General features: G+C 43.1%; 51 protein-coding genes (1 of these 51 cut by a window edge). 20 read left to right on the forward strand and 31 right to left on the reverse strand.

The features are described from left to right. Nucleotides 1-83 precede the first annotated feature (83 nt). Both K5R16_RS05855 and K5R16_RS05860 read right to left on the reverse strand, forming a co-directional pair. Complete coding sequence (locus K5R16_RS05855; RefSeq protein ID WP_220736599.1) at nt 84-1034, reverse strand: LysR family transcriptional regulator; 951 nt, start codon at nt 1032-1034, stop codon at nt 84-86. Next, nucleotides 1018-1995, reverse strand: coding sequence for a LysR family transcriptional regulator (locus K5R16_RS05860; protein ID WP_220736600.1), 978 nt, complete (start codon nt 1993-1995; stop codon nt 1018-1020). Before K5R16_RS05860 ends, K5R16_RS05855 begins: the two co-directional genes overlap by 17 nt. A gap of 403 nt (nt 1996-2398) precedes the next feature. Here K5R16_RS05860 and K5R16_RS05865 point away from each other — a divergent pair, with 403 nt between their 5' ends. After that, the gene (locus K5R16_RS05865; RefSeq protein WP_259649774.1) at nt 2399-4585 is read left to right on the forward strand and encodes an OmcA/MtrC family decaheme c-type cytochrome; all 2187 of its coding nucleotides are present in this window, start codon (nt 2399-2401) and stop codon (nt 4583-4585) included. 130 nt (nt 4586-4715) lie between these two features. Here the strand turns inward: K5R16_RS05865 and K5R16_RS05870 are convergent, their stop codons facing one another. The 3 genes from K5R16_RS05870 to dnaB form a co-directional block, all read right to left on the reverse strand. Further along, nucleotides 4716-5990 carry an outer membrane protein assembly factor gene (locus K5R16_RS05870; protein ID WP_259649775.1) on the reverse strand — a complete coding sequence of 425 codons (1275 nt, stop codon included), beginning with the start codon at nt 5988-5990 and terminating at the stop codon, nt 4716-4718. A 68-nt stretch (nt 5991-6058) separates the two neighbouring features. Further along, nucleotides 6059-7135 (reverse strand): alanine racemase, encoded by a 1077-nt coding sequence (alr, locus tag K5R16_RS05875; protein ID WP_220736602.1) that lies wholly within the window; start codon nt 7133-7135, stop codon nt 6059-6061. Between the two features lie 93 nt (nt 7136-7228). Then, the gene (gene dnaB, locus K5R16_RS05880; protein WP_220736603.1) at nt 7229-8635 is read right to left on the reverse strand and encodes a replicative DNA helicase; all 1407 of its coding nucleotides are present in this window, start codon (nt 8633-8635) and stop codon (nt 7229-7231) included. Nucleotides 8636-8759: 124 nt separating this feature from the next. Here dnaB and K5R16_RS05885 point away from each other — a divergent pair, with 124 nt between their 5' ends. The 3 genes from K5R16_RS05885 (at nt 8760) to K5R16_RS05895 (ending at nt 18437) form a co-directional block, all read left to right on the forward strand. Continuing rightward, nucleotides 8760-10979: a S46 family peptidase gene (locus tag K5R16_RS05885; protein WP_220736604.1), complete on the forward strand. Its 2220-nt coding sequence runs from the start codon at nt 8760-8762 to the stop codon at nt 10977-10979. 364 nt (nt 10980-11343) lie between these two features. Continuing rightward, nucleotides 11344-14343, forward strand: coding sequence for a TonB-dependent receptor plug domain-containing protein (locus tag K5R16_RS05890; RefSeq protein WP_220736605.1), 3000 nt, complete (start codon nt 11344-11346; stop codon nt 14341-14343). A gap of 1115 nt (nt 14344-15458) precedes the next feature. After that, nucleotides 15459-18437, forward strand: coding sequence for a TonB-dependent receptor (locus K5R16_RS05895; RefSeq protein WP_220736606.1), 2979 nt, complete (start codon nt 15459-15461; stop codon nt 18435-18437). A 435-nt stretch (nt 18438-18872) separates the two neighbouring features. Here the strand turns inward: K5R16_RS05895 and rplI are convergent, their stop codons facing one another. From rplI to rpsF, 4 genes are read right to left on the reverse strand one after another with little or no spacing between them, the layout of a single operon-like run. Beyond that, nucleotides 18873-19325 (reverse strand): 50S ribosomal protein L9, encoded by a 453-nt coding sequence (gene rplI / locus K5R16_RS05900; protein WP_220736607.1) that lies wholly within the window; start codon nt 19323-19325, stop codon nt 18873-18875. A 27-nt stretch (nt 19326-19352) separates the two neighbouring features. Continuing rightward, entirely contained in the window at nt 19353-19580 is a 228-nt protein-coding gene (gene rpsR, locus K5R16_RS05905; RefSeq protein WP_005497284.1) for a 30S ribosomal protein S18, read from the reverse strand. Between the two features lie 11 nt (nt 19581-19591). Then, a complete protein-coding gene (gene priB, locus K5R16_RS05910) occupies nt 19592-19897 on the reverse strand; it encodes a primosomal replication protein N (RefSeq protein ID WP_220736608.1) in 306 nt (101 codons plus the stop codon). An 8-nt stretch (nt 19898-19905) separates the two neighbouring features. Then, nucleotides 19906-20319, reverse strand: coding sequence for a 30S ribosomal protein S6 (rpsF, locus tag K5R16_RS05915; protein ID WP_220736609.1), 414 nt, complete (start codon nt 20317-20319; stop codon nt 19906-19908). 510 nt (nt 20320-20829) lie between these two features. Between rpsF and K5R16_RS05920 the strand changes: the two genes are divergently transcribed. Then, complete coding sequence (locus K5R16_RS05920; RefSeq protein WP_220736610.1) at nt 20830-21573, forward strand: YdiY family protein; 744 nt, start codon at nt 20830-20832, stop codon at nt 21571-21573. 73 nt (nt 21574-21646) lie between these two features. On the opposite strand, the gene K5R16_RS05925 is transcribed toward K5R16_RS05920, so the two are convergent. The 9 genes from K5R16_RS05925 to zapE form a co-directional block, all read right to left on the reverse strand. After that, nucleotides 21647-23734, reverse strand: coding sequence for a prolyl oligopeptidase family protein (locus K5R16_RS05925; protein WP_220736611.1), 2088 nt, complete (start codon nt 23732-23734; stop codon nt 21647-21649). Between the two features lie 247 nt (nt 23735-23981). Then, nucleotides 23982-24725 carry a 23S rRNA (guanosine(2251)-2'-O)-methyltransferase RlmB gene (gene rlmB, locus K5R16_RS05930; RefSeq protein WP_220736612.1) on the reverse strand — a complete coding sequence of 248 codons (744 nt, stop codon included), beginning with the start codon at nt 24723-24725 and terminating at the stop codon, nt 23982-23984. Then, nucleotides 24726-27182: a ribonuclease R gene (gene rnr / locus K5R16_RS05935; protein WP_220736613.1), complete on the reverse strand. Its 2457-nt coding sequence runs from the start codon at nt 27180-27182 to the stop codon at nt 24726-24728. Between the two features lie 40 nt (nt 27183-27222). Beyond that, a complete protein-coding gene (locus tag K5R16_RS05940) occupies nt 27223-27846 on the reverse strand; it encodes a tetratricopeptide repeat protein (protein WP_220736614.1) in 624 nt (207 codons plus the stop codon). A gap of 204 nt (nt 27847-28050) precedes the next feature. Next, nucleotides 28051-29346, reverse strand: coding sequence for an adenylosuccinate synthase (locus tag K5R16_RS05945; protein WP_220736615.1), 1296 nt, complete (start codon nt 29344-29346; stop codon nt 28051-28053). A gap of 66 nt (nt 29347-29412) precedes the next feature. After that, entirely contained in the window at nt 29413-29601 is a 189-nt protein-coding gene (locus tag K5R16_RS05950; protein WP_020910901.1) for a DUF2065 domain-containing protein, read from the reverse strand. Nucleotides 29602-30623: 1022 nt separating this feature from the next. Next, on the reverse strand, nt 30624-31016 hold the full coding sequence (rpsI, locus tag K5R16_RS05955; protein ID WP_020910900.1) for a 30S ribosomal protein S9: 393 nt from the start codon (nt 31014-31016) through the stop codon (nt 30624-30626). A gap of 14 nt (nt 31017-31030) precedes the next feature. Beyond that, entirely contained in the window at nt 31031-31462 is a 432-nt protein-coding gene (gene rplM, locus K5R16_RS05960) for a 50S ribosomal protein L13 (protein WP_202286478.1), read from the reverse strand. A 339-nt stretch (nt 31463-31801) separates the two neighbouring features. Continuing rightward, nucleotides 31802-32911 (reverse strand): cell division protein ZapE, encoded by a 1110-nt coding sequence (gene zapE / locus K5R16_RS05965; protein WP_220736616.1) that lies wholly within the window; start codon nt 32909-32911, stop codon nt 31802-31804. Nucleotides 32912-33072: 161 nt separating this feature from the next. Between zapE and K5R16_RS05970 the strand changes: the two genes are divergently transcribed. The 3 genes from K5R16_RS05970 to degS all read left to right on the forward strand — a co-directional run bounded on the left by K5R16_RS05970 (nt 33073) and on the right by degS (nt 36174). Continuing rightward, a complete protein-coding gene (locus K5R16_RS05970; protein WP_220736617.1) occupies nt 33073-33423 on the forward strand; it encodes a ZapG family protein in 351 nt (116 codons plus the stop codon). 188 nt (nt 33424-33611) lie between these two features. After that, a complete protein-coding gene (locus K5R16_RS05975) occupies nt 33612-34967 on the forward strand; it encodes a DegQ family serine endoprotease (protein WP_220736618.1) in 1356 nt (451 codons plus the stop codon). A 124-nt stretch (nt 34968-35091) separates the two neighbouring features. Further along, nucleotides 35092-36174, forward strand: a complete 1083-nt coding sequence (gene degS, locus K5R16_RS05980) for an outer membrane-stress sensor serine endopeptidase DegS (protein ID WP_220736619.1) — start codon at nt 35092-35094, stop codon at nt 36172-36174. A 451-nt stretch (nt 36175-36625) separates the two neighbouring features. Here the strand turns inward: degS and K5R16_RS05985 are convergent, their stop codons facing one another. The 11 genes from K5R16_RS05985 to K5R16_RS06035 form a co-directional block, all read right to left on the reverse strand. Then, nucleotides 36626-36805 carry a hypothetical protein gene (locus tag K5R16_RS05985; RefSeq protein ID WP_220736620.1) on the reverse strand — a complete coding sequence of 60 codons (180 nt, stop codon included), beginning with the start codon at nt 36803-36805 and terminating at the stop codon, nt 36626-36628. A gap of 281 nt (nt 36806-37086) precedes the next feature. Continuing rightward, entirely contained in the window at nt 37087-38997 is a 1911-nt protein-coding gene (locus tag K5R16_RS05990) for an Ig-like domain-containing protein (protein ID WP_220736621.1), read from the reverse strand. A 193-nt stretch (nt 38998-39190) separates the two neighbouring features. Beyond that, nucleotides 39191-39829, reverse strand: a complete 639-nt coding sequence (locus K5R16_RS05995) for a response regulator (protein ID WP_220736622.1) — start codon at nt 39827-39829, stop codon at nt 39191-39193. Then, nucleotides 39829-41223, reverse strand: a complete 1395-nt coding sequence (locus K5R16_RS06000; RefSeq protein WP_220736623.1) for a sensor histidine kinase — start codon at nt 41221-41223, stop codon at nt 39829-39831. Before K5R16_RS06000 ends, K5R16_RS05995 begins: the two co-directional genes overlap by 1 nt. Nucleotides 41224-41373: 150 nt before the next feature. Beyond that, nucleotides 41374-42633: a UDP-N-acetylglucosamine 1-carboxyvinyltransferase gene (gene murA / locus K5R16_RS06005; RefSeq protein ID WP_220736624.1), complete on the reverse strand. Its 1260-nt coding sequence runs from the start codon at nt 42631-42633 to the stop codon at nt 41374-41376. A gap of 21 nt (nt 42634-42654) precedes the next feature. Further along, entirely contained in the window at nt 42655-42906 is a 252-nt protein-coding gene (locus K5R16_RS06010) for a BolA family protein (RefSeq protein ID WP_044555622.1), read from the reverse strand. A gap of 13 nt (nt 42907-42919) precedes the next feature. Beyond that, complete coding sequence (locus tag K5R16_RS06015; protein ID WP_220736625.1) at nt 42920-43213, reverse strand: lipid asymmetry maintenance protein MlaB; 294 nt, start codon at nt 43211-43213, stop codon at nt 42920-42922. Further along, entirely contained in the window at nt 43213-43875 is a 663-nt protein-coding gene (locus tag K5R16_RS06020; RefSeq protein WP_220736626.1) for a phospholipid-binding protein MlaC, read from the reverse strand. Before K5R16_RS06020 ends, K5R16_RS06015 begins: the two co-directional genes overlap by 1 nt. Before the next feature lie 17 nt (nt 43876-43892). Beyond that, on the reverse strand, nt 43893-44363 hold the full coding sequence (gene mlaD / locus K5R16_RS06025) for an outer membrane lipid asymmetry maintenance protein MlaD (RefSeq protein WP_220736627.1): 471 nt from the start codon (nt 44361-44363) through the stop codon (nt 43893-43895). A gap of 70 nt (nt 44364-44433) precedes the next feature. Then, nucleotides 44434-45219 (reverse strand): lipid asymmetry maintenance ABC transporter permease subunit MlaE, encoded by a 786-nt coding sequence (mlaE, locus tag K5R16_RS06030; protein ID WP_220736628.1) that lies wholly within the window; start codon nt 45217-45219, stop codon nt 44434-44436. After that, nucleotides 45206-46018 carry an ATP-binding cassette domain-containing protein gene (locus K5R16_RS06035; RefSeq protein WP_220736629.1) on the reverse strand — a complete coding sequence of 271 codons (813 nt, stop codon included), beginning with the start codon at nt 46016-46018 and terminating at the stop codon, nt 45206-45208. Before K5R16_RS06035 ends, mlaE begins: the two co-directional genes overlap by 14 nt. A gap of 175 nt (nt 46019-46193) precedes the next feature. Between K5R16_RS06035 and K5R16_RS06040 the strand changes: the two genes are divergently transcribed. The 12 genes from K5R16_RS06040 to mgtE all read left to right on the forward strand — a co-directional run bounded on the left by K5R16_RS06040 (nt 46194) and on the right by mgtE (nt 55851). Beyond that, nucleotides 46194-47153 (forward strand): calcium/sodium antiporter, encoded by a 960-nt coding sequence (locus tag K5R16_RS06040; protein ID WP_220736630.1) that lies wholly within the window; start codon nt 46194-46196, stop codon nt 47151-47153. A gap of 46 nt (nt 47154-47199) precedes the next feature. Further along, nucleotides 47200-48177 carry a KpsF/GutQ family sugar-phosphate isomerase gene (locus tag K5R16_RS06045; protein ID WP_220736631.1) on the forward strand — a complete coding sequence of 326 codons (978 nt, stop codon included), beginning with the start codon at nt 47200-47202 and terminating at the stop codon, nt 48175-48177. 1 nt (nt 48178) lies between these two features. Further along, entirely contained in the window at nt 48179-48730 is a 552-nt protein-coding gene (kdsC, locus tag K5R16_RS06050; protein WP_220736632.1) for a 3-deoxy-manno-octulosonate-8-phosphatase KdsC, read from the forward strand. Then, a complete protein-coding gene (gene lptC / locus K5R16_RS06055; protein WP_220736633.1) occupies nt 48727-49284 on the forward strand; it encodes an LPS export ABC transporter periplasmic protein LptC in 558 nt (185 codons plus the stop codon). Before kdsC ends, lptC begins: the two co-directional genes overlap by 4 nt. Nucleotides 49285-49348: 64 nt before the next feature. After that, nucleotides 49349-49897: a lipopolysaccharide transport periplasmic protein LptA gene (gene lptA, locus K5R16_RS06060; RefSeq protein ID WP_220736634.1), complete on the forward strand. Its 549-nt coding sequence runs from the start codon at nt 49349-49351 to the stop codon at nt 49895-49897. Beyond that, nucleotides 49894-50625, forward strand: a complete 732-nt coding sequence (gene lptB, locus K5R16_RS06065) for an LPS export ABC transporter ATP-binding protein (RefSeq protein WP_220736635.1) — start codon at nt 49894-49896, stop codon at nt 50623-50625. The genes lptA and lptB overlap by 4 nt, the downstream gene beginning before the upstream one ends. 134 nt (nt 50626-50759) lie before the next feature. Next, a complete protein-coding gene (locus K5R16_RS06070; protein WP_220736636.1) occupies nt 50760-52271 on the forward strand; it encodes an RNA polymerase factor sigma-54 in 1512 nt (503 codons plus the stop codon). 30 nt (nt 52272-52301) lie between these two features. Continuing rightward, nucleotides 52302-52589 carry a ribosome hibernation promoting factor gene (gene hpf, locus K5R16_RS06075; protein WP_220736637.1) on the forward strand — a complete coding sequence of 96 codons (288 nt, stop codon included), beginning with the start codon at nt 52302-52304 and terminating at the stop codon, nt 52587-52589. Nucleotides 52590-52591: 2 nt separating this feature from the next. Beyond that, on the forward strand, nt 52592-53035 hold the full coding sequence (gene ptsN, locus K5R16_RS06080; protein WP_020910874.1) for a PTS IIA-like nitrogen regulatory protein PtsN: 444 nt from the start codon (nt 52592-52594) through the stop codon (nt 53033-53035). A 202-nt stretch (nt 53036-53237) separates the two neighbouring features. Next, nucleotides 53238-54092 (forward strand): RNase adapter RapZ, encoded by an 855-nt coding sequence (gene rapZ / locus K5R16_RS06085; protein WP_220736638.1) that lies wholly within the window; start codon nt 53238-53240, stop codon nt 54090-54092. Then, nucleotides 54079-54354: an HPr family phosphocarrier protein gene (locus K5R16_RS06090; protein ID WP_220736639.1), complete on the forward strand. Its 276-nt coding sequence runs from the start codon at nt 54079-54081 to the stop codon at nt 54352-54354. Before rapZ ends, K5R16_RS06090 begins: the two co-directional genes overlap by 14 nt. A gap of 132 nt (nt 54355-54486) precedes the next feature. After that, on the forward strand, nt 54487-55851 hold the full coding sequence (gene mgtE / locus K5R16_RS06095; protein WP_220736640.1) for a magnesium transporter: 1365 nt from the start codon (nt 54487-54489) through the stop codon (nt 55849-55851). Nucleotides 55852-56326: 475 nt separating this feature from the next. Here the strand turns inward: mgtE and K5R16_RS06100 are convergent, their stop codons facing one another. Both K5R16_RS06100 and K5R16_RS06105 read right to left on the reverse strand, forming a co-directional pair. Beyond that, a complete protein-coding gene (locus K5R16_RS06100; protein ID WP_259649776.1) occupies nt 56327-57118 on the reverse strand; it encodes a molybdate ABC transporter substrate-binding protein in 792 nt (263 codons plus the stop codon). Between the two features lie 198 nt (nt 57119-57316). Beyond that, on the reverse strand, nt 57317-57671 hold the 3' portion of the coding sequence (locus K5R16_RS06105; protein WP_220736642.1) for an OmpA family protein. 314 nt of this gene lie beyond the right edge of the window; the window shows 355 of its 669 coding nt (coding positions 315-669); its start codon lies beyond the right edge, outside the window; it ends in the stop codon at nt 57317-57319.

Here is a 57671-nt window from a genome sequence, read left to right on the forward strand (position 1 = left end):
ACTATTCGTAAGTGTCGAATAACCGTCCATATAACAGCCAAGGAAACTGAGTGTGAATAACACCAATCCAATTGATTTTAATATTATTTATGAGACTTGATGATATAAGATTCTAGTGTTTGCTGTAACCACATCGGCGAAATAACTTTACCGTCAGATGCTCTCTTTAGCCACAGATAAACAGTTGGATAACTAAAACCTTTCAATAGTGCTCGATCTTGTGAATAGTCAACCTTTTTAGCCTTTATACCACTAATGCTCGCTAAAAAATCAACTGCAGCCTTCACCCCTACAATCATAACCGCCTCGGAATTAACCAAACTACTCGCTGCGCTACCAAGATCTGGAGCTGTTGCATACACCTGCATAGGCTTGCCCTGTGACGCAGCATAAACCCCTATTGGAGATTTATTTGCAGGAAATGGCATAGTGGCAAGCTTTACTATGGGGTAATTAATCATGTTGTCAATTGAAGGGGCGTCCCAAATAGGATGATAGGATTGCGCAACTAAATACCCTCCTCTATGCTGGATAATGGATTTCGACAAGATTTCTTTACGCGTTGACGGTTTGAAGCAAATTGCGGCTTCGATCTCACCATCAATCAATTGCTGCTCACTGAGTTCTGACCAAGCAGTGGTTGATATTGCAATATTGGGATTTTGTTGATGATTGATGGCATCATTAACAATTTCCTGCGCTAAGCCGATTTCTAGCTGTGGCACCGTCGCAATGACGATAGGCGGTTCAGCGGAAGGTACCTTTTCAATAGCATCTTTCTCAATAGAACGACTACAAGCTAATATTTCTGCTAACGGTGCATGTAAATCATGAGTCAGTTCTGTAGCAACCAGCCGATTGTTTTGTCTAATAAAGAGAGGATCGCCAAAAACGTCCCTTAAAGCACTCAGCGCACGGCTCACTTTGGGCTGCGATAGACAAAGGTCGTTTGCAACAACTTTGGTGCTGCCTTTGAGGTATAACTGACAAAATATCTCAATAGTACTAATACTAATATTACTCAGTTTTTTCATTTATATCTCCAGCAGGCAAAACCATATTTCCTTTTATATAATTCTGAATTTCATGTATTAACCAAGCGGGAATATCTGCGTTCTTTCTCGATTGGGTAATATAGTGATGGTATTGACCACTGCGCTGATTAATCAATTTGCAGGTTGAGTCATCTAACTGCTTCGCAGAAATATCTCCTCGTTGACAAAGAAACTCAATCGCATCTCTATAGCATAAAAGTGCAATGGCATTACTGCTTTCAAGTTGGATCATCAGATCTGCTAACAAACATACCTTTGCAACCACGTTTAAACTACGATGGCAGTCTAGCGCGTAGCATTCCAGGGGATCCGTAATATCCTCCTGTTCATTCCCTGCGAAACTGATGTATGGGTAATAAAAAATATTATCAAGCTGTAGTGGCTCATTTAGCGCCAGAACTGAATGTTGACCGCTAGCAACCATCACATAAGCATTTGACTTAACAATGAGTCTTGAAGATAACTGCTCTGTATTATACGCGCTATATGTCACAGCTATATCTAACCGTTGTTGCTTTAATAGCTCGCCTACGTTGCTATGGCAGGATTTGATGTGGAATATAAAGTCGTCGTTTTCTTCAGCCGCTCTTTTTTGTAAATGGCGTAAAAGATTCAGTGATAATGTTGGAGGACATGCAATTATTAGCTCACGTTTTCGGGGGCCTTCAAGATGAATGTCAAAGCTTTCGCATTTTTTAGCTAACTGTACGATTTTCTTCATTTTAGGGTAAATATCATCAGCAAGGCTGCTTCGCTCGAACCCCTGTTGTTTACGAATAAATAACGGTGCATTCATCGAATGCCTAATTGATTTTAAGCTCCGACTTACTTTTGAGCTTGGTACCCCAAGCGCTTTGCTTACTGCCGTTGCATTTAATAATTCGTACAGCAAAACAAATACTTGAATATCAAACAAGCTATTCGCATTTAACTTCTTCATCCAACCTCAGAAAGATTACTCGCTTCTTATGTACACTAATTTAAACCAATAGTTATCGCATAGGTATGCGTGTTATCTAAATTCTACCGCTTTACTTTAGTTAAGGCTCAATTATGTGACTTATGCATGTAAATTAATGAATTTCAGTTTTTAGATTTGCAATATATGCATTTCACATTTTCGCCCTGCGAATATTGAAGCATAAACCCAGGAAAACACAATAAAGAAAAACAAACAACCAACTAGAATACCAATATCAAGATATTCATCCAACATTAAAGGCAGGCAAAGACGTTTACACCAAAAACATTCATTCATCATCAGTGATCCACTTCATATTCACAACAAAGCCAACTCACTAACATTTCAACAACCAAAAGTGGTTATTTCTAAGGAACGTATGATGATAACAACAAAAAAAGCATCGTTAGCGCTGTTGATTAGCTCAGCATTTCTAATCTCAGGCTGTTCAGATGGTGAAGATGGCAAAAATGGTGAAGATGGACAACCTGGAGGACCAGGCGATCCAGGTACCTCTGGTCTGCATATTGATATGGCTACAGAGGCAATGGCTGAAATCAGCAACGCAACTTATGCAGACGGAATCATTACCGTTAATTTTGAGCTGGAAAACAAACAGGGTGTAGGGCTACATGGTCTTAGCGCTGAAAATGAGTATCATGATTTCCGTTTCTCATTAGCCCAGCTAAAAACCAATGAAGGTTCAGATCTTAAACAGTGGATATCTCTGTTAAATGAAGCAACAAACGATGAAGGAACCACATTCGAGCAAGGCTTTGAGCAGATAAAAAACTGTGCAGAGTGTCTTGTCGATCATAAAGATGGTACCTATACCTACAGATTCAATACTAACTTAACCACAGCGGTTGATCCTGCTGGAGTGGTCTTTGATTCATCCTTGACTCAGCGTATTGCTATCGAGATGCAGTTTGAATATGCCTCGGGCCATGAGCTAGCTGAAAATGCCCATTATGACTGGGTCCCAGCAACCAATGCGACCGAGGGGGTAGAGACCCGCGAGTTGGTAACACTTGAAACTTGTTACACGTGTCACCAACCGGACAGCCTTAAGGCTCACGGTGGTCGCAGACTTGATCTTGAAAACTGTCAGTCATGTCACAACGGCATTGTTTCCGATCCAAATGATGTTTCAGTTGAGTTAGGTCATATGGTACATGCAATTCATATGGGACCTGAGCGCGAAGGAAAGGATGCTGAAGGCAATGTCGTTCCTATGCCTTATACCATCGCAGGTTACGGTGGCGACCATGCATTTGATTATCCTGCATTCCCAACTAAACCGTTTATGGATTGCGCTGTATGTCATGTTCAAGATGAAACATTAGCAGATAAAGATCTATGGCTTACAAACGCAAATGCCAATGCTTGTACCGGTTGTCATACCGACTCACCTGCACAACATAAATCAGATAAGAACCCTGAGTTGGTTTGTACCGATTGTCATAGTGTTGAAGTTCATTCAAAAGCAGCTAAACCATACCAAGCGGCTAATGATTACAGTGTAGAAGTCAGCAATGTTGCAATTGACGCTACTAACTTGATTAGCTTTGACATGAAAATAATGGCTGCTAATGGTGAGCGAGTTACAAAAGCTGAAGTCTATAAACTAGGTTACAGCAAACCCTATATGGTTGTAAGTTGGGATGTTGAAAAGGATTACCCTGATTATAATCAAGCGCCATACAGTGAGCGTCGAATCGATATTAAAGATGACACCAAAGCAACTTGGAATGCTGATAACTCGGTAAGTGTTGCTGTGACTATCAATTTCCCTACAGATATAGCATCACGTTCACTCGAAGTTCTACCGGTATTGAAAGTCTGTTTCGAAGAGGGAACTGATAAGCGTACTAACTGTGATTCGAGCAATGCTTATCCGGCTTATGTTCAGACTCCCGCTTACCGTACGGTGCTAGCAGATTCTGAAGCGGTAGTGGCTGAACGCCGTTCAATTATTGATACAGCATCATGCCATAGTTGCCACAGCTATGAGTTCTATCATGATTCAAATGGTGTGAACTGTATTGCTTGTCATACCAACGATAAGAAACTAGGAGCTGTAGAAATTGATCATCAGCCTGTTGCTTGGGGAGAAATGAAGTCTACAAGCTTTATGTATAAAGCACATAAAGCGAGTGGCCACGACAACGGCCACGGCGGTAGCGGTACTATCTTGAAGACAGATTGTACTACTTGTCACTCAGCGACTGAAGGTTATGGCGGACTTAAGTATGGTTTCGAACTTGGTCGAAATGCAGGTCAGGCACACACTGTACCAAGCTTTATCGCTAGCGAAGGTAATACAGATACAGTAGAGACTTGGTACGCATCTCCTGACGCTGCCGCTTGTATGAGCTGTCACCAGAAGTACCTGTCAGATGCTGCAATGTCTCATATCAGAAGCAACGGTGGCTACTTTGGTGCTAACAAGGATGCTAACCATATTGTTGATGTCAATGATGCCGGCAATGCTAAAGATGCGAAAGAAGCTTGTGCCACTTGTCACAGCCCAGTGAAAGTCATGGAACACCATGGGTTTATTCTATAGAAAATATTGCTACAGCAGAGAACCTAACTTGTCCCTAGGTTTACGCTAAAGTTATACCCCTGCAAAAGTCAAAGGCACCTTCGGGTGCCTTTTTATCTACTTTTGATTATTATCTAAATCTGTTTTGGCTTTAAAAAGGTTGATTAACCATCACCCAAAACTGACTGTCTTCTTTGCTATAAGCCAGCTCAGCGCGAACAACCACATTCTCAACCTCGAAACGTGCCCCAATACCCGCTGACCAATCTAAGTCATCATGCAGTGCTGCCGCGTCAAACTCATCAGCGACCTGCCCCGCTTCAGCAAATACCACCCATTGCCACCATGGAATATCGTACAAGTTAAATACCGGCCACTGCTGTAATGGCTGCCATCTTGGTTGAATTCGGTACTCTGCCGAGTACATTACCGCTGAGCGACCCGTAAAGCGTTTACTGGCGTAACCTCTCAGGCGTTCAAAACCACCTAAGCTCACTCCAGCGAATGAAGGAGGCCGATGATAGTTATTACCACTCTGCGCATTCCAAGTCGGGGTATCGGCCAAATAAAAGTTAAATGCCATCACCTGCTGCGCAAACCAATCGTTGCTACCAATAGCAAAGAACGCACTCTGCTCAAACTCCCATGTCGTCCAACTATTGCGCTCGTTAGAGCCAAAATCTCGGCTCACTTTAAGGCTTGTCTGGCCGCCTTGAGTACTGTTTTTACCGTTATCACGGTTGTCCCAATCTAACTCAAACGCAACACCTTGGGCTTTTTCAGGTAAGTATTCATAGCCCTGTAACTCACGAGTTTGTATAAACGGACTGACTTTAATACTGGTCACGCCAGAATTAAGTGGATCCCAACTGATAGGTTCTTTACTGCGGGCAAGACTGCGTGCTGCGCCTGCGCTGCCGCGTCCCCATGGTAGTACATATTTGGCATGCAAACGGGTATAGGATTCATCACCAAAGGTAACCACTTTGCTGGTCTCTTGATGAGGTGCTGTAGAGTCCAAAAGGTAATAAACCCCCTCTTTAAACTCCGCTTGATAAGTTTCAACCGAAAAGAGCCAACTATCGACGTTAGGGATCTGATAGTTATGTGCACTTAAATAGCCGACCCAGCTATCGTTTGCACTGTATAAACCAATTCCTAGAATGGAGGCTTGCACCTGTCCGGCATGCTTTATCACCCCTGCCGCGCCTAATGCAGTGCTTAGCGACTCAGATGAGAAAGCAAATGGCACCGCGACAAACTCTGAATCAGTAGCTGTTACAGTTGAGCTTTCTTGCTCGGATAGTGATGATTCTGTCGTGGCCGCAGACGAACTTTGCGGCTCAGTGATAATCGTTGTGCTCGCAAAAGCTAAAGGTTGTAGCGTCACGGCCACGACAACAAAAATAGATGATTGTAATTTCAATTTAAAAGGTCTTCACGCCAGTGGTGGGCATCCCGCCTCACCAAAAGCGACTTAACTTTATCTCTTGCTCAATCTAGGCAAACAGCAACACGAGGAGTGAGCTTGGTGACAAGCTCATAAGCGATTGTACCAATATGCTCAGCCACCTCCTCAACAGGCAGTTCTTTACCCCACAAAACAGCGAGATCGCCCACTTTATCGTTAGCGTCAATACCGAGATCCACTGTCAGCATATCCATCGACACTCTACCTACAATCGGTACGATACGACCATTAACCAGTACCGGCGTGCCAAGTGGTGCATTGCGCGGATAGCCATCACCATAACCGATAGCGACTACACCAAGATTAGTGTCTTTTTCTGCAGTCCAATAGCTACCATAACCAGCACTTTCACCTGCTTTGTGCTCACGAATGGCGATCAGCTGAGAAACTAAGTCCATCGCAGGCAATAAGCCGTGTTTAGTGCCTAAATCGCCGAAAACAGGTGAAACGCCATAAAGTGCTATTCCTGGTCGAATCCAGTCAGCTTGGCTTTGCTGCCAAAATAATGCACCAGCAGAATTAGCCAGAGTGCGATCACCGGGAAGATCTTTGGTCAATGTATCAAACACCAGCTGTTGCTCAGCGGTAGTTGGGTTGCTTGGTTCATCGGCGCAGGCAAAGTGAGTCATCAAATGAATAGGTTTGGCGACATTGTCATTGGCCATTAACCTTTGATAAGTGGCATCGAACTGCGCCGGCGAAAAACCAAGACGATGCATGCCGCTATCGACTTTAAGCCAAACAGTGACCGGCTTGCTCAAATTTATGCTTTCCAACATTTCAAGCTGAGACTCATGATGCACCACGGTTTCGATGTCGTGCTCAACCAAAGTAGTTAGATCACCGATACGGAAAAAACCTTCGAGTAGTAGGAGTTTAGCTGCCACGCCACCAGCTCGTAGCGCCAGCGCTTCTTCAAGGCGTGCTAAGCCAAAACCATCAGCATTACCTAAACACTGGGCGACATTCAACAAGCCATGACCATAGCCATTAGCTTTTACTACCGCCATCACTTTACTGTTAGGCGCCAACTCATGCAGCCGGGCTAAATTGTGGCTTAGCGCTTTACGACTGATCTCTGCTCGTGGAAATGGTTTCAAAACTAGCCTTGTTAGATGTTATCAAAAAATAAGAGCCTCATTGAGGCTCTATTGTAGTGATTTATTGTTAGTAAAAATCGTTATGAACAACAATTAATCTTCTTCGAACTGCGGGCCTGCATAATTGTCAAAACGAGAAAACTGCCCTTGGAAGGTTAAGCGTACACGCCCAATAGGGCCGTTACGTTGCTTACCAATAATAATCTCAGCGGTGCCCTTATCTTCAGAGTCATCGTTATACACTTCATCACGATAAATAAACATGATCAAGTCGGCATCCTGCTCGATTGCGCCCGATTCACGCAAATCCGAGTTAATAGGACGTTTATCAGCACGTTGCTCCAATGAACGGTTAAGCTGTGATAGCGCAACAACAGGGATCTCTAATTCCTTAGCTAAGGCTTTAAGTGAGCGAGAGATCTCTGAAATTTCTAGAGTACGGTTGTCTTTTAACGCAGGAACCTGCATCAACTGAAGGTAATCGATCATGATCATCGATAGGCCGCCATACTCACGCGCAACACGCCTTGCACGGCTTCGCACTTCTGTAGGTGTTAGCCCTGAACCATCATCGATATACATCTTGCCCTGCTCGAGCATTATCCCCATTGTTGACGACACTCGTGCCCAATCATCATCATCGAGTTGTCCGGTACGAATTTTTGTTTGATCCACTCGTCCCAGTGATGCCAGCATACGCATCATGATCTGTTCAGAGGGCATCTCCAAACTAAAAATAAGCACAGGTTTATCTTCATGCAAAGCAGCCTGTTCACACAAGTTCATTGCAAAAGTGGTTTTACCCATAGATGGACGCGCTGCAACAATAATTAAATCGCCAGACTGGAAGCCTGCAGTCATATTATCGAGATCGCCAAAACCACTCGACACGCCGGTCACACCATTGGTTGGGTTATTATAAAGCTCTTCGATTTTATCGACGGTTTTTTCGAGAATCGTTTTAATGCCTTCAGGGCCTTCATTAGCGTTAGCGCGTTGCTCTGCGATTTTGAAAACTTTGGTCTCAGCTAAATCCAGTAGTTCACTTGAATTACGCCCTTCAGGATTAAAGCCTGCGTCAGCGATTTCGTTAGCAACCTTAATCATGTCACGAACAACAGCACGCTCACGCACAATGTCAGCATAAGAGTGAATGTTGCCAGCACTCGGTGTGTTCTTGGCTATTTCGCCAATGTAAGCAAAGCCACCGACATCTTCTAATTGGTCTTCAAGCTCTAACTGCTCAGAGACGGTAATTAAGTCGATTGGGTTACCTGCACTGACCAGCACTTCCATCGCAGTGAAAATCATCGCGTGAGCTCGCGAATAGAAATCCTCTTTTACAACCGCTTCTGCCACTCTGTCCCATGCATCAGAATCTAACATCAAACCGCCGAGAACAGATTGCTCTGCTTCAATTGAATGCGGTGGCATCTTCAGCGCATCCATCTGAATATCTCTTGGCTTTTCTTTGGCCTTAAAGGCGCGTTGCTGTGACATTAAATCTCCAAAATTCCAACGATTAAGCAAAATGTGGTATAAAACGGGCTCAAGCAGAGCAGGCAATTAACATCATACGACCTGCAAATAAATAAAACACACAAAAACAATATAAGGAAAGAACATGCGCAATGCATTGATTGCCGCAATCGCTCTCTCTACTGGGGTACTGTCATCCTCAGCAGTTATGGCTGATGAAGGACAGTGGCAGCCGTATCAGATGCCCTCTATCGCTGACAAACTCAGTGAACGCGGTATTGATATCCCAGCAGAACAACTCGCCGATCTCACTCGCTACCCTATGAATGCCGTTGTAGGTTTGGGCTATTGTACCGCCAGTTTTGTTTCGCCCCAAGGCTTAGTTGTCACAAACCATCATTGTGCCTACCGTGCTATTCAATATAACAGTAAAAAAGAACATAATTATCTTGCCGATGGTTTTTTAGCGACCAGTAAAGACCAAGAGCCTACTGCAGGCCCCAATGAACGTCTGTATATTACAGAAGCGGTCACCAACGTATCGACCCAAGTAAAACAAGATATTGGTAACGACCCGTTACTACGCTATGAAAATATCCAAGCCAATCGTAAAGCGCTCATAAAAGAGTGTGAGTCTGATGATAACTATCGCTGTTCAGTACGTAGTTTTCATAATGGTCTTGAGTACTACCTCATTAAGCAACTCATTATTCGCGATGTACGCTTAGTTTATGCGCCGCCAGAAAGTGCTGGCGCATTCGGAGGGGATATTGATAACTACGAATATCCTCGCCATTCAGCTGACTTTACTTTCCTCCGTGCTTACGTTGGTAAAGATGGCAAACCAGCGGTATTTAATAAAGACAACGTGCCTTATCAACCCAAAAGCTATCTAAAGATTAACGCCGATGGCGTTAAAGCCGGTGATGGTGTATTTGTTGCGGGTTACCCCGGCTCTACCAGTCGATACCGCTTAACTAGTGAACTCAAGTTTGCTAGTGATTGGTTATACCCAACGCTTGCCACTCGTTACCAGTTGCGTATCGACACCATTGAAGCGATGAGCGCTGCTAATAATGAAGTGAAGATCAAATACGCAGGCAAGCTTGCCGGTATGGCCAACCGCATGAAAAAGTATAACGGCCTACTCGACGGCTTTAAAGCCACAGATATCGCGGGTATTAAGCAAGTTCGTGAAGATGACTTTAAGGCATGGCTAGCAAAGGACAAAACTTACCAATCTTTCCAGACTCAGTTTGATGAACTGGAAACACTACTGGTTGAACAACGTAAGCAGCGTCAAACCCGTTATTACTTTGAGAATGCGCAAAGTAGCGCACTGCTTGCAACAGCGAATAAACTCTACCGCCTAGCTAAAGAGAAAGCTAAACCTGATGCAGAGCGAGAAGAGGGCTACCAAGAGCGTGATATGAAGATGTTTAAAGCACGTCTTAAGCGTCTTGATTCAAGCTTTGCAGTGAGCGTTGATAAAACACTTTGGTTACAAGATTTAGAAGCATATCTGAACCAAGACATCCGTGTTAGCGAACTTGATACAGCGCTGAATGAAGGCGATGTGGAAGCAAGCCTTTCTGAAAAGCTAGATGGGCTTTACGCACTTACTTCATTAACTGATAAAGACAAGCGACTTGCTTGGATGGATGCAGATGCGAGTGCATTTGAAACCAGTTCAGATCCTTTCATTCGTCTTGCCGTATCTTTATATGACAAGAATATGAGTGGTGAAAAGGCTGCTAAAACATTAGCAGGTAAGTTGTCGATGGCGCGTCCGGACTATATGAAGGCAGTCATTGCTTACTACAAGTCTAACAACTGGCCAGTATACCCAGATGCCAACGGCACATTGCGGATCACCTACGGCATGGTCGATGGCTACCAATCTAAAGATGCACTCTATAAACAGCCATTTACACGCTTAGAAGGCATTCCAGCCAAACACACAGGTGTAGAGCCGTTTAATGCACCCGCCAAGTTATTAAAAGCGATTGCAGAGCAGCGTTACGGCAGTCATAAAGTGGCAACGGTATATCAAGATCCAGCGTCTTGGTTATGCCGTCTATTCTCTTGCTTAGATAAACCAGAGCAATTTAACTCTGTACCCGTTAACTTCTTATCAAGTGTAGATACCACTGGCGGTAATTCTGGCTCTCCGGTGTTTAACGGCAAAGGTGAACTTGTTGGTCTGAACTTCGACTCAACATACGAAGCGATTACCAAAGACTGGTTCTTTAATCCAACAATTACCCGTGCAGTACATGTCGATATCCGTTACATATTGTGGATGATGAATGAAGTCGACCACGCACAGAATCTGATTGAAGAGCTAGATTTAGTCAGAAACTAAAAACTCTGCTTTACACACAAAATGGCAGTTAACTAAGCTCCCCACTTAGTTAACTGCCATTTTTTTGTTCCAGTCAATCACCTGCAAAATAATATTGCTGCTGTAACAGCATATATTTCAAAATATTTCAAAGTGTGTATAGGTATTTCAGGTGAAACATCTAGACAACCTTAATCAAGCAGTCATACCTACTACTTAAATACTTTCAATCAAACCTAACCCCTAATCAGTCTTAAGTATTAGGTTTATCCTCCCTTTAGAGCAATTTGATCTAAAGTATGCAACCGTATAGCATCAGCTTCGCTACAGAAGAACAACAAAATAACAACAAAATAACAACGATATATTTCCACAAGGATTGAACATGAAGACAGTGAATTTCAAACGTTCATTGTTGGCAGCGTCAATTACGACGCTACTAACAATAAGCACCCCCGTACTAGCTAACAGCGCTGCGGGTTCTATATACGGTAAGGCCTCTAGCGGTACTGAGATTACTTATAAAAATACAAAAACAGGTGTTTCTCGTACAATCACCGTTAATGATACTGGTCGATTCAATATGAACAGTATTGCACCTGGTACTTATGTCGTTAGTGATAACTTAGGTAATAAACAAGAAGTCACTGTTGTTATCGGTACTGGTGCATTTGTTTCACTTACTGATACACCTGAAAGGCTAAGCGTTGTTGGTTCTCGAATTACTTCAATAGATACTTCTAGCGTTGAATCTTCAACAGTATTTACAGCTGAAGAAATAGACAAATTACCGATGGCAAGAAACTCTGTTGCAGTTGCTTTATTAGCACCAGGAGCTATTCAAGGTGGTGATGCATTCGGCAGAAATCTTCCCTCTTTTGGCGGGTCGTCAATCGCTGAAAACGGGTATTACATCGACGGAATGGATGTAACAAACCTGCGTACAATGCTCAGTTTTGCATCAGTACCTCAAGATGCTATTGCACAAACTCAGGTTAAAACTGGCGGCTACAGTGCAGAGTATGGTCGTTCACTCGGTGGTGTCATCAATGTAGTAACAAAATCAGGCTCTAACGAATGGGAGTTTGGTGGTTCAGCCTACTATGCTCCTGATTCACTTAGAGCTTCAGGCCAAGATGTAAGACTGTTAGATATCGATGAAAATGGTAGCGTATATGACACTCTAAGTGTATCGAATCAGTATGATTCAAAAGATGAACTAGCCTACAACGTATTTGGTGGCGGCGCTATTATTGAAGACTCGCTCTTTTTCTTTGCTAATATCGAAGGCAAAAATAACAAAAGCGAAAACTATGGGAAAGATAGCAGTTACGAATACACTAACACTACACCCAATTACTTAGCCAAAGTCGATTGGTTTATTACCGATAATCATTCATTACGCCTCACGCATATCAACAATGTTGAAAAGTATGACCGAACAAACTATTTCAATGACCACGATGCAGACGGTAATTCAATTGTTGGTAAGCATGGTGAAGAAACAGGCAAGTTTACATACGAAGAAGGCGGAACGGTTAATATTTTGGCCTATACTGGTCACCTTACTGACAATATAACTTTTAATGCTATGTTTGGTAAGCTAGAAAATACATATCTGAAAGTACCGAATCTACCTGGTGATGACTGCCCAGCCGTATATGATACGACCCCAGGCAATAACTGGGTCCCAATTGGTTGCTGGAATAAACCTGGTCAATTCTATATTACCGATCAAGTCGAAGATAAAGATGAACGTGAGAGCATGAAATTTGATGTTGATTGGGTTCTAGGTGATCACAGTATTCGATTCGGATATGACTCACAGAAATATGACTCAACATCTCCAGGTACAAACCCCTCAGGTGGAGTTTATTACCGTTACGCGAACGCTTATGCCGGTAATGACAATACAATTAATGGTGTCGTTTTACCTGAAGGTACGGAAACTGTTCGTGTTCGCTTGCACAACACAGAAACCGCTACATTTGGTGTCGAAAATACCGCTTGGTATATTGAAGACAACTGGCAGTTAAACGATGATATGTTGGTCTACCTCGGAGTACGCAGTGAGTCATTCGAGAATATGGATGGCAATGGTAACGTATTCGTTGAATCTAGCAATCTGATAGCACCTCGCTTAGGTTTCTCATGGGATGTCAATGGCGATTCATCTGCTAAGTTATTTACAACTCTTGGCCGTAGTTATATTCCAGTAACAGCAAATACTAACATCCGTTCAACAAGAGTAGAAACATATAATCAAAGCTGGTATTTATTGCCTGATGGTCGTAAAACTGACGGAACAGAAGCTCCAGTGACAATAGGAGATATTGTTGGTGCACCAATTATCGACAATCAAATACCTCAGCCTGAACGTATTGCAGATAAAAACTTAACTCCAATGTATCAAGATGAGTTCATTATTGGCTACCAACAGTTTATCAGTGATGATTGGAGTGCTGGCGCTAAGTTTACAGCTAAAACACTGCAAAATGGCATGGATGACTTTTGTGGTCACGACGGATTTACTAAGTGGGCTGCAGATAACGGGTACGACAACTTTGACCCGAACTCTATGGCAGGTTGTATGTTGATTAATCCAGGTGAAGATATCACTATTGCTATGGATCTAGAAAATGACGGCAACCTCACATCTGTAACAACACCCAATTCCTATCACGGTCTGCCTGAGTATCAACGTGATTATTACGGCCTAGAACTTACAGCTGACAAGGCGTTGAGTAATGGTTGGAAGGCGAGCTTCTCATATGTTCTTTCACGAACATACGGTAATGCTGAAGGTTATGTGAACACTTCATTAGCTCAAGAAGATCCTGGAGCTACACAGGATTTCGATCACCAGAACTTTATGCATGGATCAGAAGGTAATTTACCTACAGACAGAACTCACCAGTTTAAGGCCTTCGGCTTATATGAAATAACTGAGGAACTACTAGTTTCTGCAAATATTTCATTAGTTTCGGGGATCCCAATGAGCTGTCAAGGTTTTGTTAAAACTGATGATATGCTTACAGGTGACGGTACAACTGGATATGATGCGCCAAACTTCAGTCGATACGGAGCATCTAGCTTCTATTGTATGAACGACGATGGACAACAAGAGCTTACAGAGCGTGGCGATGAAGGACGAACTCCTTGGTTGTTTAATGCCGATGTAGGTGTTAGCTATTCGCCAAATTGGGCTGAAGGTTTAAGCCTCAAAGCAACTGTGTTTAATGTATTCAACAATCAAGAAGCTACAACATTTGATCAGGTGAATGATTACGAACAAGGATCAACTGCGAGAAGCCCTAACTATTTGAAAGCTAGTTCTTACCAGTCTCCTCGATACGTACAAATATCAGCACATTACAAATTCTAATTAGATTTGTATTTAGAAACGGCCACTCTATAGTGGCCGTTTTTTATTATGCTTAATGCAATATGGAAGGATAATCAAGATTAACGATATATTACGAGTAACTCTTTAACTCTACACATCCATTTTTTGCCAATCGTATTAGAAATCGCTCTATGACAACAACGAAGCCGAGTGAGCTTAATACATTCTAACTAAGAGACTTAGCTACTAGCGAAATCGGGTGAACAAACGACTACTAAGAACACTATTCTGTCGCAGCGAACAGTCGAAACTTTGAAATGAAGCTGGCCCCTTAAGGCCCTATATAACGATCATAATGTAGAAATTATATTGTAATTTTTAACATTGATGATAAGCTAAATAACGGAGTCATGATCAGATCACACGTAAACCATAGCTAATTACTACGGAACGTTTATAAATACTATTCAACATATTCATTTTCATCTATCGCTGTTTTAATACTAAAGTTACGTTATCAACAATCAATAAAAAGACATGTAATCATCTCCAAAACACAGCTGCGGTTCACCGATAATAAACTGCTTTCTCCTTCCTGTTGAGCTTAGGTGTTACAACTTAAACTTCACCTGTAAAAGGCTTATCATGCCCATAGCATTGTAGTAATAAAATAATTCACTGATTTAAATTGGAGGACCACGTTAATTTTGACTAAAACCAACGACCGATTCTGGATTCGGTTGGTAGTTCTCCCAGTTGATTCATTATTAAGGACCGCACTATGTAAACAAAAGCCCGATATAACAGCCGTATTTAGCCGAAATCAACCTCTTCTCTAAAGCAAACACACTAGTTCAGGCCAACGCCTAGTAATTAACCGACTGAATAGATTAAACATTTATTACTACACAAAAGCCTGCTTACAACTGAAATCACTTCCCCCCCCCTAAAATCAGACTCATGCACTAGCCTAAATCAGAATAGACAATTAAAAAATTAACAATTAGAGCTAACCAATCATAAAAAATATAATCCTAGAAATATTTGATCTGACAGCCGCAAACCTATAGCATCATCTTCGCTACAAAGTTAAAACAGAAAAACAACAATCAAATAACAAGCAATAAAAAACACTCATACTTCAAGGAATGAACATGAAGACAGTCAATTTCAAGCGCTCGCTATTAGCAGTGTCAATTTCGACACTGTTAGCCATGAGTTCAGCCGTCAAAGCTGAAGATATATTTGGTAAAGTCGATATCAACAATGGCTCTATCGAAGGCTACACAGTTAAAGCGACAAATATCGATACTGGCACGACACGCTCTATTCAACTGGATAATGATGGTAGATACCGTATTCCAAAATTACCATCAGGAAACTATAAAGTAACCATATCTAAAGGTAATACCGTTTTTGCCGAACAACAATATAAAGTTCAGCTAGGTGCCAATACCAATGCTAACTTCAGTATTAACAGTGGTACAGACATTGAAGTTTTAGAGGTAAGTGGCGCTAGGATTTCGACAATAGACATATCTTCTTCTGATTCAGGCCTCACGATTGGTGCAGATGAACTAGACATGTTGCCAGTAGGACGAAGCCTTGCAGAAGTTGCTCGACTTGCACCTGGTGTTGTTAAAGGCGATGCGGCTTTCGGCAGTGATGCTAACTCATTCGGTGGTTCTTCAGCCGCAGAGAATGCTTGTTACATTAATGGGTTAGAAGTAACAAACACTCGTCAGGGCCTTGGCTGTGGTGAAGTTCCTTATGAGTTTTATAAAGAATTCCAAATAAAAACTGGCGGTTACTCGGCTAAGTTCGGCCGTGCAACTGGTGGAACAATTAATACCATCACTAAAAGCGGTACTAACGAATGGGAATTTGATGCGACTCTTCAATGGGAACCTGATGCTCTTCGTGAAGAAGGACGTGTTTCAAAAGGGAACAACGGAGCAGGTGATGTATTCCGTGATCATAGCAAAAACTCTTATGACAAATTGGATGTAACGCTATCTGTTGCAGGTCCTCTTATTGAAGATAAACTTTTCTTCTATGGATTAGTTGCACCTCAGAAAAAAGATCAAAGCTGGACTACCGGAGGTAGCGAATTTGCTGCAGTTAACATTTATCGAGAAAGAGAAACTGAAGCAAAAGATTCTCTATTCTGGGGTTCAAAAATTGATTGGGACATTACTGACGATCATAGATTGAGCTATTTTGGTTACTCAAACCGAGCAGATTCAACACAAAGTGACTATGAATATGATGCTAATACAGGCACCATTGGCAATCTGGTTGATACAGCCCTCGTAAAACGTGGTGGCGAAGCACACAGCTTGAGCTATACCGGCTTTATTACTGATGACTTCAACGTATCAGCTATGGCTGGACAGATTAAAACTGAATATGAAACTCAAAACTCAAATTTAGAGTGTGCAAGTGTATCTGATGAACGTGTGGTTCAAAATCCTGCGGCAGTATCTTGTGGTGCAGGCGGTTCATTTGGTGCAAACAATGATGAAAATACACAATATCGATTAGATCTCGAATACTCAATCGGGGATCACTTGATTTCGGCTGGTGTTGACTATCAAGAGCGACTTTCCGAACGTGTAAGTCGTCCAATTGGCGGCCATAGCTGGACATACAAAACACTCGCTCCGGGTGCTTACTTCGAAGCTGATAATGGTAGGGTTTATAATAACACTGATGCCGACATGGATTATGTTGAAGACCGTGTTTTTGACGGTGGTGGTGCATTTAGCTCCGAACTATTAGCTTACTACTTAGAAGACCAATGGCAAGTTACAGATAACGTACTGTTAAATATCGGTTTCAGAGTTGATCAGTTTGAATCTGTCGGAACAACGGGTAAAGTGTTAACTGACTTTACAACTGATATCGCTCCTCGCTTAGGTGCGACATGGGATATTAATGGCGATGGCGAATCTAAGCTTTATGCTACCGTAGGTCGCTATTACCTGCCAGTTGCCAATAATACCGTCTTCCGCGCAGCATCAGGTGTAAGTGATATCACCACAGCCTATTCGTTCGCAGGCATTGACTCTGCAAATGGAACACCTACGGGAATTAACCCTCTAGCAGGCAACCAAGCGGACTCACAACAAGTAAGTGGTGTTCCAACAATTCCAGAAAAGGGAATTTTCCAAGCACAAGAAGCTGAACCATTTTCCAAAGACGAGTTTATTATTGGTTATGATCAGATCTTAAATGATGAATACACTTTCGGAATAAAGGGTACTTATCGTAATGTTGGAACCGCTCTAGATGACTATTGTGGTCGCTACGCTTACCCATATTGTGTACTCATTAATCCAGGCGATGATATGAGTTGGTATGCGGATGGTTATTACTGGAATGGCACTGATTGGGGTGACTCTAGCTTTGAAAATGACGGTATCCCTGATGAAGGATCATTAGAAACTTATAGTGCTGAGACCATTGGTTTACCTGAAGCGGAAAACAAGTATCTAGCAGTCGATACTCAGTTTAATTATCGCGATGACAAATTAAGCTACTCATTTACTTATACTTGGTCTAAAAGTTACGGTAACTTTGAAGGCGCTGTTAAGTCTGATATTGGCCAAGCTGATGCGGGGATAACACAAGACTTTGACTTCCCAGCTGTTATGGATGGTTCTGATGGTTACCAGCCTAATGATCGCCGCCATGTATTCAAGTTCTTCGGTAGCTATGAAGTTGTAGAAGATCTATCGCTTGGTTGGAATGCACTGCTATCTAGCGGTCGTCCTCTAAGTCTATTTGGACAAAGCTACCCTTCAGATGATCCAAACTTAAATGGTGGTTGGGGTGATAAGTTCTGGATATACGACGCTGAGAACGATACATACCAATTTAATCGTCGTGGAACTAATGGTAGAACACCATGGACATTTAACTTAGATCTATCAGCTGCGTACAACTTCAATATTTCAGAAGTTGATATGAGAGTTTCTCTAAACGTGTTTAATATACTTAACACTCAAGAGCCTACTGCGCTAAATGAGCACTATGAAGCGACTTCTGGAACTGTTAATCCATTCCATAATGCAGCATATACTTATCAAACGCCTAGGTATGTTCGTATTGGACTTGAAGCTAGATTTTAAGCATTACACCTAAGGTTAAATATAGACTTTCTTGTTTATACTTAACTCTTTGATTAGTCGTATTAGAAGATTAATCAAATAAAAACACCACCTAGCCTTGCTAGCGTGGTGTTTTTTTTAGTTAGAAATAGTAAGGAACCAAGTGGTACACACAATAATTTTATAACTCCCTTTGCCGTAAACAACCAATGTTAATTTCGGCTATTTCTTATACATACTGACTATAGCTAACCTGTCGCAGCCAATACTAGCTATATATTCAGACTTTACTATTGCAAGGTCTGCAATCAACGCTACCAATAAATACTCTTGCACAGTTAGTTAGAACGGAGTCGGAATGCTGAATTTCAGACATAAAAAAACACCGCGCTAATAAATTAGTGCGGTGTTTTAAATTAAAGCTTTGCCAATACCCGAAGGTATTAATGCAAAATATTAGTCTTCTGCAACAACAGAAAGCTTAACAATAGCTTTAACTTCAGTGTGAAGTTGAACTTCAACTTCAAAATCACCAGTGTTGCGCAATGCACCTAATGGTAGACGTACTTCGCTTTTAGCAAGCTCAACGCCAGCAGCAGTAACTGCATCAGCTACGTCACGGTTACCAATAGATCCAAATAGCTTGCCTTCGTCACCAGCTTTAGAAGCGATAACAACAGCTTCTAGTGCAGTGATTTTTTCTGCACGAGCAGAAGCAGCAGCTAATTCTTCAGCTAACTTAGTTTCTAGTTCAGCACGACGTGCTTCAAAAACTTCAGTGTTAGCAGCGTTAGCAACAACAGCTTTACCTTGTGGTAAAAGGAAGTTACGAGCGTAACCAGCTTTTACAGAAACTTGGTCACCCAAGTTGCCTAGGTTAGCGATTTTATCAAGTAAAATAACGTTCATTTTATATTCCTCTAAATTATTGCAGTATTACTGATGTAAATCAGTGTACGGCAGTAGAGAAAGATAACGAGCACGCTTGATAGCGCGAGCTAGTTGACGTTGATATTTAGCATTTGTACCAGTGATACGACTAGGAACAATTTTACCACTTTCAGTGATGTAGTTCTTCAAAGTAACGATATCTTTGTAATCGATCTCGGTAACGCCTTCTGCAGTAAAACGGCAGAACTTGCGACGACGGAAATAACGTGCCATGTGACAGTCTCCTAAGTTTTCAATTCGACATTTTCAGCGTGTAAAACCAAACGACTTTGACCATTTCTGCTCTGTTGCAGATTAAGGAAACCTTCGACTTGGATTTCTACGCCGGCTTTCAGATTTTCTGTAACGCTGTTAAAGCGTTCACCACTTAATACAACTTGAATTTGACAATAAACGTTGCGTAGCATTTCTGCTTCATAACGTTGAGACTTGTGCTCCAACATCAGTACCGTATGGGCAATGCCTGCTGGGCTATCAAATCGTCTAGAACGCGTAATGGTTCCTGCTAATACCAAATTGTTTGTGGTCACAAAAAAACTTACTCAGCTGTGTTTTCAGCGCTTTCTTTAACTTCTTCAGTAGCTTCTGCACGAGGTGCACGCTCTTCAGATGAACGACGTGTATCGCGTTCGTCTTTAGCTTTAGCCATTGGAGATGCTTCAGTGATGGCAGCTTTAGTACGCATAACCATGCTACGCAAAACAGCGTCGTTGAAACGGAAAGCTGTTTCAAGTTCTTCAACCGATTCAGCAGTAGTCTCTACGTTCAAAAGAACATAGTGAGCTTTATGCAACTCGATGATTGGGTAAGCCAGTTGACGACGGCCCCAGTCTTCTAAACGGTGAATTTGACCGCCAGCTTGGGTAAGAATACCCGTGTAACGCTCGATCATACCTGGCACTTGCTCACTCTGATCAGGGTGAACTAAAAATACGATTTCATAATGACGCATTTTTTTGCTCCTTACGGTTATCTAGCCTCGTTGTTGGCTCAGTCAAACCTAATAGAGGCAAGGAACTAATTAAAGTGACTGATTTAAGCCGCGGAATAATACATAAATTAGCGACGAGACTCAAGCGATAACTCACCTAGAACGAAATTAACTGTTTTATACCCGTTGTTTTAAGTAAGACATCAATTTGTAGCAGTCGAATTTTTCTATGCCAGCGACATTAGACTGCTTTGATTGCGTCCACTTAAACAAAGATTGAGGGCTTGTGTGTTGAGTTCACAGTGGAAGAATTTCTATTTGCTGTAATTGCATTCGTTTAGACCGCTCTGTATAGACAAGACTATCGATGTTAATGCTATCACCTTAGAACAAATCACTCCTCACTTAGCCCCAAGATATAAAAGGGGCATATAACAAGCAGGAATCTAGTTTGCGCTGCAGCTGATTCTAGGTATGATGTCGCATTGCACAATTTTACTTTCAACCTAGAACAGCATACCAAGAATAATAATGTCTAGAATCCTTACCGCAGCTATAGCACTATCTTGCTCACCAGCAGCCTTGGCACTTGTACCGCCTGATTATCAAGAACCACCGAGTGATTTTACCGCTGAAATTGAAGCTGGTTTCCAGCTTAATACAGGTAACACTGAATCAAGTAGCTTCAATGGCCGTACAAAATTAGTTTACGACACTGATTCAACGAGGCAAGAGGCTACCATTAAAGGTTATTTTGCGGCCGATGATGAAAAGACCACGTCAGAGAAGTACGACCTGCAACTGCAATCTAGCTACAAATTCTATAGTGGTTACGTTTTCGGCCGTGGAGACTTCACCTGGGATAAATTTGGTAGTTACACTCGCGTATCTACCATTTCTGGTGGCTATGGTTTCGATGCTATTTCTAATTCAAGTACCAAGCTTAGTTTAGAAGTCGGCCCAGGTTATCGTTATAACTTACCCATTTCGACAGACAGTATCCCTAACCCTGATGCCAATAAAGATGTCATTTTGCGTACAGCGGCAAAATTTGAGCAGAAACTACAAGAGTACACCAGTCTAAATGCAGACTTGACCTCTGAGGTCGGAGAAGACAACAACACGCTGACTTTAGATATGAGCTATAAAAATACCCTTTTTCAAGACTGGGCATTCAAAATCGGCGTCAATATCAAATACACTCAAGTCGTACCTGAAGGGTCTAAGCAGACTGATACCATCACGACTTTTAATCTGCTGTATACCTTTCAATAACCATATTAGATAATCTGCCCTTGAGTTTGCTTAAGGTAAACTCAAGGGCAATTTAATTACCAGTGCCTCTCTGTTACTTTAATTGCTGCATTAAATAGGCGTAAACCATGGAGCTGAGCTCCGCGGCTTGGTTATTATCAGCAGCACCTGCATGGCCACCTTCTATGTTTTCGTAATACAGAACATCTATCCCCATGTCTTCCATTTTCGCTACCATTTTACGAGCATGACCAGGGTGAACACGATCATCGCGAGTTGAGGTAGTAAAAAACACTTTAGGGTAAGCCGTATCCTGCTTTAGATTATGATAAGGCGAGAATTTTTTTATGTAGTCCCATTGTGCTGGAATATCTGGATCGCCATATTCCCCCATCCAACTCGCCCCAGCAAGTAGCTTGTTATAGCGTTTCATATCGAGTAACGGCACTTGGCACACGACTGCGTTATACAGCTCAGGGTTACGAGTGAATGCTGCGCCCATTAGTAGACCACCGTTACTGCCACCTTGGATCCCCAAATGCTTGCTCGAAGTGATTTTTCTGCTAACCAAGTCTTTTGCTATCGCTTCAAAATCTTCATAAGCCTTATGACGATTCTCTTTCAACGCAGCTTGATGCCACGCAGGTCCATATTCACCACCGCCGCGAATGTTAGATAGCACATATACACCGCCCTGCTCTAGCCAGTTTTTACCTATTGTCGCAGAGTATGATGGACGTAATGAAACTTCAAACCCGCCATAACCATAGAGCAGAGTTGGGTTTGTGCCATCTAGCTTTATGTTCTTTGCCATAACCACGAAATATGGCACTTTGGTACCATCTTTTGATTTAGCAAAGTACTGTTTAGTTTCAAAATCTTCAGCTGCAAATTGTTGCTTCATCGCCTTTAACTTACTTGCCTTCATGCTCTTAGCGTCGAATAGGTAAAGACTAGAGGGTTCTAAAAAGCTGGTGTAGTTAACGAAGACTTCATTACTGTCATCTTCAGCACCGAATACACTTAATGTACCGTTAACATCAAATGGAGCTTGCTGCGTTTGCCACTTGCCGCCCTTCTGTACATAACGTATCAATTTACTTTTGACGTTATCGAGCCAAGTAATCAATATCGCGCCTTTAGTAAATCGAACTTGCGAAATTGACGCTGTCGCAGTTGGTTCAACCAACACACTAAATTCAGGCTTTTGCGCAATCAAATTATCAAGATCGGTATAAACAATAGCGCCCTGCTTAAAGGTTTTCCCGCCAACTTTTAACTCACTCTTAAGCTCTACATAAAGCTGGTCATTGAAATAACCTTTAATATCGGCGTCTTTTGGCAATGGCAACTCAACCAATTTATCATCGCGATATACATAGTGTTGAGCGGTATAGAAAGTGAGGCTTTCAGTCACCAGTTGAAGTGCCTTTTCATCGTCATAAATGACATAACCAGACACCGCAACCGAGGCTTTATTACCGCTAAAAATTGTTTTAGCCGCAGACAGAGGTGTTCCACGTTGCCACTGCTTAACAACTTTTGGGTAACCTGAATCAGTAAGACTATTGCCATCACCAAAATCAGTACCGACAAAAACAGTGTCTTTGTCTATCCAACTGACGCTTGATTTAGCTTCATTCAATGTAAAGGGTTTGCTCTGTTTGTCTAAAAATGCTTTTTGCTTTAAATCAAACTCGCGCACTTCAACGGCATCAGCTCCACCGCGTGACAGCGATACCATACAACGATCATAATTGGGGTAACGGCAATCCATTCCCTTGTATACCCAATTTACTCCTTCGGCTTTACCTAGAGCATCAACATCTAATACCGTCTCCCATTTAGGTTCTGCTTTGACATACTCCGCCATGGTGGTTCGACGGTATATACCTCGAACATGATCCTCATCTTTCCAGAAGTTGTACAGGTAGCCATCCATACGACTAGCGTAAGGGATCCGCTCTTTGTTATTCAAAATCGCAAGGCTATTACTGACTAACCCATCAAACCCTTTATATGCTTTTATCTCCTTTTCCGAGTGAGTATTTTGTTGTTTGACCCACTCCATTGGTTTCTTACCCTCTACATCTTCAAGCCAAAGGAACTTGTCCTCTTCAGCAAAAGAGGGGGCTGCGGCAATTGAACTTAGCACGCATAAAGATAATACTTTGTTTCGCATATAAACATCCTGTTATTAGAGTTAGTTTGGCTAAACTACTGCATGTGCTAACAAAGTTAAACAGTACAGGTTAATAAATTGTAACCACAAATAACGGTTATATATTTACAGGCAGGATACGAGCAACCGTGAGCACTATCTGTCATCATTTTTAGCCTTCAAATACAAAAACGCCGATGAAGTCAAAGCTTCATCGGCGTTTTAGAGTAGTGACCTGTGATGTGCAGGTAATTAGCTCATTATAAGCTTATTTTGCAAGACGTTGACGCACCGCTTCAAACAAGCAAATACCCGTCGCAACAGACACGTTTAAACTAGATACACTGCCCGCCATTGGAATAGAAATTAAGGTATTGCAGCTTTCACGAGTGAGGCGTCGAAGTCCTTTACCTTCAGCGCCCATAGCAATCGCTAGCGGCCCTGTTAGGCTAGCTTGGTAAACATCACTATCAGCCTCACCTGCAGCTCCCGCAATCCAGATCCCTTTATCTTGTAAGCTACGCATGGTGCGCGCAAGATTGGTCACTTGATACAGAGGAACGATTTCAGCTGCACCGCAAGCGACTTTACTTACAACCGGTGTTAAGCCAACTGAATTATCTTTCGGCACGATAACCCCTTGCACACCAGCCGCATCAGCATTACGCAAGCATGCCCCCAGATTATGCGGATCGGTAACACCGTCCAGAATCAATAGAAATGGTGTTTCAGTAGCATCTAACATTGTGTGTAGATCATTATCATTGAGGATCTTGGCCGCTTTCACCTTTGCCACAACGCCTTGATGCTGACCACCTGCTGATTTATCGTCTAACGCTTTGCGAGAGGCATACTGAACAGACACGCCCCACTGTGATGCGATCTCTAAAATCGGTGTTAATCGCTTGTCATCACGGCCTTGTAGCACCCAGATTTCGATAACGCGTTCAGGGCTATTTTGCAGTACAGCTTCAACAGCATGCAAACCGAAAGTAATATCTTGCTTCTTCATCTATTTCTTACTCGTTTTACGCTTCGCTGACTTGGCTTTTTTAGCCGAAGACTTTTTTGCAGAAGCTTTTGTCTTAGTCGTGCCAGCTTTGCTGCCACTGCTTGATTTGTTTTTACTTGCCGAGCGAGAGCCTGACTTGGCATCACTCTTACTGCTACTTGAACGCTTACCTTTGCCTGCATTTCGCTCTTTGTCAGCAAGCTTAGCGCCTTCACGATTAACACGTTCCCTGGCTGTCATAGGTTTACTCGGCTTACGGCGTTTACCGCCAGCTGAGTCCCCTTCCATCATCAGGTCGATTTGACGGTCATCAAGATTCACTGCAGCAACTTTTACCGTTACCGTATCGCCAATCTGATAAACCTGACCAGAGGCCTCACCGACCAAACGTTGACGCATGTTGTCGTATTGGTAGTAATCGCTACCCAAACTTGAAATATGCACTAATCCGTCGATAAATAGGTCGTTTAGGCGAACAAACATGCCAAAGTGCGTCACTGAAGCAACAACGGCTTCAAACGTATCGCCAACATGGTCTTGCATAAACTCACATTTGAGCCAATCATTGACGTCACGCGTCGCTTCATCTGCACGTCGCTCTGTGGTTGAACACTCAACACCTAACTGATCAAGCTCTTCAATTTTGTAACAGTAACCACCGTCAGCCGTCCACTGTTCAGATTGCTCTCCCTCTTGTTTTGACAACAAGTAACGAATAACTCGATGCAAAATCAAATCAGGGTAACGACGAATTGGCGAAGTAAAGTGCGAATACTCTTCTAATGCCAAGCCAAAGTGGCCTTCATTATCAGGTGTATAAGTTGCTTGCTTCATTGAACGCAACAACATGATTTGGATAAGTTCAGCATCGGGCCTATCTGCTACTTGCTCCATCACCGCTTGGTAATCTTTTGGAGTAGGCTCTAGTCCACCTTCCATCGTCAAACCACGCTCTTTGAGGAAATCCTTAAAGTTGGTGAGCTTTTGCTCCGATGGTGATTCATGAACACGGTACAGTACTTCACCTTTGTTCTTTCTGACAAACTTAGCCGAAGCCACGTTTGCTAAAATCATGCACTCTTCAATGATCTTATGCGCTTGGTTACGGTTGCGTGGCACAATTTTTTCAATTTTGCGCTGTTCATTAAACACAAACTGGGTTTCGGTGGTTTCAAACGCAATAGCACCACGATCGCCACGAATACTGTCTAATGTCAGGTACAAAGATTGCAACGTTTGTAGATGCGGGAATATAGGCTTGAGCTTATCACTCACCTCTCCGCCCTCTAGCATGTCAGCAACCTGGGTATAGGTTAGACGAGCATGAGAATGCATCACGGCGGGATAAAACTTATATCCCGATAATTTACCCGCTGCAGAAATCGTCATCTCAGCAACCATACATAGACGGTCAACCTCAGGCATCAACGAACACAGGCCATTTGAGATCTTCTCTGGCAGCATCGGAATGACTTGAGATGGGAAGTAAACAGAGTTACCGCGCGAACGCGCTTCTCTGTCTAATGCCGATTCTGTACGCACATAATGGCTAACATCGGCGATTGCTACCCATAAACGCCAACCACCAGACTTTTTCTTCTCTGCATATACCGCGTCATCAAAGTCGCGAGCGTCTTCACCATCAATAGTCACTAACGGCAAATGGCGTAGGTCAACTCGGCCTTCTTTATCAGCCTCTGTCACTTCATCTGGTATTTTTTTAAGCTTCTTCTCAATCAGCCCTGACCACTTATGTGGAAGGTCGTAATTGCGCAATGCAATCTCGATTTCCATCCCAGGAGCCATCTGTTGACCTAAAACTTCTATGACTTTCGCGGCAGCTTTTACATAACGCCCAGGCCTGCGAGTCAGCTCCAAAACAACGATATCTCCCTGACGAGCGCCTTTTCGGTCCTCTTCAGGGATCAGGATCTCTTGGGTTATGCGACGGTCATCAGCAATAACAAAGCCCATGCCAGCATCAAGATGAAAACGGCCGACTAATGCCGCAGTGCGTTGTTCGACTAGACGGACAATTCTGGCTTCACGGCGACCTTTACGATCGACACCCGCTTTTTGTGCTAGAACTTTGTCACCGTGGAAGTACATCATCATGTCACGGTTATTTATATAGAGGTCATCTCCGCCCTCTTCTAACTTAAGGAAACCAAAGCCATCGCGGTGACCAATAACCGTACCGGTTAGTAAGTCCATTCTTTCTGGTAGGCCATAAGCTTTGCCACGGGTAAACACCAGCTCACCGTCACGCTCCATCGCTCGTAATCTACGACGGATAGCTTCTAATTGCTCTTCGCCCTCAATCTTAAGTGCGTTTGCGATATGTTCACGGGTTAACGGGGACTTTTGAGAGCGTAAGTATTCCAAAATATACTCACGACTTGGGATAGGATTGTCGTACTTTTCTTGCTCTCGCTTAATATGTGGATCTTGTATCATTCATTTTCCAAAATATTGGCATGACTGCTTTCAGCCATGCTTATTGTTGCGTTCTCAGGTGTTCCTGTTTTGCCCTAGCCACTGAGCTGGGCGGCATTTTCGCCTCTAACACCTTTAACAAATTGCTTGCTTCGGCTTGCACCGTTTCATCGCTAAATACTTCGTTGTATAGCCAATGAAATCCAGTTTCGTAATCGCGTGGGCTACCATAGCCTTCACCAAATAACCGAACCAACATGATTCGCGCAGGCAGGTCACCTGTCGCTGCAGCGGGCAATACATATTGCACAGCACGCTCTTTATCTTCCATAACGAATTTACCGTCATGATAATACTCCGCCATTCTAACCATGGCTTCAGCACTGCCTTGTCGTGCTGAGGTTTTTAACATCGAGATCCCACGCGGCGGGTTGGCCTTAACGCAGATCCCGTAATTGAGCATTTCAGCCCAAAGATACTGATAGAGTGGCTGTTTTAACACTTCAGCTCTAGCTTCAATATCTTCTACAATTTGGCAATCATCGCCCTTAACTTGCGTTAAATAGCGTTTACTACGGATTAAATCAACCAGTTGCTCTTGAGTATAGACGTCTACTGCTTTGGGAGCAGCCATACTCGGCAAAGAAATTATCGACAATACAATAATTAATACATAACGCAGCATAAGTTATCTCAATGACAGTGAATAAATTCAAGCACAAATATATTACCAGCTATAGACATATTTGCAGCCTGCTCTGTCTTTTTCATCGGCAGTATAACGTATTTCTTGAGGACTACCTGCGCTTCAACCCTTCCTAGTTGTAGCGACTTTTTTTACCTTCAGTAAGCACCCAATAAAAAGGCCGCTAATCGCGGCCTCTTTTTATTAACTAAACGGATTCACCAGAATCATGGTCTCGTTTCTATCCGGACCCGTTGAGATAATATCAATTGGCGTTTCTAGCAACTCTTCTAAACGCTTAATGTAGTTCATTGCTGCTTGTGGCAGCTGCTCTACAGATGTTGCGCCGAATGTTGTTTCGCTCCAACCAGGCATAGTCTCTAAAACAGGGGTTACCTGCTCATAGCCTTCTGCAGCAAGCGGAGTTGTTGTTGCTACAGTTCCATCTGGATACTGGTAGCCGACACAAATCTTCACTTCTTCAAGACCATCTAGAACATCTAGCTTAGTCAAACAGAAGCCACTTACACTGTTGATTTGAACTGCACGCTTCATTGCGACAATATCTAACCAACCTGGACGACGTTTACGACCCGTAGTCGCACCAAACTCGTGACCCTTAGTACCTAAGTAGTCACCAATTTCGTTTTCCAATTCCGTAGGGAAAGGACCTGCACCAACACGCGTGGTGTATGCCTTCATAATACCCAGTACGTAATCTAGATGACGCGGACCAAATCCAGAACCTGTTGCAACACCACCTGCGGTAGTATTAGAAGAGGTTACAAATGGATAAGTACCATGGTCAATATCTAGTAACGTGCCTTGAGCACCTTCAAATAGAATTGGTTCACCTGCTTTACGTGCCTGATCAAGAAGCTCAGAAACGTCAGTGCACATGCTCTTCAAGTAATCAGCAATCCCAAGAGCATCTTTCAATGTCTCTTCATAATCAACTGCTTCGCACTTGTAGTATTCAGTCAACATAAAGTTGTGATAAGCCATCACTTCCTTCAGTTTTTCGGCAAACAATTCTGCATTAAACAGATCGCCTACACGTAAACCGCGGCGTGAAACTTTATCTTCGTATGCTGGACCAATTCCACGACCCGTTGTGCCAATAGCTTTATTGCCACGCGCTTTTTCGCGAGCCATATCTAATGCACAATGGAATGGAAGAATTAGAGGACATGCTTCAGAAATTAATAAACGTTCCTCTACAGGTACGCCACGCTCTTTAAGCATGTTAATTTCAGTCATCAGTGCGTCAGGTGCAAGCACCACGCCGTTACCAATAATGCATTTCACATTATCGCGTAAGATCCCTGATGGAATAAGATGAAGAACGGTCTTGTCGCCATCGATAACTAAAGTGTGACCAGCATTGTGGCCACCTTGGTAACGAACGACATATTTAGCCTGTTCGGTAAGAAGATCGACTATCTTACCCTTTCCTTCGTCACCCCATTGGGTGCCGAGAACTACAACGTTTTTGCCCATTATTTGCTGCACGGTAGTGGTTAAAACGGGATTTTAGCAGATCTATAGGGGCTGTAGGCAAGTAATTTATGAAAAAATAATCAATATGACTATGCCAACTGTGACCAAAGAACCACCTAATCGTTGCAGAAGCTGCTGATTTTGATTGGAAATTTCTTTTAAATAGGCGCGCCAACGGTTTGGAAACAAAAGTGGACCAATTCCTTCAATTATCAACACTAAACCTAACGCAAGCATGATTAACTCAAAAGACATAACAAAGTATTTCCTATACCGAACAGTTTATAATATGAACACACTTTCATTCACTCAAATACGGCATTTACGCCCAACACATTTCTTATACCACTTTTAGTGACTCTAGTAGTAAGAGTAATTAACAGAAAGTATAGGAAACACGTTTCAAAACAGATAAAACCTATCAACACCGACTGCACAAACTAGTTGTAGCTAGCCATAACGTCCACTGAGAGGATTAGAGTCACTTAGCCATACTCCAAGTTACTAACTTATATCTTAGCTCTAACAGCCTTATGGGTGACCCAAACATGCAAACAGCGGCAGCATACAATCTCAATAAACAAATAAGACCTTTTATGCCAATTGCATTAAAAGTTTGACCATTCAGCGGCAATTCAAAACGCTGTAGGCAAGTAATGGGATTTGAGCTAATTGTTATTCTCGGCTCTGGCATCCAGCTTCGCCCTCGATAGTTGCTTCTGCATTATTCTACCTTCGACCATGCTTGGTCTCGAACCTGCTAAACCTGACCGCCAAGGAGGGCCGGAATGTCTTATTTTGTATGGAACAAAATAGATCATTTAGTCGTATATCCAAATCCTATAACGAAGCCTACAGCGTTTTGCCAATTTTTTACCTCAGCCGCACTACGTGAGCCCCTCAGTCTTTCCACTTCTGCTTTGCATTGGCTTAAAAGGGAATAACCATTTCTTTACCAATGCGCGTTGAATTGAAAAGGCTGATGGGCTCTGAGCGGGTCAAATACTTAATGCAATTGGTATTATTCATTAATGATGCCTAGATACTGAAGGCAGCCCGAAGCTACGCCTAATAGGATTTAGAGTATTGCCAGCCGCAATTACCAAGAATGTCTGAGTTGAGAGTAACGATTAACTTCAATCGTCTGTCTTGCCTACAAAGCCTTGCTCACTGAATAAACAACGATCGGATGCTATTGGATTAAGCTGAGACGACAGAATGACAGGCAATAAAAAACCCAGCATATAGCTGGGTTTTTTGAACTCTGAAAGCGAAAATTAACGCTTTGAGAATTGTGGCTTACGACGTGCTTTACGTAGACCAACTTTCTTACGCTCAACTTTACGAGCATCACGGGTAACGAAACCAGCAGCACGTAGAGAAGGACGTAGAGACTCGTCAAGTTCCATCAACGCACGAGTAATACCGTGACGAATTGCACCAGCTTGGCCAGTGTTACCACCGCCCTTAACTGTTACATTGATGTCTAACTTTTCAGTCATTTCAACTAGCTCAAGTGGCTGACGAACAACCATGCGAGAAGTTTCACGACCAAAATATTCGTCTAGAGGTAGTTTGTTAACAGTAATGTTACCAGTACCTACTTTAGCGAATACGCGAGCTGTAGATGTTTTGCGACGGCCAGTGCCGTAGTATTGAGTTGCAGCCATTGCTATAATCCCGTTTAGATATCAAGAACTTGAGGTTGTTGTGCAGCGTGGTTATGCTCTGTACCAGCGTAAACTTTAAGCTTACGGAACATGGCACGGCCCAAAGGACCTTTAGGTAGCATACCCTTAACTGCTTTCTCAATAATCATTTCAGGCTTATGATCTTGCAGCTTCTCAAAAGTAATCTGCTTAATGCCACCGATGAAACCAGAGTGTGAATAGTAAACTTTGCCTTTAGCTTTGTTACCAGTCACTGTAACTTTCTCAGCGTTAATAACGATGATGTAGTCACCAGTATCTACATGAGGCGTATACTCTGGCTTATGCTTACCGCGTAGGCGAGTAGCAATTTCAGTAGCGATACGACCCAAAGTTTTACCTTCGGCGTCAACGACGAACCAGTCACGAGTGACTGTTTCTGGTGTAGCAGTAAAAGTAGTCTTCATTTACAAAAACCCAATGTTAAAATTCTGTCTCACATGCTAATGCCACTATTGGCAAAAACACAAAAAATGCCTTTCCCCGCCCCTTCGAGCAAAGAATTAGGCTTTACAACTTCCACCTAGAGTGGTGGATAACGAGGGCAGGTGGCGGATTATAGACAAAGATGAGTTAAAAATCACCTAATTTTTAGATAAATTGCTATCTCTTTTTAAAAAATTCATCTATCGAACTCTACCCGCTAGCATCAAACTGTTTACTGACACCAACTAAAGAGCTGTTCAAGGCAGTAGCGGCACTTTAATTAACGCGCCAACTATCTACCTATTTGATGTCACTCTGACTTATGGCAGATGTTCCAACGCCAAATAATCATGGGATTGCATTTCCGTTAATCTTGAGCGGCAGCGCCTAAATTCAAAATTTAGTAAACCCTCGGTATAAATATCTTCCAGCGATACCGCTGAGGAAATAATGAGCTTAACGTTACGCTCATAAAACTCGTCAACCATCGCCAAAAATCGCCTTGCGATATCGTCGCCAGTCAAATGCTCGCCCATCTGCTCAACATTACTCAGCAGCACTGTATGGTAAAGTCTTGCAACCTCCATATAGTCTCGCTGGCTGCGTGGGCCGTCACATAAGGCTCTAAAATCAATCAGCAATACACCTTGAGCTTGCTGGCGAATATCAATAGTGCGTCCATCTATAATGAGTCCCAAAGTTGATACTTCTGACTCTGGCGCGAGTTTAGCAAAATACTCTTGTAGGTTTTGCTCAGCCTTTTCATCAAGAGGCGAATGGTAGATCTCAGCTTGCTCAAGTGTTCTAAGTCGGTAATCTACACCAGAATCAACGTTCAAAATTTCACAATGCTTATTAATCGCGGCGATAGCAGGAAGGAAACGCGCACGTTGTAAGCCGTTACGGTATAACTCATCGGGAATGATATTAGAGGTTGCGACCAAAGCCACACCTTCAGCAAACAGAGATTCAAACAGCGTGCCTAACAGCATCGCATCTGTAATATCAGATACAAAAAACTCATCAAAGCAGATCACCTGATACTGAGTCGCCATTTTTTTAGCTATCGTCACCAATGGATCTCGTTGTCCTTGTAACTGGGCTAAATCGATATGAAGTTGGTGCATGAAGCGGTGGAAGTGTGCTCGCAGCTTCTTATCACCTGGCAGTGCATCAAAGAAGGTATCCATGAGGTAGGTCTTACCGCGTCCAACCCCGCCCCACAAATATAGCCCTTGAACACTTGGTGTAGATTTTTTGCCGAAAAGAGAAAACAGCTTATTGCTGCTGCGGCCTTGAGAATTGAGTGCAATAAGATCGTCATACACGCGTTGCAGCTGCTTAACGGCTTGCTCTTGTGCTGCATCGTGGGAAAAGTCATCTCGAGTTAGATCTTGCTGATAATGCTGCCAAGGCGTTAAATGCGACACGTAAATCATTCTCTATAAGTAGGGGACAAACACAAATCAGCCATTTTAGGCTGTTTGACGATTAATTTTAATTAAACTCTGCAGTAAATAGTACCACGCTGGAATGCTGCAATGTATATTTGGCTGCATCTCTCTTATTAAAAGTCGTTATTGGAGTCACTATGGAATGGGCATTAACTTTTGCAGCCTTTGTTATTGGTAGCGTTTTTGGCTATGTGGGGCATAGCGTTTTATCTAGGAATAGCAAAGACAAGAGTCAAAATAAGCAATTAGAGCAAACACAATTAGAGTTAAGCCAGTACAAGCAAGAGGTGTCAGATCACTGCGATGAACACGACAAACAGTTGGCAGAATTGACGAGTCTTATCACTAAAGTAAACCAAAAATGGAATACATCAGCCAGCACATTGACCTCGACAGCCGCCGATACAGCAACGTCTGAGCCAAAGCTTATCGATAACCACAGCGCATCAATAGATAGTGCCTATACTAAGAAAGCCCCATCAATCTGAATAAATAAGAATATTGTATCGCTGAATTAACCTTTGTTAATGATTGATGAACTTTTTGATACTCGCTTGAGTCCGACTCAATAACAATGATGTGATTTTATGAAATGCATGGCAGCTGCCTTCATATCGGAAACATATTTACAGAACCATGCAGACATTAGTTTTGACGAAATTGGAGCAACGTATAAATGAAGACTAAATTATCCTTACTTTCAGCAGCCCTTTTAGGCGCAACATTAACGCTCGCCCCTATTGTATCTCAAGCGGCGATTCCATTAGCCGTTGGTGGTGAAACAGTTCCAAGCTTAGCACCTATGCTACAAAAAACGACGCCTGCTGTGGTTGCGGTTGCGGTTTCAGGCACACATGTTTCTAAACAAAAGGTTCCCGATGCATTTCGCTACTTCTTTGGCCCTAATGCACCAAGGGAGCAAGTGCAGGAACGTCCGTTTAAAGGGCTAGGGTCAGGGGTAATTATCGATGCTAAAGAGGGTTATATCGTTACCAATAACCATGTCATTGAGGGGGCAGACGAAATTCTTATTGGCTTACATGACGGCCGTGAAGTCGAAGCTAAGCTGATCGGTACCGATGCTGAATCTGATATCGCTTTGTTGCAAGTTAAAGCTAAAAACCTCACCGCCCTCAAACGTGCGGATTCAGATAAATTACAGGTTGGCGATTTTGCCGTGGCTATCGGTAATCCCTTTGGACTTGGACAAACGGTGACTTCAGGCATTGTCAGCGCTATGGGTCGTAGTGGTCTTGGCATTGAGATGTTAGAGAACTTCATTCAAACCGACGCAGCCATAAACAGTGGTAACTCAGGTGGCGCTTTGGTGAACCTCAACGGCGAGCTTATCGGGATCAATACTGCGATTGTCGCACCCGGAGGTGGTAACGTCGGTATTGGCTTTGCTATACCAGCCAATATGGTTAGCAACTTAGTGGAACAGATCATTGAACATGGCGAAGTTCGCCGCGGAGTGCTCGGGGTATTGGGTCAAGACCTAACCAGCGAACTTGCTAAGGGCTTTGGCATCGAAACGCAACATGGCGGCTTTATCAATGAAGTGATGCCTGACAGCGCAGCAGATAAAGCAGGGATTAAGGTCGGCGACATTATTGTTAGCGTCAATGGTCGTAAGATTAAGAGCTTCCAAGAGCTTCGTGCAAAAGTAGCCACAATGGGAGCGGGCAGTAAAGTTGAGTTTGGCCTTATTCGTGACGGCGATGAAGAAACGGTTACAGCGGTACTTGGCGAATCAACTCAAACGGCAGAAGCTGCAGCTGGCGCTGTACACCCGATGCTTCAAGGGGCTAAGCTTGAAAATTCAAACGGTTCCGGTGTTAGCATTACTGACGTAGCTCAAGGTTCACCTGCCGCCGCAAGTGGCCTAATAAAGGGTGATGTGATTGTCGGTGTTAATCGCAGTAAAGTGAAAAATCTTAAGTCATTGAAGTCAGTGCTTGAAGATCAAAAGGGTTCTGTCGCGCTAAAAATTCAGCGAGATAATACCAGTATATATTTGATCCTTCGCTAACGGATTCCCTTAGAGAAATAGCCGAGTGAATCACTCGGCTATTTCTGTTTACCTAAGGCTTTCGTACTGCGTGTTAGCTTCAAACATGTTAATCTAACTCACCTTTTCAGTATTACTCCCAGACATGATGATTAAAGACACTCTTATATATGTCAGTAAAGCCATAGCGTTTGGCCTTATCATGGCTGCAGTTATCATTATTGTGATGCCTTTAATTACCGGGCAAAGCCTCACTAATGGTTTATTCAATCGCGCGGTAACCAGTAGCAACGAACTCTCTTTTGCGACGGCTGTGCGCAGAGCTGCTCCCGCTGTCGTTAATATTTACAGTCTCAGCATAGATCAAAAAAAACCGCTTAAACCTAGTTCACTGCAAGGGCTCGGATCAGGCGTGATAATGAGTAAAGAGGGCTACATACTCACTAACTACCATGTCATAAAACAAGCCGATGAAATTGTTGTTGCCTTGCAAGATGGCAGGAAGTTCACCTCAGAAGTTGTCGGCAGCGATCCAGAAACCGATTTAGCAGTATTGAAAATCGAAGGTGACAACTTACCTTTAGTACCGCTAGAGCTCGACGTACCCGCTAGAGTCGGTGACGTTGTACTCGCGATTGGTAACCCTTACAACTTAGGCCAAACGATTACCCAAGGTATTATTAGTGCAACGGGTCGAAATGGACTGAGTTCTGGCTATCTCGATTTTCTACAGACTGATGCCGCGATTAACGCAGGTAACTCAGGCGGTGCGCTTATTGATACTACCGGGCAACTTGTTGGGATCAATACAGCAGCTTTTCAGATAGGTAATGAAAGTGGCACCCATGGTATTAGTTTCGCAATTCCCATTAAACTTGCCCACAGCATCATGAGCAAACTTATCCAAGATGGTCGCGTTATTCGTGGTGCTTTGGGAATTGGCGGGGAAGCAGTTGGCCCTGTTATGGCGCAGATCCTCAACATTCCTGATCTTACAGGGGTACTGATCACCAGTATCGACCCAGTAGGACCAGCAGCAAGAGCAAAGCTCAAAAAGCGTGATGTTATTACTCACTATGAAGGTGAAGCAATACCCGGTGTAGCGATGTTGATGGACAGAATTGCAGAAACCCCACCAGGCAAAGAGGTCAAGCTGACCATTATTCGTGAAGGAAAATCTTACGAAGTACCTGTGACTATCGATGAAAAGCCGGTTCACTATAATTAGCAGCGAAATGCACTGCGTATAATCCAAGAGAAGCCTGCAGCTAGCAGGCTTTTTTTATGCCAGCACCAAACGCTTTACAACATGCTCTTAAGCCTATGCTCATATCTATGTGGGCAATGAGCAACACAATAACCAACTAATACCAATCAAGATAAAGGTTTGATCGTTCAACGAGAGTTTAGCGGTTTTGAGGTAAGGTCATTAATTACTCCTCGGTAACTGCTTCTGGGTTACTGTCGATAATCGCTCCTGCATTATTCTAGCTTCGAGCACTTGCTCTCGTACCTCCGATACCAGACCTCCAAAGAGGGAGTTAATGTCTGATTTTGTATGGAACATATAGTCGTACATTAATGACATTCACAGCATCTGAGCTCGAGGGATGGAGGGTATGTCTTAAGCATGTCAGGACCATGCTTGACCTACAGCGAATCATGAGTGAAGAGCATAACTATTCTGCTTTGTTTGCAGAAGGCGAGTCTATCCGCAATAAACCAAACCAGAAGGCTGATTCAAATATTACCCCTAGTACCATTAAACCTGTTGCCTCAGAGGTAAACCCTACCCCATAACAGCCTAATGCTAAGATAATCAATACTGTAAGTAGACTCACTCGTTGCCATAACTTCATCTATACAACTCCTTTTGATAAACAACTTTCGCGCAATATAGCGCAGCTGCTTTGCCTTAAATAGGCTCTCGATGAACTTTCGGTTTTACCTGTAATTAATACCATATAGGTAAGGCTTAAACTCGTTAACTAACAATAACAAAACTAACCACTAGCACACGGCCTCATACATTAAGCTTTGTTTAACTAATAGGCCATATACAAGAATTTAAGGCAATAAAAAGCCGCCCTCGTGATGAAAGGGCGGCTTGCTTGCAGGGCCTAAATGATGAGTTTAGGTTTTACTTATGCATTTTACCGTCATAGTTTTTTAATACACTTTCGGCTTTCTTTTGGTCCATGGTGTGACATTCACCACATGCAAACCCTTCTTGTAGGTAGGGGTTCATAAAGGTGTCTTTCGCTTCACTATCTTGCAACTGACCTTTGTCATTGAATAGGTCAATTCTGAAAGTATGAATTCGAATATCACCCACTTTATTGCCTTTATCATTTGTCATTGTGGTTGCATTCTTGACCACATCAGGCATATGACAGGCTTTACACTCGTAGCCAGCATGCAATGAAATCGCACCATCCTTAAATTCACGCTTTTTCATGATGCTATTTGCATCGTCTGAGATATGACAAGTACTACATGCTTTGATTGCACCATCATGTACAGCTTCGTCTTGATGAAGCGCAGACTTATGCGGCTCATGACATGAGCTACAAGTCATACCAGCTAGGTATTTCTTACCCATGATTTCACCAGAATCCGGGTCAATCGCCATAAATTCATCATGACCTTGGTGGTGACGCGGCATGCCACTTCTTACTGCAATACGCGCTCCATATTCTGGCCCTTCAGGGAAGGCTTCATTAAACTTGGTAACATAGCCGTTACGCACGTTACGGTCACCGTCACGAGTATGGCATTCAGCACAATGCATCGCCTCACCATAACCCATAGTTTCACTCTGCAAGTCGGCAGTTAAGCGCGGCGTCGCCTTTCTAACGATATCATCTTTACTCCTACTTAACGCATGAGCAGCACCTGCACCATGGCAAGATTCACACTGTACGCCAGCTGCGATAAAGGTACCGTGAACGCCTGGTAAGTCATCTTGCTTTTGTGGATGGAATTCTTCAGATGTAGGCTTCCAACCTGTTGTATGGCAGTTACCACAGTTATACGGTTTATCTACTGTGCCACCATTATAATTAGCCATGATTTGGTCATCGAGCCCAAGTTCTTCAGCATGGATATTAAACTGCGCTTCAGCGCCAGTGACAATATAGCCATCTTTATCTAACCAACGGAATTTCCAGCCAAAGCCACCTGAAGTATAACTGACATCGGCATAACTGTTAGGCTTACCAAGTGAGTTGTCTGTACCTTCTGTAGAAGCCTGTAAATAACCTAACGCTTTATCGACACTGCTATAAGGGAAGGTTGGCGCTTCATCATTGGCAATCTTACTGATCTTGAAGTTATGGCCGTGTTCTTGATGGCCAGCAGCATCTCTAGAGTGACACATCAAACATGTTGCGCTGCCCACAAATATTTTTTCATTGGCTGTAATGTTAATCGTGCCGTTGACTTCATCTGTACCGTCAGACACAACATAAGAGAGAACTGCATCACCGACATGATCTTCAGGGTCGTACTGAATGCGATTATCAGCAAGCATTGTTGCTTTACCGTTATCAGCCGAAACGCTAACTATGCTCAACACATCAGCTTCATCAACATCGGTAACATGCAACATAGGGTTGATGTTTAACACTTGGTTAGCATCTGTTGTGCGTGAGCTAATTTCAACAACCGGTGGAGTATTGCCAGAATCATCAGCAGTAACTGTTACAATAACTTTAGCTGTTGCCTCGGCTGTACCATCAGAAATGGTATAATTAAAGGTAACGACTCCAGCTTCGTTACCCGCAGTAAAGTCAACTTTTCCATTGTTAATTTTAGCACTACTGGAATCCACTGACACAATAGAAAGTGCGTCACCATCAGCGTCTGTATCATTAGCTAAGACATCGATTGTAATAGTCTTTGTTGCCATCACGTTAGCGGCATCATCAACTGCCACTGGCGGGGTATTATCTACTGGGGGAGTGGTATCATCGTTATCGCTACCACAAGCAACCAACATGGTGATCATACTGGCGAGTAATAGTTTTTTACATGGAATTTGTGCGTTCATAAGTTCATCCTCAACATTGCTCATATTCATATCGCCAACGTTGCAGGGAATGGCGATTGATATGTCTCTATGGACATGCAACAAGTATTGAAGAGTTACCACTAAAGAGATAGATGACTAGAGTTCACTAAAACTGACAACTTGTGAACTATAGTTATCAACAATCTCTTAACTCATTATTTATTAAATATTTTTAATGTTCCGATAAGTTGTAATGCTGTAAAACAAATTGACCTGTATTTGTCAAAATGTAGATCTTCTTCTCATTTTGCATAACCAAACCGGCTTTCTTTAATTGGCGCAAATGAAAATTGAACTTGGTATGGTCCTCTATTTCAACTAAACGACATAGATCCATAAACTTAAGCTCCCTATGTATCGCCAAAACTTTTAGCGACTTCCTTCTATAGGGATTAGCCAATGCGCTGTAGACCAGATCAGGATCCAGATCAGCACGATTTTTTAACAGCTGCTTTTCAGCTAAACTGCGCCGAATCGTTACAATTAGCTCCTGACTCTTAAAAGGTTTTGTTATTACACTGTCTGCGCCTTTTTTCATCGCATCGACAGCGGTATCAACTGTGGCGTAGGCAGTAATAATAATGACCGCAATAAAGGGTTGGTTCTGTCGCAGATTTGATATTGCTTCAACACCGGTCATCCCCGACATCAATAGATCCATCAGCGCGATGTCGAAGTGATGCTTCTCACTTAGCTCTATCGCACTTTCTGCACTATAGACCGCAGTAACTTCGAAGCCCTCTAATTCGAGAATTTCAACCATATTGCGGCTTAATTCAATATCATCTTCAGCCAGTAATATAGAGATCATTAATAGTACTCCCGATAAAAAGTCAGTTCGACGCATGTACCAAGATCTTTGCTACTCACGATATGCATTTTCCCATTATGTAACGACGTTATTTGCTCACATATTGCCAAGCCCAAACCCGTTCCCTTCCCAACAGGTTTCGTTGAGTAAAATAGCTCTGTAGCCTTACTAAGCTCTTCCTCACTCATGCCACAACCACTATCTTTAACTTGCACTGTTACTTTGGTTTTTTCCTGTACTGCAGTGACAATGATAGATTGATAATCGGGTGATGCATCTATGGCGTTACAGATCAGGTTGATAAATAACTCTTCCAACTTAACTTGCTCAGCATACAAAAAAATGTCATCGCTGCAGTTAATCTCAATTTGATGATGCTTAATTCGGTGAGACAACAGCTGCACAGCAGAGCCAAGTACATCACTAATGGCAACAAAGTTTTTCTTACCTGATGCAGGCCTAGCGTAACTTAATAGTTCCTTACTAATTGCCGATGCTCGTTCAATACCTAGCCGAGCCCGATAAAGATAATTACTATCAGTTTCATTGTGATCTTTATTTTTGCGCTCCCACAAATCCAGCGCCAACGTAGAAGAGGCCAGAGGATTATTTATCTCGTGTGCAACCCCCATCGCTAACTGCCCTATCGCTTTATACTTGTCAGCTTCAATAGCTCGAGTCAGCTTAGCTTCAGTGGCTTGCTCTTTTTCCAAATCAAATACTTTCAGCGCTTTAAACAACGCCACTAGAATAAGCCCTCCAGCCAAAGTTCGCAGCACTGGCACACTGTGATGGTAGTCAGTTGGAACCAAACCAGACAACACACCATAGATAAGTAATCCGACTCCACTGATCACAAAATACAGACCATAATGATGATTTTCCTGGCGTAAGCTGTTGCCATATACAGCCATACCAATCCCCGCTAAGGAGGCACTACCAAAACCAATAAGTACTCGGGTGTATTGGCTCGCTTCAAGAAAGCCGGTCTTATTTACCGCTAAATCATGTAAATCAGGAATCAGTAACCAAAGGTAACTGACTATTATCGCGACTAGTACTGCGTGCCCTATCAGAGCAACCCGTTTGTTGGTAATACTGAGTATTTGCCAAGCAAACACCATCAGTGCGATATAGGAAAAAAGTAACTTAGCAAGGCATAACCACTGAGTCAGTAACTGGTACTGCGGGGCAATATGGTCTGAGAAAATAATCACATAAAGCTCTGACCATTCATGAAAAGCATGGGTAAAACCAAATGCGGCCAAAGCCCATAATGTCGATGCTACTTTTAGTTGGCTAAACCTAAAATTTCGGAACACGACCGCACAGCCAATCGAGAAGAACACGAGGCCGTAGAACAGGTAGATATTGAAAGTTATAAAAACTGGCATGGTAATAACATAGCACTATGGTTTTAAACTGAAGATGATCTCCTTCTAAGTTTATCTATTCAGCAGTTGCGCTAGCTCATAAAACAAAAAACCATTTAAGCAATAACGCTTAAATGGTTCTTAATTAGCAAATAGTCTGTAACTGAACGATTATTTTACTCGCTTAACATCGCCACCAAGACCTTTAAACTTATCTTCGATGTGCTCGTAACCACGATCTAAATGGTAAATTCGGTCAACCGTTGTAGTGCCATCAGCAACAAGGCCTGCAATCACTAAACTCGCTGAAGCGCGTAGATCAGTTGCCATCACTTGAGCACCATTGAGCTTTTCAATACCGTGAATAATACAGGTATTACCCTCTAGCTCCATGGTTGCCCCCATTCGACTCAACTCAGGAACATGCATGAAGCGGTTCTCGAAAATAGTTTCGGTAATCGTCGCAGTACCTTCAGCTAAAGCATTTAGCACACAAAACTGCGCTTGCATGTCTGTTGGAAAGCCAGGATAAGCAACTGTCTTTATATTGACAGCTTTTGGACGTTGGCCTTGCATATTAAGCTCGATCCAATCATCACCCGTAGTGATTTTTGCACCCGCATCTTCAAGCTTAGCCAAAACCGCTTCTAATGATTTAGGATCCGCTTTAGTACAACGAATTTTTCCGCGAGTCACTGCTGCCGCCACAAGAAAGCTGCCGGTTTCGATTCTGTCTGGCATCACTCGGTAGTCACAACCTTGTAATGATTCAACACCTTGAATACGAACAGTATCAGTTCCAGCGCCGCTAATTTTAGCGCCCATTGCTATCAAGCAATTAGCTAAATCAACAACTTCAGGTTCACGAGCAGCATTCTCAATGACAGTTTCACCCTCAGCTAACGCTGCTGCCATGAGTAAATTCTCAGTCGCACCAACGCTTACCATATCCATAAAGATATGCGCGCCTTTAAGGCGGCCATCAACGCGAGCTTTAATGTAGCCCTCTTTGACTTCTATCTTAGCGCCCATTTGCTCGAGCCCCTGCAAATGCAGATTCACAGGTCGAGCACCAATGGCACAGCCACCTGGCAGTGACACATCAGCCTTACCATAACGGGCAAGTAGAGGTCCCAAAATAAGTATCGATGCACGCATGGTTTTAACTAACTCATAGGGGGCACAAAACTCATTGAGGTTAGTAGTTGAAATGCAAACTTTATCATCGCCAGAGCGAGTGACTTCAGCTCCTAAACAACGTAAAAGTTCACAGCTAGTATTAACATCTCTAAGGCTAGGTACGTTAGAGAGGTTGAAATCAGTCTCAGCTAATACACCAGCCATAAGGATTGGCAGAGCAGCGTTCTTAGCGCCTGAAATAACAACGTCGCCTGCAAGCGCACCGCTTGCTTCAATTTTTAATTTATCCACGTTAACTCTCTAAATCCGCAATTACATATTAAAAACTTTTTCACGCTTCCATTGTGTCGGCGTGAAAGCGTTAATCGTAATTGCGTGTAACTCACCACTAGTAATGTGAGCCATTAATGGACCATAAATAGTTTGTTGCTGCTTTACGCGCCCCATACCGTCGAAACACTCACCAACGGCGACGATTTTGTAATGAGTACCTTCTTGAGTCACTTTAACTTCGTCTAGTGATAATGCTTCTAACAGGATAGCTTCTATATCTTTACATTCCATGGAACTGTTCACCTTACTGTGCTTCTTCAATAAAGAAGTCGTTTAAATCATATAATACGATAAATTTTTTAAGCTGCTCTGAAGCAGAAACCAGTTTTAAGCTGGCACCTCTTGCAGCAAAAATACTGACTAATTCGAGTAAAAATGCCACTCCGGCACTGTCGCAATATTCAATGTTTGATAACTGTAAAAATGCAGTATCTACATCTAATAAGCAATGTCTGTCATTCCATAGACTGATTACGGCTTGCTGATCTAGGCAGCCATTAATCGCACAAATTATGCCTTGTTGTTGAAAGCTAGCCACTAATTCGCCTGCTCACTCGTACTTAAGTCAATATGAGTCGCGGTGCGCTCAATCAGCATCTCAATTACAGGTTCAATGCCTTTTTGACGCACCAAATTGGTGATCTCTGATTTCTTAGAAGACAATAAACTAACGCCCTCTGCCACCAAATCAAATGCCTTCCAAGTGCCATCTTTTAAACGTCGAGCCTTAAACTGTAAGCTAATATCAGGACGCCCTTTATCTATAATCCTAACATTAACATTAACCATCTTCTCACCCGTAAAGTCTTTAGCAGGGCTAAACTCCACAGTTTGATCAGTATATTCAGTAAATGCCTGTGCATAGGTTGAGATTAAGTAACCACGAAAAGCTTCTACAAAGCGTGCACGTTCGTCTTTGGTAGTGTCACGCAGATATTGGCCCAGTACTTTATAAGACGCATATTTATAGTCAATATACGGCATTAACTCCTCGGTCACGATAACTTTAAGGTGATCAGGATTATCCGCAATCAACTGCTTATCTTGATTGAAACGGGCAAAGGTTTTTTGAGAAACGGCTTCCACCAGTGCGTAAGGGTTGGTTTTATCTATTTCATTGTCGTTGCCTGCCGCGTGGGCGACAAAGCTCAATACAAGTGTTGATACCAACACTAATCCACTAAAAATTTTATTAAACATATCCATTACTCCAACTACTAATCCTTAGTGCCTGCACTATAAAGAAATTGACCAATCAACTCCTCAAGTACCAAGGCGGAATGGGTATCATCAATGCTATCGCCATCAACTAACATATCAATATCATCGTCCATAAACCCCGGAGATAACCCTAAAAACTGTTCGCCCAATAAGCCTGAGGTCAAAATAGATAAACTACTGGTTTCAGGGAAATACTTGTATTGCTTGTCCATTGACAAGCTGACAACCGGAACCAACCTTTCTGGATCTAACTCAATAGCACTGACACGACCAACAACAACACCACCAACCTTGACCGGTGAGCGCACTTTCAAACCACCAATGTTGTCGAATTTTGCATGCAAGGTGTAACTATTGTCACCAGTTTTCACTTCTACATTGGCGACATTAAAAACCAAAATCAAAAATGCTGCCAATCCTGACAATAAAAATAGACCGACTAAAATCTCAATCTTCCGTGTCAACATAACTCATTTACCACTCTATTCTATAAATCTAAACAATAATTAACTGCAATAACAACGCCAAAAATGAGTACTAGCTACCAAACATCATCGCCGTTAGTAAAAAATCTAATGCCAATACCGCAAGGCTCGACTGCACTACTGTTTGAGTCGTTGCACGGCTGATCCCTTCAGGATTAGGAATGACATGATAGCCACGATAAAGTGCAATCCAGGTGACCACAACGGCAAACAATAGGCTTTTAATCATGCAGTTAACAATATCTTGTCGCCACTCAACGGATGACTGCAAAATTGACCAGAAAGCACCGCTATCAATGCCTTTCCATTCAACACCAACAATGTGACCACCGTAAATGCCAATGGCGGTAAACATCAGTGCTAGTAATGGTAGGCTAATTACACCCGCCCAAAAACGCGGCGCGATAATCTGTCGTAACGGGTCAATAGCCATCATCTCTAAGCTTGATAGTTGCTCAGTACTCTTCATCAACGCGAGTTCAGCAGTTAGCGCTGAACCTGCCCGCCCAGCAAACAGTAATGCAGTAACTACAGGCCCTAACTCTCGTAATAAACTCAAGGCGACCATCGGCCCCAAGCTCTCTTCAGTACCAAAGCCTACTAGAATATTATAGCCCTGCAGCGCCAGAACCATGCCAATAAATAGTCCAGAGACTAAAATGATGGCCATTGATTGCACGCCAATGACATACAGTTGCTTTGTTAGTAATGGCAAGCCTTTCTTCAATCTTGGACGATGCGCTATAGCTCCCCAAAGCATTAATCCTGCTCTGCCAAGCCCAGTCACTAACTCAATAGCGCCGCGACCCAATTTAGCAATTTGTTCAGTCAAGCCCACTTAACAACTCCTTATTATAATCAGGCGCAGGGTAATGAAACGGTACAGGTCCGTCAGGTTCACCACCTATAAACTGTTTCAATTGCGGATTATCAGCTAAGCGAAGCTCATCCGGCGTACCATGGGCAATAATTCTTTTATCTGCTAATACATAAACATAATCAGCAATACCTAACACCTCATCCACATCATGAGACACCACCACAGAAGTAAGATTAAGTGCATCGGACAGTTCACGAATAAGCTTAACCAACACTCCCATGGAGATAGGGTCTTGTCCTGCAAAGGGTTCATCATAAAGGATGATTTCAGGCTCTAAGGCAATTGCACGAGCCAATGCCGCTCTACGCTGCATACCACCCGATAACTCCGTTGGCATTAACTGAGCCGCGCCACGCAGCCCAACAGCTTCTAGCTTCATCAATACAATACGACGAATGATGGCTTCAGACAGACCTGAGTGCTCTCTTAGTGCAAAAGCGACGTTATCGAATACATTAATATCGGTGAAGAGTGCGCCGCTTTGAAAAAGCATGCTCATACGCTTTCGCAATGCAAACAGCTCATTACGATTGCATTGATGCACATCGGTACCATCGAATAGCACTTTGCCTTTATCTGGCGTAAGTTGACCACCAATCAGTTTGAGTAAGGTTGTCTTACCGATGCCGCTTGGCCCCATAATCGCAGTCACCTTGCCGGTCGGGATCGACAGACTTATGTCCTCATAAATAACATGAGAACCTCGGCTAAAGGCCATATTCTGGATTTCGACCAATGAGTTATGCTTTTGAGTCATGCATGAGCCCTGCATTCGAAGTTAGAAACATCCATTTTTCCATACCGCAAAGGAAGAAATTGTACGTAATTGGCCATTGAGGTACAACCAAATCAACACTATCTCGACTCAATACTTTCATTTTTCTTCAATTACAGCGAAAATACGCGGCTATATCCCAAAATACTAAGAATCGATGTTATTTAATATATTTTTGCTAGTGGCTGGCTTAGGTGCTTTAGTCTGGAGTGCAGATAAGTTTGTCTATGGTGCAGCGGCTTTCGCACGCAACTTAGGTCTTCCACCCATGTTGATCGGCTTAACCATCGTCGCGATGGGTAGCTCTGCCCCTGAAATGTTTGTTGCAGCGACTGCCTCAATGGAAGGGATGACAGATACTGCGATTGGCAATGTACTCGGCTCAAATATTGCGAACGTCACTCTTATTTTAGGTATTACTGCACTACTTGGTGCCATTTCTGTCAGCTCGCAAACCCTTAGGCGTGAAATACCTTTGATGCTAGCCGCGACAGCGATAGTGGGTTACTTTTTACATGACGGTTTTCTAACTCGCATCGAAGGTGTGTCTTTGATGGTGCTGTTTTTTGCATTGATGGGATACCTAATTTGGCATGCGCTGACCAATAAAAATCGCGATGCGCTGGCAATAGATGCTGAAAATGAGATCCCAGCAGACGTCCCGACTAAGAAAGCGATTTTTTGGCTTGTCATTGGGATGGTACTATTACCATTGTCTGCTGACTGGATGGTTCAAGGTGCTGTGGGGATTGCTAAGGCATACCACCTTTCAGATCTCGTTATCGGGCTCACCATTATTGCAGTGGGCACCAGCTTACCTGAGCTTGCAGCCTGTATAGCAGGCGTTTTGAAAAAAGAAGATGACTTAGCCATCGGTAACATTGTTGGTTCTAATTTATTTAATATTTTAGCGGTACTTGCACTACCCGGCATCATTGCTCCTGGCGAAGTCGATGCGGCGGCAAGTACACGAGATTTCTACATGGTACTTGCAACAAGCAGTGCACTTGCAATACTGATCTTATTGACCGGACGCGCACGGCAATTGAAACCGTGGCACGGCGTCGTACTACTGATTACATTTGTTGCATACCAAGCGTTACTTTTCCTATCTTGAATATGAATGCAGCAACTACAGCAGTAAATAAAAGAGAGACCAAGAAATGGTAAATGAACAGCAGTTACGCCAATGGGGCACCAAAGTGATTGATATCGAGAAACAAGCCCTCGATAACCTTCACCAGTATGTTGATTCGAGCGAATTTGCCCAAGCCTGCCAACTTATATTGCAATGTACAGGTAAAGTCATCGTGATGGGCATGGGTAAATCAGGCCATATTGGTAACAAAATATCAGCGACATTAGCCAGTACCGGGACCCCTGCATTCTTTGTCCATCCAGGTGAAGCGAGCCATGGTGATTTAGGCGTTTTAAGCGAAAATGATATCGTACTTGCTATCTCAAACTCCGGTGAATCAAGTGAAATACTAACCTTAATGCCCGTCATTAAGCGTATGGGATTGCCGATGATATCAGTCACCGGTAAACCAGATTCAAACATGGCAAAACTCGCTCAGTTGCACCTTTGTATCGAAGTGCCTGAAGAGGCATGTCCTCTAGGTCTAGCGCCGACCTCAAGCACAACAGCTACTTTGGTCATGGGCGATGCATTAGCCGTTGCTTTATTACAAGCACGTGGCTTTACCAAAGATGATTTTGCGCTTTCTCACCCAGGTGGAAGCTTAGGGCGTAAGCTATTATTAAAAGTCAGTGATGTGATGCACAGCGGTAATGAACTGCCTTTAGTAAAGCATGATATTTGTATTACTGATGCCCTTTATGAGATCTCTAAAAAAGGCTTGGGCATGACGGCGATTGTAGATGAAGCAAGCACCTTAGTCGGGATCTTTACCGATGGCGATCTGCGCCGAGTGATTGATGCAGAGGTCAACTTACGTACCACTTCTATTGCTGATGTCATGAGTAAAGGTTGCGTCACGATTACCGACAATGTACTCGCAGCTGAAGCGCTGAAAGTAATGGAAGAAAAAAATATTAACGGCCTTATCGTCATCAATTCAAAGCAACAACCCGTCGGCGCATTGAACATGCTCGATATGGTTAAAGCAGGAGTGATTTAACATGTCTAAACAAGGATTTTACGGACCAATCAGTGATAATGTTTGGCAAGCAGCCAGCAAAATAAAACTACTGATCTGTGATGTTGATGGCGTATTTTCAGACGGTTTGGTTTACATGAGCAATTCCGGAGAAGAGCTTAAGACATTTCATACCCGCGATGGCTACGGTGTGCGCTCGGTCCTTTCCAGCGGTATCAACGTGGCTATTATTACCGGCCGTAAATCACAAATAGTAGAAGACAGAATGACCGCCCTTGGCGTCACTCATATTTATCAAGGCGTCGATAATAAGCTCGACCCTTACAATGAACTGCTAGCACTCTACAACGTACGTCCTGATGAAGTCGCCTATATCGGTGATGATATGGTCGATCTTCCTGTCATGAAGGAAGTGGGTCTATCTGTATGTGTTGCAGATGGCCACCCTTATGTTAAGCAACATGCTTTGATGACGACTCATATTAAAGGCGGTCACGGTGCGCTGCGCGAACTGACGGATTTATTGCTGCTTAGCCAAGAAAAATTTGAGTCAGCTCATGGGATGAGCATATGAATCGCGTCACACTAGCGATAATTGCATTATTTGGTACGGCACTGATCCTCTATTGGCAGGTGCAGTCTAAAAAAGGCGATCAAACGTTAGACGTCGATGCAAGCGAGCGACCCAATTACATCATCGATGACCTACGCAGCACTGAGTACAATGAAGCAGGTCTTGTAAATAGCAAGGTCACAGCCAAGCATATGGAACACTACGCAGATGCCAGCATGACTTACTTCACTGAGCCAGTGTATTTAATCTATCCTGATGATGGCCAAGCACAATGGCGCTTGAGAGCGACAAAAGGCAGCCATAACAATTTAACCGGTAAGGTCTCATTGCAAAACAATGTTATTATCGATTCAATTAGCCCTGAAGAGCCTATCCAAACATTATCTACATCCTATTTAGAGCTAGATTTAGATACTATGATTATGACCTCTGATGAAATTATCCACGTCACTGGTAATGAATTTGTTATTCAAGGCACAGGTCTTTATGCTGATCTCAATGCTCAAAGTGTAAAGTTGATCAGCGAAGTCGAAGGGATCTACGATGCTAAATAAGCTGTTCAAAAATACTAATATACTCACTCGTACAGTCACGCTAATGGCCGAGTAGAAGGACGTTATGAAATACAATCAATCCATACTTGCAGGTCTATTGTGTCTGCTCAGCATTAGCAGCTATGCCGCTGTAGATGACCTTAAGCAAGAGGTCAAAATTGCCGCAGCGAGCCAAGAAGCTGATATAAAAAACAATCAGGTTATCTTTTTTGGCCCAGTAGAGGTGACTCAAGGCTCAATCAAAATGAACGCTGATGAGTTACGGGTTTTCTCTAAAGAAGCGAACTCTGGTAAAACACTGGTTGCCACAGGCAATCCAGCAACCTATACCCAAGTAATGGAAGATGGTCGCCCCGCAACAGCAAGTGCTAAAGAGATCCGTTACGAGCTAGCAACTAGAACCTTAACCCTGTTAGGTGATGCTACACTCGAACAAGAGGGTAGCCAGGTCACAGGTAACCGCATTAAATACAATATCGGTCTACAGCAACTTATTGCTGAAAGCACTGGCCAAGGCAATGACCGAGTGATCACCATCATTCAACCAGAAGCCTACCAAGAAGAGACTCCTGAAACCCCAGCTGAACCGATAGAAAAGCAGGAGCAGCAATGATCCAAAAAACGCTAATGGCACGCAACTTAGCTAAGAGTTATAAAAACCGTGCAGTTGTTCAAGATGTGAGTTTAACGGTAAAAACGGGGCAGATCGTTGGGCTACTTGGTCCAAATGGAGCAGGTAAAACCACCACCTTTTATATGGTTGTGGGTTTAGTGCAGAGTGACAAAGGACAGATCTTTATTGATGAAGACGACTTAACCTTAGATCCTATGCATCTTCGCGCACGAAAAGGTATTGGTTATCTACCACAAGAAGCGAGTATTTTTAGAAAACTTTCAGTACGAGACAACATCATGGCTGTGCTGCAGACTCGCAGCAATATTGATAATGAGCAACGTGAAGCGCAATTAGAAAGTTTACTTGAAGAGTTTCATATCACTCACATACGTGACAGCCAAGGTATGGCGCTTTCTGGTGGCGAACGCCGCCGAGTTGAAATTGCACGAGCACTAGCGGCCAATCCAAAATTTATTCTACTCGATGAACCTTTTGCAGGCGTAGACCCAATTTCGGTCATCGACATTAAAAAAATCATTGAGCAGCTAAAAAGCCGCGGCTTAGGCGTGCTTATCACTGATCACAATGTTCGTGAAACATTAGACGTTTGTGAGCATGCATATATCGTAAGTCACGGAAATCTCATTGCTGAGGGCACGCCTGCCGAAATCTTAGACAACCAGCAGGTTAGAGCTGTGTACTTAGGTGAACAATTCAGGCTATAGTTAATCAACAACATGAGCGTTTAAAGCATGGCACTTGTTCAGTATACCAATACAATCATAGTGTTGACCTTTATGTACTCTTCGCCGAATCAGCGAGCTTCAACGTTTAATTACAGTGTAGGGAATAGCGGTAGATGAAAGCGTCACTTCAGCTCAAAATGGGTCAGCAGCTAACCATGACTCCACAGTTACAGCAGGCAATCCGCCTCTTGCAACTGTCCTCTTTAGAGCTGCAGCAAGAGATCCAACAAGCATTAGAGTCTAACCCCTTGCTTGAATTAGATGAAGAGCAGTCTGACGGCGAACCCGTTAGCAACGAAGACCGCACCACCAGCGAATCAGACAGCTATTCTGAGTCCGATAGTGACAACGATTATAGTGCGAGTGCCGATGTTGATCCCCAGCAAGATAGCGCCGCAGTTGAAACTTCTGATGCATTAACCCAAGACTCAATGCCAGATGAACTGCCGATGGATACCACCTGGGACGAGGTCTATACCGTCTCATCAAATGCAAGTTCTGGCGGTATGCGCGATGACGATATGCCATTCCAAGGTGAAACCAGCGAAGGTTTATATGAGCACCTTGAGTGGCAAAAGAACTTAACACCATTTTCTGATAACGATCTTGCTATCGCCACCGCTATTATTGATGCTATTGACGAACGTGGTTACCTCACTCAAAACTGCGAAGATATTCTTGAAGCCATGGGCGACCCTGAGATTGAGATTGATGAAGTTGAAGCCGTGCTCAAGCGCGTGCAGCATTTTGATCCCATTGGTGTTGCCGCTCGCGACTTAAGCGAATGTCTATTGATCCAACTGGCGCAATATGCCGCGACAACGCCGCATATTGACAATGCCCGCCTACTCATCAAAGACTACTTGGATTTGATTGCAGGGCGCGATTTTAGACAGTTAATGCGTAAAACTAAGCTTAAAGAAGATGAGCTACGTGAAGCTATTAGCTTGATCCAAACTCTCAACCCAAGACCAGGGCTGGCAGTCACCCGCAGCAAAGATGAATACGTTATTCCTGATGTATCAGTGGCCAAAAAGAAAGGTCGCTGGGTGGTTGAACTAAATCCAGATTACATGCCTAAAATTAATGTTAATCAGCATTACGCATCAATGGCTCGCAGCACTAAAAGCCAAGCCGATGGCCAGTTTATCCGTGGTCATTTGCAGGAAGCTAAGTGGTTTATCAAAAGTTTAGAAAGTCGTAATGAAACATTATTAAAGGTTAGTAACTGCATTGTAAAATTCCAGCAAGGCTTCTTTGAATATGGCGATGAAGCCATGAAGCCAATGGTATTAAATGATATCGCAGAAGCTGTTGAGATGCATGAGTCCACCATCTCAAGGGTTACCACTCAAAAGTATATGCATACCCCAAGAGGTATTTTCGAATTAAAGTATTTCTTCTCTAGTCATGTCGGAACCGACGACGGTGGAGAGTGCTCATCTACAGCTATTAGAGCGTTTATTAAGAAGTTAGTCGCTGCTGAAAACCAAAAGAAACCATTAAGCGATAGCAAAATGGCGCAACTTTTGGCAGAACAAGGGATTAAAGTTGCTCGTCGTACCATCGCGAAATACCGTGAAGCAATGCTTATCCCGCCCTCAAACCAACGTAAGAGTTTATAACTCAAAATTAGGCACTTGGAGGAATTTTCTATGCAAATTAACCTTACTGGACATCACATCGAAATCACCGCGTCACTGCGTGGCTATGTCGAAGAAAAGTTTACAAAGCTTGAACGTCATTTCGATCAGATCAATAATGTCCACGTCATTTTGAACGTAGAAAAAATGCAGCAGATTGCCGAAGCCAGAATTCACCTTAAAAAAGGGGAAATTTTTGCGACTTCGGAACATGCGGACATGTACGCCGCAATCGACTCCCTGATCGATAAATTAGATCGTCAGGTTATTAAACACAAAGAGAAGCTGACCAAACACTAACGATGGAACTATGTACCATCCTGCAGCCGGAATGCACCACCTGTGCCACTCCGGGCAGTAAGAAAAAAGTACTGGAACTCATCAGCGACATTGCCGCTGTCCAGTACCCTACTCTATCTTCACAAGAGATATTCGAGAGCCTTTTGGCTCGCGAGAAAATGGGTAGCACAGGTATAGGCAACGGTATCGCAATCCCGCATGGGCGGTTGACCAATATTGACCATCCACTGGGCATATTAATCAAATGCGAAACACCGATCTCTTTTGACTCGATAGATAAGCAGCCAGTCGACATATTGTTTGCACTTTTGGTTCCTGCAGAGCAATGTGAGCAACACCTAGCCACTTTGTCTTCAATGGCTGAAAAGCTTAACGATAAAGCTATTGTTAAGCAGTTGAGAAAAAGCACGAGTGAATCAGAGTTATATGATTTGATCACTCAATAGCCAATTACTCAGGTCTTTAAGTAACCTTATGTTAAACAAGTAGGTTATTTAAAGACCTTAGTATTTATGACAGCAATATTATTTATTCTCTCCTTCTTGCCTAAGCTCTTGCTTTCACCAATAAAAAAGTTAATCTATACCCTTATACATCTTGTAAACATATATAAAACACTCATTCTAACTTCTATCAGGTAGTCAAAAGATGAAACTCGTTCTTGTCTCTGGTCGTTCAGGCTCTGGTAAATCCGTTCTTCTAAGGATGTTAGAAGATCTCGGCTATTATTGTGTCGATAATCTTCCGTTACCGATGATGGGAACACTGTTAGAGCAGCTAACGGGAAATTCGGAGCTCGTGGCAATTAGTGTCGATATTCGCAATATGCCAGAGAAAGATACAGAGCTGGAAAAACACCTAACTAATCTACCTGAAGGTGTCGAACTACTCAGCTTCTTTCTCAACTCAAGCGATGAAGTATTGCTTAAACGCTATAACGAAACCCGACGACTTCATCCGCTGTCTCATTCGAATATCTCATTGAAAGAAGCCATTCAGCTTGAAGGCCGTCAGCTAGAACCATTAGCCAAAATAGTCGACCACTATATCGATACTTCAAACCTCAACATCTACGATCTTAACGATCAAGTTCGTGAGATTTTATTGGGTAATGTTGATAAAGAGCTAATGATCAAGTTTGAGTCTTTTGGTTTTAAACATGGTATGCCTACCGAAGCCGACTTTATGTTCGATGTTAGATTTCTGCCTAACCCGCATTGGGAGCCCGAACTAAGGCCAATGACGGGGCTTGATAAGCCGGTACAGGATTTTCTCAATCAACGCCCATTGGTGAATAAATTTATCTGGCAGATAGAGAATTTACTCCGTACATGGCTGCCAGATTTAGAGCGTAATAATCGCAGCTATTTGACCATTGCTATTGGTTGTACCGGAGGCCAACATCGCTCTGTGTATGTAACCGAAAGGCTTGCTGAACACTTTAAAGATGGACGGCATAAAGTGACAACTAGCCACCGCGAGTTAAAAAATGCCAACGATTGAACGACAAGTTACCATATGCAATAAGCTTGGGCTTCATGCCCGAGCCGCAACTAAACTGGTGGTATTAGCCTCTGAATTTGATGCTGAAATCACAATAATCCAAGGCGAAAAACAAGCATCCGCTGTAAGTGTACTAGGCTTACTAATGTTGGAGACTGGAATGGGCAAATCCATAAAACTAGTTGCCACAGGAGCAGATGCTGAGCCAGCATTAGAGGCCATATGCCATTTAATTAATGCCAAATTTGACGAAGACAGCTAGCCCTCTTTTCCTGTAAAATTTATCCTTTATACCTCTGATACCAATCCAATTAATTCAGTGAGCTATTTCTTGAGCCGATTGGTATTACTTACGTTATTATATGTGCCTTTTACACGCGCCTGAGAGGGATCCATGCCGATTGAAGTCTTAGATAATGAAACAACAGACCAACGCCTCAATCAGCTGAATAAAGCATTAGGTAGCGGGATGTTCGTCCATGTCCGTAATATGCTGCAAGACATGGCAGCCACTGATATTGCCTTTATCCTCGAATCTTCGCCACCACGAACTCGTCAAGTCCTCTGGCAATTGATTGACCAAGAGCATACCGGCGAAATTCTCGATGAGCTGGGCGAAGAGCTGAAAGATAGCCTGATTAGTCAAATGAGTCCTGAGCGAGTCGCTAAAGCGGCCAAAAGCATGGACACCGATGACTTAGCCTATATTTTAAGAAGCTTACCTGACAGCGTCTTCAATGAGGTGCTGCAGTCTATGAGCACTCAAGATAGGGTCAGGGTTGAGCAAGCACTCTCCTATCCTGATGATACCGCCGGTAGTATTATGAATACCGATACGGTGACCTTAAGGCCTGACGTCAATATCGATGTGATACTTCGCTATTTAAGAATTCGCGGCGAATTACCAGACGCAACCGATATGCTGTATGTGGTCGATAAGCATGATCGCGTACTTGGTGGTGTTCGTATTGCCGACCTACTGACTTGTAACCCTGATTCATCCATTAGGGATATCATGGCAGCCGATGTTGAGCCGATTCCCGTAGGCATGTCAGACAGTGAGGTCGCGCAGCTGTTCGAACGTCATGACTGGATGTCAGCTCCGGTAATTGATGATAACAACAAACTACTTGGCCGTATTACCATTGATGACGTGGTTGATGTTATCCGTGAAGATGCTGAACACTCAATGATGGGTATGGCGGGTATGGACGATGATACCGATACCTTTGGCCCAGTGCTAAAAAGTACTTTTCGTCGTTCATTGTGGTTAACAGTTAATTTATTTGCCGCATTACTCGCCGCTTCTGTCAGCAACATGTTTGAGGGAACATTGGAGCAGTTCGCCACCATCGCGATTTTGATGACCATTGTCCCCAGCATGGGCGGCGTAGCTGGTAACCAAACCTTAGCGCTGGTTATTCGTGGTATTGCCTTAGGTCAAATTGGTCAAAGTAACTCTAGATGGCTTATCGGTAAAGAACTCGCCATTGGCTTCCTCAACGGCATACTATGGTCAGTTCTGGTCTTTGCGGCCGTTTGGGCATGGAAAGGTGATATCACGCTAGGAGCAACCATTGGTGGCGCTATGTTGATAAATATGACTGTCGCAGGGCTTGCCGGTGCCAGTATTCCACTTATCCTCAAAAAAATGAACATCGATCCTGCACTCGCTGGCGGTATGGTGTTAACCACAGTGACCGACGTGATTGGCCTATTTGCCTTCTTAGGCCTAGCCACCGTGTTCTTATTAAATTAACTCGCTTAACTGAACCACAAAAAATGCCGCCTTGATAGGCGGCATTTTTGTTAGGTTATACCAATCGGCATAAGTAGTGGGTCTACTCAGAGTGTTTTTTGGCGAACTAATTCAAGGCGGATAATTGCCAGAATGGCTATTCCCTTTTGCCTTTATCCTACACCGAAGTAGGAAGCCAAAAACACGCCTTACAGGCGAGTTTTAGCGGCTCTGATGCGGCGTTAATGAGCTTGAACCTAGAACAACTATGTACTTCACTCACTGCAAACCACATGGCCTAGCATGTTCCTGACATGCTTAAGGCATTCCCTCCATCCTTGGAGGTCAGATGTGGTGAATGTCATTCATGCACGACTATATGGATATAGGAGGTAGAGTAACGCAGGAGCAGTTATCGAGGAGCATTTAATGACCTTGCCTCAAAACCGCTAAACGCTCGCTCAGTGACCAAATCTTTATAGCGATTGGTATTATCCTACAGCTTTAACGGCGCACTAAAACCATAGTCAGCTAAGATAGACTGGCCTTTTTCTGACAACACAAACATCGCAAGCTTCCAAGCATCCGGTTTAGCAGCCTTTAATACGACTAAACCGTAATTTGCTCCCACTGCCAGCTCATCAGGTAATTGCACCACCTTAAGATTGGGCACTTCTTTTTGCGCCAACACTGCATTAGTGCAGTAGGTTAAGAAGATATCAGCGCGATTGTTCTCCATTACCCAGCCATAAGTGTTACGTCCCACAGGGGCTTTTTTGCTGTTCTCGCCGCCAGTGAGCTGCAATGCTTTAGTTTCTAGCCGTACTTGTGCACCAGCACTAAAGGCATCCGCTTTAGCGAATACCTTCCATGCATAATCACCTGAAGGATCAGCTTTGGGCGTAGATGTACCTAGCCTTATATCGCTACTAAGCATCTTCTGTAATAAACCTTCGCTATTGAGATCAACATCAGCCTGTGCAATGGCACACATCTGATTTTGAGCAAACATCACCACACTTTCAGCCAGTTCATTTCGCTGTAACGTTTGAGGATGCTTAATATTGGCAGAGGCAAAAACATCCACAACCTCACCAGCCTCTATCCGCTTTCTAAGCAGACCTGAAGGCGCAAAACGACTATTAACCGCTTGCCCTGATTCTAGCTGGTACGCAGCCACAATATCTGACATCGCATTTTTCAGACTACCCGCGGCGCGCATCTCAATAGGTGCTGCGTTGGCTGTGAGAGGTAAGACTAATAACGAAGCGACAATCCATTTTTTCATGTTAGTTTCCATAAGTGACTTTAACGCGACAATAAATAAAGCAATAACTGAGGGCGATCAAAAAGCATTTATCAATTGAAAACAATCTATAACGTCCTTGCGAGGCTATCCATGTTCAAGCGCTTGAATGGGATCACTCAAAAACCAAATTCATTAGACAAATAGTCGCAAATAACAATGACAGTTATCAGTATAAAATTAGCTTAGTGGACTAAGAATAATCTCAACGCGGCGATTTTCAGCTCTTCCCGCTTTAGTCTCATTGCTAGTAATTGGTCTATCTTCGCCAACACCGTGTGAGACCACTCGCGCTGACGGTACTTTACGGCTCATCAAGTAGCTTGCTACTTCACTGGCTCTCACCTGCGATAATCTCATGTTGTACGAGGCTGCGCCCGAGCTATCGGTATGACCCATCACATTGAGTTTGGTCTCATCATATTCTAATGCAACTAACGCAACGCTGTTTAGCACTTGCTCTGCTCGCTGACTAAGATCGGTTTGGTCTACACCGAAAGTGACATCATTTGGCATATTCAAAATAATGGTATCA

It is taken from the genome of Shewanella sp. c952, from assembly GCF_019654975.1.
Taxonomy (GTDB): domain Bacteria; phylum Pseudomonadota; class Gammaproteobacteria; order Enterobacterales; family Shewanellaceae; genus Shewanella.

Excerpts from the sequence above, each read along its gene's own strand:
- K5R16_RS05855 (WP_220736599.1), bottom strand. The coding sequence starts at position 1,034 with ATGAAAAAACTGAGTAATATTAGTATTAGTACTATTGAGATATTTTGT.
- K5R16_RS05860 (WP_220736600.1), bottom strand. The coding sequence starts at position 1,995 with ATGAAGAAGTTAAATGCGAATAGCTTGTTTGATATTCAAGTATTTGTT.
- K5R16_RS05865 (WP_259649774.1), top strand. The coding sequence starts at position 2,399 with ATGATAACAACAAAAAAAGCATCGTTAGCGCTGTTGATTAGCTCAGCA.
- dnaB (WP_220736603.1), bottom strand. The coding sequence starts at position 8,635 with ATGTCACAGCAACGCGCCTTTAAGGCCAAAGAAAAGCCAAGAGATATT.
- K5R16_RS05885 (WP_220736604.1), top strand. The coding sequence starts at position 8,760 with ATGCGCAATGCATTGATTGCCGCAATCGCTCTCTCTACTGGGGTACTG.
- K5R16_RS05890 (WP_220736605.1), top strand. The coding sequence starts at position 11,344 with ATGAAGACAGTGAATTTCAAACGTTCATTGTTGGCAGCGTCAATTACG.
- K5R16_RS05895 (WP_220736606.1), top strand. The coding sequence starts at position 15,459 with ATGAAGACAGTCAATTTCAAGCGCTCGCTATTAGCAGTGTCAATTTCG.
- rplI (WP_220736607.1), bottom strand. The coding sequence starts at position 19,325 with ATGAACGTTATTTTACTTGATAAAATCGCTAACCTAGGCAACTTGGGT.
- rpsR (WP_005497284.1), bottom strand. The coding sequence starts at position 19,580 with ATGGCACGTTATTTCCGTCGTCGCAAGTTCTGCCGTTTTACTGCAGAA.
- rpsF (WP_220736609.1), bottom strand. The coding sequence starts at position 20,319 with ATGCGTCATTATGAAATCGTATTTTTAGTTCACCCTGATCAGAGTGAG.
- K5R16_RS05920 (WP_220736610.1), top strand. The coding sequence starts at position 20,830 with ATGTCTAGAATCCTTACCGCAGCTATAGCACTATCTTGCTCACCAGCA.
- K5R16_RS05925 (WP_220736611.1), bottom strand. The coding sequence starts at position 23,734 with ATGCGAAACAAAGTATTATCTTTATGCGTGCTAAGTTCAATTGCCGCA.
- rlmB (WP_220736612.1), bottom strand. The coding sequence starts at position 24,725 with ATGAAGAAGCAAGATATTACTTTCGGTTTGCATGCTGTTGAAGCTGTA.
- rnr (WP_220736613.1), bottom strand. The coding sequence starts at position 27,182 with ATGATACAAGATCCACATATTAAGCGAGAGCAAGAAAAGTACGACAAT.
- K5R16_RS05940 (WP_220736614.1), bottom strand. The coding sequence starts at position 27,846 with ATGCTGCGTTATGTATTAATTATTGTATTGTCGATAATTTCTTTGCCG.
- K5R16_RS05945 (WP_220736615.1), bottom strand. The coding sequence starts at position 29,346 with ATGGGCAAAAACGTTGTAGTTCTCGGCACCCAATGGGGTGACGAAGGA.
- K5R16_RS05950 (WP_020910901.1), bottom strand. The coding sequence starts at position 29,601 with ATGTCTTTTGAGTTAATCATGCTTGCGTTAGGTTTAGTGTTGATAATT.
- rpsI (WP_020910900.1), bottom strand. The coding sequence starts at position 31,016 with ATGGCTGCAACTCAATACTACGGCACTGGCCGTCGCAAAACATCTACA.
- rplM (WP_202286478.1), bottom strand. The coding sequence starts at position 31,462 with ATGAAGACTACTTTTACTGCTACACCAGAAACAGTCACTCGTGACTGG.
- K5R16_RS05970 (WP_220736617.1), top strand. The coding sequence starts at position 33,073 with ATGGAATGGGCATTAACTTTTGCAGCCTTTGTTATTGGTAGCGTTTTT.
- K5R16_RS05975 (WP_220736618.1), top strand. The coding sequence starts at position 33,612 with ATGAAGACTAAATTATCCTTACTTTCAGCAGCCCTTTTAGGCGCAACA.
- degS (WP_220736619.1), top strand. The coding sequence starts at position 35,092 with ATGATGATTAAAGACACTCTTATATATGTCAGTAAAGCCATAGCGTTT.
- K5R16_RS05985 (WP_220736620.1), bottom strand. The coding sequence starts at position 36,805 with ATGAAGTTATGGCAACGAGTGAGTCTACTTACAGTATTGATTATCTTA.
- K5R16_RS05990 (WP_220736621.1), bottom strand. The coding sequence starts at position 38,997 with ATGAACGCACAAATTCCATGTAAAAAACTATTACTCGCCAGTATGATC.
- K5R16_RS05995 (WP_220736622.1), bottom strand. The coding sequence starts at position 39,829 with ATGATCTCTATATTACTGGCTGAAGATGATATTGAATTAAGCCGCAAT.
- K5R16_RS06000 (WP_220736623.1), bottom strand. The coding sequence starts at position 41,223 with ATGCCAGTTTTTATAACTTTCAATATCTACCTGTTCTACGGCCTCGTG.
- K5R16_RS06010 (WP_044555622.1), bottom strand. The coding sequence starts at position 42,906 with ATGGAATGTAAAGATATAGAAGCTATCCTGTTAGAAGCATTATCACTA.
- K5R16_RS06020 (WP_220736626.1), bottom strand. The coding sequence starts at position 43,875 with ATGTTTAATAAAATTTTTAGTGGATTAGTGTTGGTATCAACACTTGTA.
- mlaD (WP_220736627.1), bottom strand. The coding sequence starts at position 44,363 with ATGTTGACACGGAAGATTGAGATTTTAGTCGGTCTATTTTTATTGTCA.
- K5R16_RS06035 (WP_220736629.1), bottom strand. The coding sequence starts at position 46,018 with ATGACTCAAAAGCATAACTCATTGGTCGAAATCCAGAATATGGCCTTT.
- K5R16_RS06040 (WP_220736630.1), top strand. The coding sequence starts at position 46,194 with ATGTTATTTAATATATTTTTGCTAGTGGCTGGCTTAGGTGCTTTAGTC.
- K5R16_RS06045 (WP_220736631.1), top strand. The coding sequence starts at position 47,200 with ATGGTAAATGAACAGCAGTTACGCCAATGGGGCACCAAAGTGATTGAT.
- kdsC (WP_220736632.1), top strand. The coding sequence starts at position 48,179 with ATGTCTAAACAAGGATTTTACGGACCAATCAGTGATAATGTTTGGCAA.
- lptC (WP_220736633.1), top strand. The coding sequence starts at position 48,727 with ATGAATCGCGTCACACTAGCGATAATTGCATTATTTGGTACGGCACTG.
- lptA (WP_220736634.1), top strand. The coding sequence starts at position 49,349 with ATGAAATACAATCAATCCATACTTGCAGGTCTATTGTGTCTGCTCAGC.
- lptB (WP_220736635.1), top strand. The coding sequence starts at position 49,894 with ATGATCCAAAAAACGCTAATGGCACGCAACTTAGCTAAGAGTTATAAA.
- K5R16_RS06070 (WP_220736636.1), top strand. The coding sequence starts at position 50,760 with ATGAAAGCGTCACTTCAGCTCAAAATGGGTCAGCAGCTAACCATGACT.
- hpf (WP_220736637.1), top strand. The coding sequence starts at position 52,302 with ATGCAAATTAACCTTACTGGACATCACATCGAAATCACCGCGTCACTG.
- ptsN (WP_020910874.1), top strand. The coding sequence starts at position 52,592 with ATGGAACTATGTACCATCCTGCAGCCGGAATGCACCACCTGTGCCACT.
- rapZ (WP_220736638.1), top strand. The coding sequence starts at position 53,238 with ATGAAACTCGTTCTTGTCTCTGGTCGTTCAGGCTCTGGTAAATCCGTT.
- K5R16_RS06090 (WP_220736639.1), top strand. The coding sequence starts at position 54,079 with ATGCCAACGATTGAACGACAAGTTACCATATGCAATAAGCTTGGGCTT.
- mgtE (WP_220736640.1), top strand. The coding sequence starts at position 54,487 with ATGCCGATTGAAGTCTTAGATAATGAAACAACAGACCAACGCCTCAAT.
- K5R16_RS06100 (WP_259649776.1), bottom strand. The coding sequence starts at position 57,118 with ATGAAAAAATGGATTGTCGCTTCGTTATTAGTCTTACCTCTCACAGCC.